General features: G+C 36.3%; 53 protein-coding genes and 3 pseudogenes (2 of these 56 running past the window's edge). 16 read left to right on the top strand and 40 right to left on the bottom strand.

The annotated features are described in order from the left end of the window. From addA to MHH42_RS05575, 5 genes are all read right to left on the bottom strand, one after another. Positions 1–3,142 carry the 5' portion of a helicase-exonuclease AddAB subunit AddA gene (addA, locus tag MHH42_RS05595; RefSeq protein ID WP_097895930.1) on the bottom strand. 584 nt of this gene lie to the left of the window's left edge, so only the first 3,142 of its 3,726 coding nucleotides appear in the window; its start codon is at positions 3,140–3,142; its stop codon lies beyond the left edge, outside the window. Beyond that, positions 3,139–6,654 carry a helicase-exonuclease AddAB subunit AddB gene (addB, locus tag MHH42_RS05590; RefSeq protein ID WP_097895927.1) on the bottom strand — a complete coding sequence of 1,172 codons (3,516 nt, stop codon included), beginning with the start codon at positions 6,652–6,654 and terminating at the stop codon, positions 3,139–3,141. Before addB ends, addA begins: the two co-directional genes overlap by 4 nt. A gap of 116 nt (positions 6,655–6,770) precedes the next feature. After that, positions 6,771–7,334 carry a signal peptidase I gene (gene lepB, locus MHH42_RS05585; RefSeq protein WP_000751914.1) on the bottom strand — a complete coding sequence of 188 codons (564 nt, stop codon included), beginning with the start codon at positions 7,332–7,334 and terminating at the stop codon, positions 6,771–6,773. Positions 7,335–7,516: 182 nt separating this feature from the next. Continuing rightward, positions 7,517–8,110 carry a TVP38/TMEM64 family protein gene (locus MHH42_RS05580; RefSeq protein ID WP_000347508.1) on the bottom strand — a complete coding sequence of 198 codons (594 nt, stop codon included), beginning with the start codon at positions 8,108–8,110 and terminating at the stop codon, positions 7,517–7,519. Positions 8,111–8,618: 508 nt separating this feature from the next. Then, complete coding sequence (locus tag MHH42_RS05575) at positions 8,619–9,200, bottom strand: competence protein ComK (RefSeq protein WP_000444438.1); 582 nt, start codon at positions 9,198–9,200, stop codon at positions 8,619–8,621. A 290-nt stretch (positions 9,201–9,490) separates the two neighbouring features. On the opposite strand from MHH42_RS05575, the gene MHH42_RS05570 reads away from it, so the two are divergent. Beyond that, the gene (locus MHH42_RS05570; protein WP_340892986.1) at positions 9,491–9,676 is read left to right on the top strand and encodes a hypothetical protein; all 186 of its coding nucleotides are present in this window, start codon (positions 9,491–9,493) and stop codon (positions 9,674–9,676) included. Between the two features lie 137 nt (positions 9,677–9,813). Here the strand turns inward: MHH42_RS05570 and cspA are convergent, their stop codons facing one another. Continuing rightward, positions 9,814–10,017, bottom strand: a complete 204-nt coding sequence (gene cspA, locus MHH42_RS05565; protein ID WP_000301522.1) for an RNA chaperone/antiterminator CspA — start codon at positions 10,015–10,017, stop codon at positions 9,814–9,816. A 373-nt stretch (positions 10,018–10,390) separates the two neighbouring features. Between cspA and MHH42_RS05560 the strand changes: the two genes are divergently transcribed. Then, entirely contained in the window at positions 10,391–11,182 is a 792-nt protein-coding gene (locus MHH42_RS05560) for a phosphotransferase (RefSeq protein WP_097838073.1), read from the top strand. A 378-nt stretch (positions 11,183–11,560) separates the two neighbouring features. After that, the gene (locus tag MHH42_RS05555; protein WP_000721808.1) at positions 11,561–11,890 is read left to right on the top strand and encodes a hypothetical protein; all 330 of its coding nucleotides are present in this window, start codon (positions 11,561–11,563) and stop codon (positions 11,888–11,890) included. A 37-nt stretch (positions 11,891–11,927) separates the two neighbouring features. Here MHH42_RS05555 and aceA read toward each other — a convergent pair whose 3' ends face one another. The 10 genes and pseudogenes from aceA to MHH42_RS05510 all read right to left on the bottom strand — a co-directional run bounded on the left by aceA (position 11,928) and on the right by MHH42_RS05510 (position 21,335). After that, the gene (aceA, locus tag MHH42_RS05550) at positions 11,928–13,205 is read right to left on the bottom strand and encodes an isocitrate lyase (RefSeq protein ID WP_070172850.1); all 1,278 of its coding nucleotides are present in this window, start codon (positions 13,203–13,205) and stop codon (positions 11,928–11,930) included. A 21-nt stretch (positions 13,206–13,226) separates the two neighbouring features. After that, a complete protein-coding gene (gene aceB, locus MHH42_RS05545) occupies positions 13,227–14,816 on the bottom strand; it encodes a malate synthase A (RefSeq protein WP_000107648.1) in 1,590 nt (529 codons plus the stop codon). Positions 14,817–15,042: 226 nt separating this feature from the next. Next, positions 15,043–15,951: a DMT family transporter gene (locus MHH42_RS05540; RefSeq protein ID WP_000282400.1), complete on the bottom strand. Its 909-nt coding sequence runs from the start codon at positions 15,949–15,951 to the stop codon at positions 15,043–15,045. Between the two features lie 221 nt (positions 15,952–16,172). Continuing rightward, positions 16,173–16,964 carry a methyl-accepting chemotaxis protein gene (locus MHH42_RS32385; RefSeq protein ID WP_404841128.1) on the bottom strand — a complete coding sequence of 264 codons (792 nt, stop codon included), beginning with the start codon at positions 16,962–16,964 and terminating at the stop codon, positions 16,173–16,175. A 156-nt stretch (positions 16,965–17,120) separates the two neighbouring features. Next, positions 17,121–17,900: pseudogene (locus MHH42_RS32380) on the bottom strand (MCP four helix bundle domain-containing protein); the annotation flags it as partial. Between the two features lie 135 nt (positions 17,901–18,035). Next, positions 18,036–19,304, bottom strand: a complete 1,269-nt coding sequence (locus tag MHH42_RS05530; RefSeq protein WP_340892980.1) for a M48 family metallopeptidase — start codon at positions 19,302–19,304, stop codon at positions 18,036–18,038. A gap of 287 nt (positions 19,305–19,591) precedes the next feature. Beyond that, on the bottom strand, positions 19,592–19,780 hold the full coding sequence (locus MHH42_RS05525) for a hypothetical protein (RefSeq protein ID WP_000949414.1): 189 nt from the start codon (positions 19,778–19,780) through the stop codon (positions 19,592–19,594). Positions 19,781–19,795: 15 nt separating this feature from the next. After that, a complete protein-coding gene (locus tag MHH42_RS05520) occupies positions 19,796–20,095 on the bottom strand; it encodes a hypothetical protein (RefSeq protein ID WP_002105543.1) in 300 nt (99 codons plus the stop codon). Positions 20,096–20,126: 31 nt separating this feature from the next. Continuing rightward, positions 20,127–20,425 (bottom strand): annotated as a pseudogene (locus tag MHH42_RS05515) (malate synthase). Between the two features lie 61 nt (positions 20,426–20,486). Then, the gene (locus tag MHH42_RS05510) at positions 20,487–21,335 is read right to left on the bottom strand and encodes a CPBP family intramembrane glutamic endopeptidase (protein ID WP_001067942.1); all 849 of its coding nucleotides are present in this window, start codon (positions 21,333–21,335) and stop codon (positions 20,487–20,489) included. Positions 21,336–21,475: 140 nt separating this feature from the next. On the opposite strand from MHH42_RS05510, the gene MHH42_RS05505 reads away from it, so the two are divergent. Together MHH42_RS05505 and MHH42_RS05500 are read left to right on the top strand one after the other, a co-directional pair. Next, a complete protein-coding gene (locus MHH42_RS05505) occupies positions 21,476–22,180 on the top strand; it encodes a response regulator transcription factor (RefSeq protein WP_000283866.1) in 705 nt (234 codons plus the stop codon). 9 nt (positions 22,181–22,189) lie between these two features. Next, the gene (locus MHH42_RS05500; RefSeq protein WP_016107991.1) at positions 22,190–23,932 is read left to right on the top strand and encodes an ATP-binding response regulator; all 1,743 of its coding nucleotides are present in this window, start codon (positions 22,190–22,192) and stop codon (positions 23,930–23,932) included. A 347-nt stretch (positions 23,933–24,279) separates the two neighbouring features. Here the strand turns inward: MHH42_RS05500 and MHH42_RS05495 are convergent, their stop codons facing one another. Next, positions 24,280–25,182 (bottom strand): AraC family transcriptional regulator, encoded by a 903-nt coding sequence (locus MHH42_RS05495; protein ID WP_070172848.1) that lies wholly within the window; start codon positions 25,180–25,182, stop codon positions 24,280–24,282. Between the two features lie 136 nt (positions 25,183–25,318). Between MHH42_RS05495 and MHH42_RS05490 the strand changes: the two genes are divergently transcribed. Both MHH42_RS05490 and MHH42_RS05485 read left to right on the top strand, forming a co-directional pair. Then, entirely contained in the window at positions 25,319–25,804 is a 486-nt protein-coding gene (locus MHH42_RS05490) for an RNA polymerase sigma factor (protein WP_016107989.1), read from the top strand. Positions 25,805–25,809: 5 nt separating this feature from the next. Further along, a complete protein-coding gene (locus tag MHH42_RS05485; RefSeq protein ID WP_340892975.1) occupies positions 25,810–26,934 on the top strand; it encodes an anti-sigma factor in 1,125 nt (374 codons plus the stop codon). A gap of 41 nt (positions 26,935–26,975) precedes the next feature. On the opposite strand, the gene MHH42_RS05480 is transcribed toward MHH42_RS05485, so the two are convergent. Further along, positions 26,976–27,953 carry an HD domain-containing protein gene (locus MHH42_RS05480; RefSeq protein ID WP_016090917.1) on the bottom strand — a complete coding sequence of 326 codons (978 nt, stop codon included), beginning with the start codon at positions 27,951–27,953 and terminating at the stop codon, positions 26,976–26,978. A 260-nt stretch (positions 27,954–28,213) separates the two neighbouring features. Between MHH42_RS05480 and MHH42_RS05475 the strand changes: the two genes are divergently transcribed. After that, the gene (locus MHH42_RS05475) at positions 28,214–29,104 is read left to right on the top strand and encodes a CPBP family intramembrane glutamic endopeptidase (RefSeq protein ID WP_097980341.1); all 891 of its coding nucleotides are present in this window, start codon (positions 28,214–28,216) and stop codon (positions 29,102–29,104) included. A gap of 72 nt (positions 29,105–29,176) precedes the next feature. Here the strand turns inward: MHH42_RS05475 and MHH42_RS05470 are convergent, their stop codons facing one another. Beyond that, positions 29,177–30,283 (bottom strand): metallophosphoesterase, encoded by a 1,107-nt coding sequence (locus tag MHH42_RS05470; protein ID WP_097883147.1) that lies wholly within the window; start codon positions 30,281–30,283, stop codon positions 29,177–29,179. Between the two features lie 34 nt (positions 30,284–30,317). Between MHH42_RS05470 and MHH42_RS05465 the strand changes: the two genes are divergently transcribed. Together MHH42_RS05465 and MHH42_RS05460 are read left to right on the top strand one after the other, a co-directional pair. Then, positions 30,318–30,500 (top strand): hypothetical protein, encoded by a 183-nt coding sequence (locus MHH42_RS05465; RefSeq protein ID WP_002042824.1) that lies wholly within the window; start codon positions 30,318–30,320, stop codon positions 30,498–30,500. Between the two features lie 280 nt (positions 30,501–30,780). Further along, positions 30,781–31,146: a hypothetical protein gene (locus tag MHH42_RS05460; protein ID WP_016107987.1), complete on the top strand. Its 366-nt coding sequence runs from the start codon at positions 30,781–30,783 to the stop codon at positions 31,144–31,146. Positions 31,147–31,374: 228 nt separating this feature from the next. Here MHH42_RS05460 and MHH42_RS05455 read toward each other — a convergent pair whose 3' ends face one another. The 5 genes from MHH42_RS05455 to MHH42_RS05435 form a co-directional block, all read right to left on the bottom strand. Continuing rightward, a complete protein-coding gene (locus MHH42_RS05455) occupies positions 31,375–31,626 on the bottom strand; it encodes a hypothetical protein (protein WP_000435466.1) in 252 nt (83 codons plus the stop codon). A gap of 111 nt (positions 31,627–31,737) precedes the next feature. After that, entirely contained in the window at positions 31,738–33,270 is a 1,533-nt protein-coding gene (locus MHH42_RS05450) for a fatty acid--CoA ligase family protein (RefSeq protein ID WP_001055206.1), read from the bottom strand. A 164-nt stretch (positions 33,271–33,434) separates the two neighbouring features. After that, positions 33,435–33,860: a hypothetical protein gene (locus MHH42_RS05445; RefSeq protein ID WP_000822232.1), complete on the bottom strand. Its 426-nt coding sequence runs from the start codon at positions 33,858–33,860 to the stop codon at positions 33,435–33,437. Positions 33,861–34,036: 176 nt separating this feature from the next. After that, positions 34,037–35,026 carry a lipoate--protein ligase gene (locus MHH42_RS05440; RefSeq protein WP_000897263.1) on the bottom strand — a complete coding sequence of 330 codons (990 nt, stop codon included), beginning with the start codon at positions 35,024–35,026 and terminating at the stop codon, positions 34,037–34,039. 9 nt (positions 35,027–35,035) lie between these two features. Next, positions 35,036–35,770 carry an MBL fold metallo-hydrolase gene (locus MHH42_RS05435; RefSeq protein WP_000784683.1) on the bottom strand — a complete coding sequence of 245 codons (735 nt, stop codon included), beginning with the start codon at positions 35,768–35,770 and terminating at the stop codon, positions 35,036–35,038. A 202-nt stretch (positions 35,771–35,972) separates the two neighbouring features. On the opposite strand from MHH42_RS05435, the gene yhfH reads away from it, so the two are divergent. Further along, positions 35,973–36,101, top strand: a complete 129-nt coding sequence (gene yhfH, locus MHH42_RS05430; RefSeq protein WP_000567010.1) for a protein YhfH — start codon at positions 35,973–35,975, stop codon at positions 36,099–36,101. Between the two features lie 40 nt (positions 36,102–36,141). Here yhfH and MHH42_RS05425 read toward each other — a convergent pair whose 3' ends face one another. Beyond that, entirely contained in the window at positions 36,142–37,155 is a 1,014-nt protein-coding gene (locus MHH42_RS05425; RefSeq protein WP_000103728.1) for a LacI family DNA-binding transcriptional regulator, read from the bottom strand. A 196-nt stretch (positions 37,156–37,351) separates the two neighbouring features. Here MHH42_RS05425 and MHH42_RS05420 point away from each other — a divergent pair, with 196 nt between their 5' ends. After that, positions 37,352–38,293: a helix-turn-helix transcriptional regulator gene (locus MHH42_RS05420; RefSeq protein ID WP_098162293.1), complete on the top strand. Its 942-nt coding sequence runs from the start codon at positions 37,352–37,354 to the stop codon at positions 38,291–38,293. Between the two features lie 92 nt (positions 38,294–38,385). Then, on the top strand, positions 38,386–38,886 hold the full coding sequence (locus MHH42_RS05415; protein WP_000787585.1) for a DinB family protein: 501 nt from the start codon (positions 38,386–38,388) through the stop codon (positions 38,884–38,886). 19 nt (positions 38,887–38,905) lie between these two features. Here MHH42_RS05415 and MHH42_RS05410 read toward each other — a convergent pair. The 5 genes and pseudogenes from MHH42_RS05410 to MHH42_RS05390 all read right to left on the bottom strand — a co-directional run. Further along, positions 38,906–38,992 (bottom strand): annotated as a pseudogene (locus tag MHH42_RS05410) (YIP1 family protein); the annotation flags it as partial. Positions 38,993–39,100: 108 nt separating this feature from the next. Beyond that, complete coding sequence (locus MHH42_RS05405; RefSeq protein ID WP_097837746.1) at positions 39,101–40,276, bottom strand: glucan-binding protein; 1,176 nt, start codon at positions 40,274–40,276, stop codon at positions 39,101–39,103. Positions 40,277–40,672: 396 nt separating this feature from the next. Further along, on the bottom strand, positions 40,673–40,762 hold the full coding sequence (locus tag MHH42_RS05400; protein WP_000505668.1) for a YjcZ family sporulation protein: 90 nt from the start codon (positions 40,760–40,762) through the stop codon (positions 40,673–40,675). A gap of 51 nt (positions 40,763–40,813) precedes the next feature. Next, complete coding sequence (locus MHH42_RS05395) at positions 40,814–41,116, bottom strand: DUF2087 domain-containing protein (protein ID WP_000140282.1); 303 nt, start codon at positions 41,114–41,116, stop codon at positions 40,814–40,816. A gap of 36 nt (positions 41,117–41,152) precedes the next feature. Further along, the gene (locus tag MHH42_RS05390) at positions 41,153–41,368 is read right to left on the bottom strand and encodes a hypothetical protein (RefSeq protein WP_000977616.1); all 216 of its coding nucleotides are present in this window, start codon (positions 41,366–41,368) and stop codon (positions 41,153–41,155) included. Positions 41,369–41,642: 274 nt separating this feature from the next. Here MHH42_RS05390 and MHH42_RS05385 point away from each other — a divergent pair, with 274 nt between their 5' ends. Beyond that, on the top strand, positions 41,643–41,789 hold the full coding sequence (locus MHH42_RS05385) for a hypothetical protein (RefSeq protein WP_000264964.1): 147 nt from the start codon (positions 41,643–41,645) through the stop codon (positions 41,787–41,789). A 152-nt stretch (positions 41,790–41,941) separates the two neighbouring features. Here MHH42_RS05385 and MHH42_RS05380 read toward each other — a convergent pair whose 3' ends face one another. Both MHH42_RS05380 and MHH42_RS05375 read right to left on the bottom strand, forming a co-directional pair. Then, the gene (locus MHH42_RS05380; RefSeq protein ID WP_340892967.1) at positions 41,942–44,677 is read right to left on the bottom strand and encodes a YhgE/Pip domain-containing protein; all 2,736 of its coding nucleotides are present in this window, start codon (positions 44,675–44,677) and stop codon (positions 41,942–41,944) included. A 215-nt stretch (positions 44,678–44,892) separates the two neighbouring features. After that, positions 44,893–45,465, bottom strand: a complete 573-nt coding sequence (locus MHH42_RS05375; protein ID WP_000963370.1) for a TetR/AcrR family transcriptional regulator — start codon at positions 45,463–45,465, stop codon at positions 44,893–44,895. A gap of 326 nt (positions 45,466–45,791) precedes the next feature. Between MHH42_RS05375 and MHH42_RS05370 the strand changes: the two genes are divergently transcribed. After that, entirely contained in the window at positions 45,792–46,637 is an 846-nt protein-coding gene (locus tag MHH42_RS05370; protein ID WP_000984181.1) for a hypothetical protein, read from the top strand. A 47-nt stretch (positions 46,638–46,684) separates the two neighbouring features. Here the strand turns inward: MHH42_RS05370 and MHH42_RS05365 are convergent, their stop codons facing one another. The 7 genes from MHH42_RS05365 to MHH42_RS05335 all read right to left on the bottom strand — a co-directional run bounded on the left by MHH42_RS05365 (position 46,685) and on the right by MHH42_RS05335 (position 56,126). Beyond that, complete coding sequence (locus tag MHH42_RS05365; protein ID WP_001198065.1) at positions 46,685–46,984, bottom strand: hypothetical protein; 300 nt, start codon at positions 46,982–46,984, stop codon at positions 46,685–46,687. 368 nt (positions 46,985–47,352) lie between these two features. Further along, a complete protein-coding gene (locus MHH42_RS05360; RefSeq protein ID WP_000226526.1) occupies positions 47,353–47,655 on the bottom strand; it encodes a hypothetical protein in 303 nt (100 codons plus the stop codon). Positions 47,656–47,797: 142 nt separating this feature from the next. After that, positions 47,798–50,164: a DUF6359 domain-containing protein gene (locus tag MHH42_RS05355; protein WP_097895905.1), complete on the bottom strand. Its 2,367-nt coding sequence runs from the start codon at positions 50,162–50,164 to the stop codon at positions 47,798–47,800. A gap of 211 nt (positions 50,165–50,375) precedes the next feature. Further along, positions 50,376–51,803 (bottom strand): protoporphyrinogen oxidase, encoded by a 1,428-nt coding sequence (gene hemY / locus MHH42_RS05350; protein WP_070172838.1) that lies wholly within the window; start codon positions 51,801–51,803, stop codon positions 50,376–50,378. A 19-nt stretch (positions 51,804–51,822) separates the two neighbouring features. Then, complete coding sequence (gene hemH, locus MHH42_RS05345; RefSeq protein WP_070172837.1) at positions 51,823–52,758, bottom strand: ferrochelatase; 936 nt, start codon at positions 52,756–52,758, stop codon at positions 51,823–51,825. Positions 52,759–52,772: 14 nt separating this feature from the next. Next, positions 52,773–53,819, bottom strand: a complete 1,047-nt coding sequence (gene hemE, locus MHH42_RS05340; protein WP_070172836.1) for a uroporphyrinogen decarboxylase — start codon at positions 53,817–53,819, stop codon at positions 52,773–52,775. Between the two features lie 189 nt (positions 53,820–54,008). Next, the gene (locus tag MHH42_RS05335) at positions 54,009–56,126 is read right to left on the bottom strand and encodes a transglycosylase domain-containing protein (RefSeq protein ID WP_340892966.1); all 2,118 of its coding nucleotides are present in this window, start codon (positions 56,124–56,126) and stop codon (positions 54,009–54,011) included. 127 nt (positions 56,127–56,253) lie between these two features. On the opposite strand from MHH42_RS05335, the gene hmoB reads away from it, so the two are divergent. Further along, positions 56,254–56,757: a heme-degrading monooxygenase HmoB gene (hmoB, locus tag MHH42_RS05330; protein ID WP_000644089.1), complete on the top strand. Its 504-nt coding sequence runs from the start codon at positions 56,254–56,256 to the stop codon at positions 56,755–56,757. Between the two features lie 129 nt (positions 56,758–56,886). Here the strand turns inward: hmoB and MHH42_RS05325 are convergent, their stop codons facing one another. Next, a protein-coding gene (locus tag MHH42_RS05325; protein ID WP_070189561.1) for a PH domain-containing protein crosses the window boundary here: on the bottom strand, positions 56,887–57,671 show its 3' portion. The gene runs 631 nt beyond the window's last position; only the last 785 of its 1,416 coding nucleotides appear in the window; its start codon lies off the right edge, out of view; the stop codon is at positions 56,887–56,889.

The raw sequence follows: 57,671 nt of genomic DNA, 5'->3' as shown, positions 1-57,671 counted from the left end.
GTGCACGTAGTTTTTTAATAAAGGCGTTATCGCTGCCTTCTTCAGACTGATAATTTCTCTTTATTTCTGTAACGGATTGCTTCGCACGATGAGAGGTTGCTTCCTCATACCCGTACTTCCACATTAACCTATCGTACACTTCTTCTTTTCGTTCACTTTGTAATGGCACAGCCTTTTTCTCACGAAGTGCTTCTAACAACTCTTGTTTCTCTTCTTGAACTGGCTCTGGTGCAAGTAGCGTGTTACCGTCCACAACTTCTACTTTCCAGCTAGTGTCATACCCGTAAATTTCATCTGGAATACTTCCTTGTCCTAATTCAAGAAGTATTTCACTATCACGATGTCTATATAATGAAGGTGCAATCCAGTCTAAATAGCAAGACGCTCCAGCACGTATGTGATCTGGTAATAACCATTCACTATGTTCCCTCGCATCGAGCCATTTTTCCATTTCCTTATTTGCATCCTTAACTGTTCCGATTAAAATTAACTTCTCTTTTGCACGCGTTAAAGCTACGTATAATACGCGCATTTCTTCCGCAATTAATTCCATTTTCATTTTACGTTTAATTGCAAGTTGCGATAATGTCGTATATTTAATTCGTTTACGCGGATCAATGAACTGTGAACCGAAACCGAAGTCTTTATGCAGTAAGAAACGTTTCATTAAATCTTGTGTATTAAAACGACGACCGAGTCCAGCTACAAATACGACCGGGAACTCAAGTCCCTTACTTTTATGAATCGTCATAATGCGAACAACATCTTCTTGTTCACCAAGAGCTCTCGCCGTCCCCATATCGTCACCGCGTTCTAAAATACGTTCAATAAAACGTAAGAAGCGGAATAATCCTCTAAATGATGTTGCTTCATATTGCCTTGCGCGGTCATATAATACACGCAAGTTTGCCTGCCTTTGCTTTCCAGCTGGTAAACCGCCGACAAAGTCATAATACCCTGTCTCACCGTACACTTTCCAAATTAAATCAGAAAGTGATTGTTGGCGCGCGAATTCACGCCATCCTTGTAGTAAGTTATAAAACCATTCTAGTTTTTCATGAAGTTCTTGTTCTTCTTCAAGCGGTGCACCTTTTAAGAATGAGCTCATTACTTCATAAAATGACCCTTTCTTTCCGTGAGCACGAAGCGTCGCAAGTTCTTCATCATTTAATCCAACGATCGGTGAACGAAGTACTGCTGCAAGTGGAATATCTTGCATCGGATTATCAATAACGCGGAATACGTTCATCATAATATTTACTTCTGTCGCTTCAAAGTAACCAGTCGCAAGGTCTGCATATACTGGAATTCCTTGTAGTTTTAACTCTTCCATAATTTGCGGTGCCCACGGCATAGAGCGAAGTAAAATAACGAAATCACGATATTGCACTGGTCGCATACTATCCGTTTTTCGGTCATACACTTCATAACCTGAATCGACCATCGCTTTAATGCGCTGCGCCATAAGACGAGCTTCCAGTTGCGCCTTTTCGACTTCCGTACCTTCTTCACCCTCTAGTACTTCTTCTTCCGTTTGCTGAATGCATAATAATTCAGCCGCTACATCTTCACCTATTGGATAGCTAGCACCTAGCTTTAATTCAGCGTCAGCATCGTAATCGATTTCCCCAACTTCTTCGCCCATAATTTGTTTGAAAATAAAGTTCGTACCTGCTAGTACTTCATGACGACTACGGAAGTTTTTCGCTAAATCAATCTTCATTCCGCCGCCCGATCCTTCTTGCGTGAAGCGTTTATACTTTCCTAAGAATAAGCCTGGTTCTGCTAGTCGGAAACGGTAGATTGACTGTTTTACGTCACCAACCATGAACAAGTTCCCTTCACTCTCAGAATCTTTCGTTACGAATTTAATAATGGATTCCTGTACGAAGTTCGTATCTTGATATTCATCGACTAGTACTTCTGCAAATTTATTACGATATTGAAGCGCTACTGCTGATGGCTTCACTTCATCATTTTCACTTTGTTCACTTAAAATTTGCAAACAGAAATGCTCTAAATCTGTGAAATCAACCATTCCTTTATCTCGCTTCATCGCTTGGAAACGCTCTGTAAAGACTTTTACGAGCTTCACGAGTTTTTCTAATACAGGATGCATATCTTGAAAATCTCGTAAGAAACTTTCAGGTTTGCGGCTAAATAACTCTTCTTGTAATTTCTTCACTTCATCTTTCGCTTTATTACGAAGAGAGTCTACTTGTTTTACAACATCCTCGTTGTAATCACTTTTCTTAATACGCTTTAACGTTTGCCACGATACGTTTTGCATCGCTTCATACACGCTTGTCCACGATTCACGAGCTGCTGATGATAACATTCCAAGTAAAGCTGCATCCGCTTGCAGGGTTTCAACGCGAGGCGCCGGGCCGTCAGGAAGCATTGCGAGTTCGGTTGCTTTACGAATATGTTGTTCCGCTGTTTCAAGCTGGAATCTCACATCTTCTAATAGGTAAGAAGCATACACTAAATCTTCAATTGTCTTTCCTTCCACGTCGTATGCTTCTACTAATTTATCGAGCCATTTTTCCGGATTTGGATGCGCTCTTGATTCTGTATGAAGCGCTAAAATCATTCTTTGTAAGTCATCATCACTACGGTCACTCGTATAGCGATCAACTAATTCAAAGAAAATACTATTATCTTCGATTCCATACTCTTCTTCTAATATGTCATCTAGCACTTCTTCTTTTAACAACTCATTTTCTGTTTGATTTGCAATACGAAAACGAGGATCAACATCCAGCATGTAGTAATACCCTCTAATTACTTGTAAACAAAATGAATGGATCGTTGAAATAGATGCTTTATTTAATAGGCTCAGCTGTTTTCTTACATGTTGAGATCCTGGCTCATCAATTAGTACTTTTTCTAACGCTTCTCCAATTCGATTTTTCATCTCTTGCGCCGCTGCATTCGTAAATGTTACAACGAGCAGGCGATCGACATCGACTGGATTTTCCTCATTAATAATCTTTTTAATCATACGTTCAACTAATACTGCTGTTTTTCCCGATCCAGCTGCTGCTGCGACTAAAATGTCACGTCCATTCGCTACAACGGCTTTCCACTGGTCATCTGTCCATTGACTACCTTCTGGTTTTTTAGGCCAATTCTCTATCATTCTCCGTCAACCTCCTCTCTAATTTTCTCCATCGCTTCACTATCTTTCATATCTTTTAACGTACGGAATTGATTATCTTCAAGTGATTCATCAAACTGACAGACAGATTTGAAGTTACAGAACGTACATGCCGCTTTATTCCCCTTTTTGTAAGGAGCAATATCAATAACACCTTCTGTAATGTCTTTTCCGATATTTTCAAACGTATGGTGTACATATTTTTGCAGTACGTTAAACTCTTGCTCACTTGCAATGCTAGAACGCGCACTAAAACTACCGTCTTTTTTCAGACCAGCAGAAATAATATCTGAACTTCCTGTTGAAAGTTTGTTATCCATTAAACGAACAACGTCAGCATCTCCTAGTACGAGGCCTTTCATTTTAAATTTCTTTAAAATTTCTTTTTCAATTTCAGCTTCAGATGCGTCACCTTTCATTTCAACAATCGGATTATGAATATGAAAGTACAGTACACCAGCAGGTGATGCTGCGTGGCCTTTTTTCATCCACGTTTGTGCATTTGTAGTAACGACATCTAAATACGTTAACATTTGAAGTGCCAATCCGTAATACACTTCCGTTAAGTCTAACGCTTTTGAACTTGATTTATAATCAATAATACGAAGGAATGTTCCGTTTTCATCTTCAGCCTTATCCACACGGTCAATACGGCCGATAACTTCCATCTTCACACCATTTGGTAATGAGAATTCCATCGGCGGAAGCGATCCCGTACCGCCCATACCGAATGGCACCTCTAAATCAACTGGTACGAAACCGCTCGACTTCGCGTGTTCACGAAGAATGATTGACGTACGGAAAATGATTTGTTGTAGTTTTTGTTTTAAATAGAAATGACGATTTGAGCTTAATAAAATTTGTCTTTGTAATAACGGTGCGATTTCTTCTATTACTAAAACAGAAAGATGCTCACACTCTTTTATTGATAAATCCGCCCAAGTGCGGTTTTCGCGTAATAGCCTGTCTGCAATTCTCTTCAGTGCTGCATGGAATAGTTCACCGATATCTGGTGCATCTAGTTTAAAAACATCACGCTCTCTTAACGATAAACCGTGCTGCGCGAAATGAGCGTACGCACAACGGTTGAAGAGTTCCATACGAGAAACGCTTCCTTTTATTTTATCTCCGTATAAATCTCTACTTACTACCGTACTTAGTTTCTGCGCACGATTTCGATAGAATAAACTCGATAACACGCGACTACTTTTTTGTTTCCATTCATCCGAAGTGACGTAGAAGTTATAGACGTCCCACCAAAAATCTAGATTCCCTTCAAATCCGTATCGCTTCCACGTTTGTAGTTGCTGCATGACATAAGATAACGTCACTTCTGGCGTTGCTACGTATGAAATTTGTTCCGAACGCGATAAGTCGTTTACGTCATTCGTAATAAACGAGTCTTTCACATTAGGGAACATTCTTTTTATTTTCTTAATAAAGCTAGATGCAAGTAATGTCTTTCCTTCTTCATCTGCAAGTGGGCATGAAATATATAATTTCTCAGACGCTCTCGTTACCATCTGATACATAACGAACTGCTCTTCTAATAAAGTTTGTCTCGTCGTTGGCGCGAGTTCAATTCCTGCCGCACCAAGAACTTCTCTTTCCTCATCAGAAAGCATCCCTTCATCCATCGGTGCTGCTGGAATAACTCCTTCATTTACGCCGATAATAAACGTTGCTTTCACATCTGATAACCTGGAGTGATCAATATTGGCAACTAATACTTGATCTAATGATGGCGGAATGTTAGCGAATTGAAGTGCCTCAAGTCCTGTCGACATAACGTCCGTGAACATTGATAGTGACATCTTCTCCTCACCAAGCATTTCTACAAACGTATCAAGAAGGCTCATTACTTCTTCCCATACTTGTTCATGGTCTGTTGCAAATAAGAAATCTCCGCTCTCTTCTGCACGTATACGTAATTCTTCTAACTTCTTTGGAACGTCAAGTTCTTCTAAAAATAAGTAAACCGCTTCGCACATTTGCATCACTGTTCCCGCACGCTTTAACCTTTTTTGCATGCGAATAACTGGCGTTCTTACAACATCACGCAGCCTGTTTATTTTCTCTTCCATTTCACGTTCAATATCTGTTATCATTCCGTTTGTATCGTCAAGTGAACGGTAACGGCGATACATCCACGGATCCTCAGAAGTCCATCTCTTCCCTTGTACACCGTACGCTAAACAGTAGTTTTCGAACTCATCCATCTCTTCACGCATCATTTCTTTCCTTACGTCTAATGGATATAAAAGCTCTGTTTTCACGCAGCGAAACACCGCGTCATAACGCCAATTTCCGCTAATAATTTCTAAGGCAGAACGAATACACTCTACTAATGGATGATGTGACATCGGGCGTTTTTCATCGATGAAGTGTGGAATATTATAATCTGTAAATAACGTTCGCATCACATCGTAATAACTTTCCCCGTTACGAAGAAGTACTGCAATATCTCGATAACGATACGTTTCATCCGCGACAAGTCTACGAATTTCACGAGCAACCCCTTCTACTTCAGCTCGTAAATTCGCCGCTGTACTAATTGTTACACTTGCTTCATCATAATACTTTTCATTCGGACGCGCTTCATAATGCGTTTCTAAATGAGCTAATGCCGGAGAATGAAAACGCGGTTGTTCCATAAGTGGAATTGTTTTTTCAATTTCTATTTTCTCTTCACGCGCTACTTGTTTTATTTTTTCATATGTTAACGTCGTTTCATAAAATAAATCCAGTTCATTCACTGGCTGCGCTAATGTTTTTTCATCTATCGTTAACGTAATTGTGACTCTCGCTCCACAAATCATGAGCTGTCTTACAATTTCAAGTTCTTGCGGAGAAAATGAATGAAACCCATCTATATAAATTTCAGCACCATTTACATACTCAGACTGCGGAAGCTTTTCCACTAGCAATTGTAAATAGTCTTCTGAATCTAAATATTTCCCGATTAAAGCACGTTCAAAATCATCATATAATAGCTGTAAATCATATACTTTATTCGCTAATAACTTTTGCTCAGCACTGCTACTATGCGCATCTAATTGTTGCCACATTTCATATACGTTAGATGGCGTCACATTGTAACGTTTAAACTCCGCAATCATACTGCCAAGATGCTCAAAGAAACCGTTTTGCTCCGCTGCTTTTTGGAACACCGATAATCCATCTTTACGAGATTCTACAATTTTACGAAGTAACATATGCACACCCGCTTCATCAATATGAAGACGACTCGCTCCGCCAACTTCTTGCAACACCTTCCAAGCTAATCGTGAAAAACTAAAAACTTGTGCCCGAATAGAACCTCTTACATCCTCACTTTCAATTAACGCCTGCTGCGTCTGGAATGTCATCTGTTCTGGCACAAGATATAATATTGTTTTGCCTCTCGGGCGCTGTTTTAACTCTTCTTGCACTTCTCGTAAACAAAGTGTACTCTTTCCACTTCCCGCTCTACCAATCACCAATCGAAGTGACATGTAACCCCACCTTTCACTTACACAACGAACGTTAGTTTGCTACTATAATTGTATTATAGTACACGAAAAAAGACAAACGGAGTTGTTTGTCTTTTCTATACTTCTACTTCATTATATCAACCTTTTGAAAAATTCGTTTGCACCTCTTGAATTGGCCAATATCTTAAATCGACTTTACCGACAACTGTATCAGCCTTCACAAAGCCAAAGTGTCTACTATCCCAGCTCCCAAGGCGGTTATCGCCTATTACAAAAATATGACCAGCTGGCACCACCTTTTCTTTCGTTAACTCTTCTAATGTAAAATCACCTGTTAGTTGCCTTCCATTTATCTCTTTCTTGTACTTCTCTAAATAAGGCTCATCAATAAATTGACCGTTTATATACAACTTATCATGCTTATATTCAATATGGTCTCCAGGTAAACCGATAATTCGCTTTACATAGTCTTCTTTTTTATTCGCATGAAAAACGACGACATCGAACCTGTTCAAGTCCCCCACTTGATAACTCACCTTATTTACAACGAGCATATTGCCATCCTGCAATGTCGGCATCATTGACTTCCCCTCTACAACGTACGTTGAAAAGAAAAACGTTCGAAAAAATACAGCTAATAGTACACCAATTAAAATTGTTCGTATCCACTCTAGGCCTTCTTTTTTCAAAGTTTTCTTCATCCGCTTCTCCCCTTACCCTTTAATAATGAAGCTTGCATTTATAAAGTGAAACTTAATCGGTGGGGGTTTTGTTCATCCCGCACCGATCGGGCAGTTTGATCCCCACCTAACTTCTCTGCTTCAGCCGAATTTTTTGGAGGGAGTTTCACTGCCCTCAAATAGTGGGACAAAGAAGACTATTCTTAATGTAGTTCTAACTTTACTTCAATTCTTTTACCGACATACCATAAAATAAAAATAACAATCGCTACAATAACTGATTTCACCGGCTTATGAATAAACGACATTAAATCATGACCGATGTACGTTAAAATAAAAATCATCACAAGCTTCCCGAATGCGAGCGCAAGTCCGAACTGTTTTACGCTAATGCGAGATAAACCAGCTACAACGTTTATAAGCGCAGACGGTGTAAACGGAAAACAAAATATAACAAACACTGGCGCGAATCCTTTCCTTTCAATCCACCCCATTGCCTTGCGCACTTTCTCATGCTTATTTACAAAAGAAAAGAAACGGCTTCGTCCAAAATGGCGGATAATGAAAAAAACAAGCATAGCACCGATTACTGATCCAAGCCATGAATAAAGGAAACCCAGCCAAAATCCAAATGCAACAGCATTCGCTAGTACAAACACAATAAGTGGTAATGCTGGAATAAGCGCCTCTATCATCGGCAAACCGATGCCAAGAAGCGGTCCGAACGCCTTATAACTTTCAACAATATGATCCATATTTTCTGGTGAAAAATACTCTTTGATTGACTGAAAATCCATTCTACACTTTACCCCTTTACTCTAATTACTACCTCTACTGTATCATTGCTTTTCTGAAAGAGGAAATGGTAGATACGACATATGGAGATGTAATTATTAAGTTTCCATGTCCTTCATTAGAATTCCTTCATTATTTAGCTATGATAATCTTTCAATATTCGACAGGATATGAAGATAATTTAGACACTATACACAAATTGTAACTTAACGGTTACGTTTGATGAAAAAGCAGAAACTACAGAAAGGAATAATTCGTCTTTTTCAAAAAAATACCCTTACTGCACGTAAGGGTATTTCTACCTATATAGAAAGAAGTATCATGTATGCCACAAATATAAAATGATATATATTCACACTACATTAAATATATATAAGGAAATTACCATTATATTGTTCCATTAAAGAACAATATATTTGTACATCTCACTCGGTTTATTTATGAATCTTACAGCGTAAACTGTATATATAATGAAATAAAAAAAGGATGAGTCTCCTCATCCTTTTCCTCTCACACATCTTCTTCCCTAACAAAATACACTTTCTCATAAGCTGGTCTTAATGTTGATTCATCTCTTTTATCAATTTCTTTAAAACAAGGATTTCCTTGTTTCTTCTTTCGATCTTCATATTCTGTACGCAGTTTCGCTGTACGATTTTGTTGATTTTCAAAACTACTTTTTGATATTTCTAATTTCACAGCAAGGCCATTTATAAATCGAATCATAAGATTTCCATCTTTTAATTCTCGATTACTTTCGATATAAAAATGCGACAGCCACGCGCACTCTTTTCTAGAATAAGAATAAGTAGGGAAAAAATAAAGTTGATCTGTCGGACTGATTGCAATCGGTGCTTTATGTGTAATGTGCGTTAACTCTTTCGTTCCTTCTTTTCTGCCCAAAAAACTAGATCCATGCTTACGACAACTTCTCTCTATAATATCTAGAGGCTTTTGAAATACGAAAAAAGAATCTTCCATTTCAACAACTCGCGTAACAATTTTCTTTTCACTTAGAATAACAGGAAGTAAGGCCATTGTATTTTTAGTTACAACATAATTTTCGACATAGCGTTCTACTTTGCTTTCCATATCCTATTATCTCCTTTTTTCATTTTCTATTTATATTAGCAGCTGCATATATAATTTTAGCACCTATGAAAAGGAAATAGGTAACAGGTTCCGCTTTTTTACAATTTTTTATCATTTATCAAACATTTGTCAAACAATAAAATCACGATATATAAATTAAATAGTTTTATAACCATAAAAACAGCATTTATACTACCTATAAATATTTATTATCCCTTCCTCTTTTTACATCATTACAACAATTAACTTTGCTATAATTAAAATATAAATCCAATATATGGAGGGCCCTTATGGAAGAAAAAGAGCTCCAACCATCGATTCAAATGAAAAATAGTAGCGTCATTATCGTGAAAAACTCAGCTAGTATTATATTCGGTTTATTTTTCATTCTGCTATTCTTCGCTAAACCATTTCGTAAATCGAAATGTCCTGAATGTAAAAAACGCGAGAAGAAAAAAGCAGGAAAAGAAGAGTAAAAGGCCTTCCTTTTTGGAAAGCCTTTTACTCTTCTTCATTACCTCTATAAACGTCGAGTACAACTTCATTTACATATATCTCAACAACAAAAAAAGGATGGCATGAGCCATCCTTTTTTCCATCATCAACTATAAAATTATAGTTTGATTACGTTTTTAGCTTGAGGTCCACGGTTGCCTTCTTCGATTTCGAAGCTAACTTTTTGACCTTCTTCTAAAGATTTGAAACCTTCAGTTTCGATTGCAGAGAAATGTACGAATACATCGTTTTCGCCTGGAACTTCGATGAAACCGAAGCCTTTTTCGTTGTTAAACCATTTTACTTGTCCTGTTACTGCCATGATTATTTCCTCCTAAGAAAATACAAATTATTTTAGTCTTCCTGTATAAAAAAAGAATCCACACATTATCAAACACGAAACATAAACTAGTTCTCACATACTTTTTCTCGTTCGTTTTCGGCACTTGATAATATATGGATTGCTTAATTTAACTATTCAACTGACATCATCATAGCATACTTAAAATAAAATGTACAATCTTTTTTGAAAATAACTGACAAATCAAGTTGAGTATACGCTCACAAATATATTATATTAACATGTGCAAATTTCAATATTAAATAAACAAACACAACATTTGAATACGATTACATTTCTTTTTCCGAACTGTTAAAATATAATCATATAGTGTTTACTGGAGGGGATTTATTAGATGTCAAACTACACTAACGAAGAAAAGTTAACAGGGGGAAACGTCTCAAACGTATATCGTTCTGAAAATACTGTTCGGCGGGAATTAAAGCCAGACAGTACAAATATTCATAAGCTATTACGTCATCTAGAAAACAAAGGGTTTCATTATGCCCCAAAGTTTTTGGGCATAGATGAAAAAGATAGAGAGATTTTATCATTTATAGAAGGCGACGCAGGCAATTATCCTTTAAAAGAATTCATGTGGTCTAATGATGTGCTGAAAGAAATCGCAAAGATGCTCCGTCTGTACCATGATGCTGTAAGTGACTTTCCGTTATTAGCGGATTGGAAACCGATGGATCATACCCCACATAACATTGAGGTTTTATGCCACAATGATTTTGCTATATATAACATTATTTTCAATAATGAAAAGCCAGTCGGTATTATTGATTTTGACGTCGCTGCTCCTGGTCCAAGAATGTGGGATATCGCTTATACGCTTTATACTTGTGTACCTTTAAGTCGAGTGCATTATACGGAATCAGGTGAGGCAATTCATTACCACTCATCGCAACATGCAGGTCGTATTAAAGAAAGAGTAAAGTTGTTTGCTCAGTCCTACGATAAAGATATGGACGAAAATTACTTCGAAATGGTGTTACTACGTTTAGAAGGGTTATGTACATATGTGAAAAGAAAAGCACAAGAAGGAGACGGAAATTTCCAAAGAATGATTGATGAAGGACATCTAGATCATTATGAAAAAGATATGACGTTTATTCGTAAGCATGGGAAAGAATGGATCTAATATTATTTCTATTTTTGTTAGTAAATATATTTTAAGTTATGTTACATATATCCGAATAATCGTTCATATCGTTTCTTTTCCTACCGGAACTATCAAGCTAAAATCTCGAGATACCCCCTAACGAAATTTTAGCTTTCTATAGTTATGTAAGAGAATTCAGCCCATTTTTTCGTTTCACAAAAATTTTATAATAATTAAAATCACATTATAAAAATATTATATTATAATACAACTAGTTAAAGGGAAACTTTAATCAGTGGGGTTTTGTGCATCTCCCACGTAACTTCTTTGCTCCAGCCAACTTTTGAGGCGGGAGTCTTACTGCCGCAAATAGCGGGATAAAATTACAAGGCCGTTTGCCATGGGGGATTTACATACATGAAAAAGATTTTATTTTTGTTATTGGCTACTATTATTACGTTAACATACCTTCTAGTTTTTAATAAGACTATTGATTCTGAAATTAAAGGATTCCCTATACCTTATGAAGCTAAATTAATTCATACTACTGAGGAGATAGGTGAGTATGTATATAAAGGCGATTGTTTTGAATCAGGTTTATCTATATGGTATCAAATACATATAAAATTAAAGGGATGGGATAAGACTTTTGCAGAGGGTGGAATGAAAGTTTATGAGAAGGATAATAAAAAAGTAACCGTAATATATTTAACGGGAGAAGATGTTATCAGTTTATATAAAGAGTAATAAAAAAGGTGATCACTTAATTGTGATCACCTTCCTTTTATTTCGTAAACTGAGCTTCTTCTGTAGAACCTTTTAACGCTGTCGTTGATGAAGTACCGCCTGTAATGACTTGTGCTACTTCATCAAAATAACCTGTTCCTACTTCGCGTTGATGACGAGTTGCAGAGTAACCGTGTTTCTCTGCTGCGAATTCCGCTTGTTGTAATTCAGAATATGCTGCCATGCCACGCTCTTTATAGCCACGCGCTAATTCAAACATGCCGTAGTTTAATGAGTGGAATCCAGCAAGTGTTACGAACTGGAACTTGTAACCGTAAGATGCGATTTCTTTTTGGAAGCTCGCAATCGTTTTTTCATCTAATTTTTGTTTCCAGTTAAATGACGGTGAACAGTTATAAGCGAGTAATTTCCCTGGATATTTTTTATGGATTGCGTCTGCAAATCGTTTTGCATCTTCTAAATTTGGTTCAGACGTTTCACACCAAACGAGGTCTGCATACGGTGCATACGCTAAACCACGTGCAATTGCTTGATCCAGTCCTGCTTTCGTACGATAAAATCCTTCTGGTGTTCTTTCTCCTGTAATAAACGCTTTATCAACCGGATCGATATCACTCGTAATTAAATCGGCTGCATCTGCATCTGTTCTTGCAACGATAATTGTCGGTACTCCCATTACGTCCGCAGCAAGGCGTGCGGAAATTAAATTACGTACCGCTGTTTGTGTCGGCAGTAATACTTTTCCACCTAAATGTCCGCATTTTTTCTCTGAAGATAATTGATCTTCAAAGTGTACACCTGATGCACCCGCTTCAATCATACCTTTCATAAGCTCGAATACGTTTAATTGTCCGCCAAATCCAGCCTCTGCATCTGCTACAATCGGTACGAAATAATCTGTATCATCGCTTCCTTCCATATGCTGAATTTGATCCGCACGTTGAAGTGTTTGATTAATTCGTTTTACTACAGCTGGTACGCTGTTCGCTGGATATAAGCTTTGGTCTGGATACATATGTCCAGAAAGGTTTGCATCAGCCGCTACTTGCCAACCACTTAAGTAAATTGCTTTTAATCCCGCTTTCACTTGTTGCATCGCTTGGTTTCCTGTTAATGCACCAAGTGCGTTAATATAATCTTCCGTATGAAGCGATGTCCAAAGCTTCTCAGCCCCGCGGCGTGCTAGTGTATGTTCAATATCAATCGAACCGCGCAAACGAATTACATCTTCAGCTGAATACGGACGTGTTATTCCTTTCCATCTCGTATCTAATTCCCAGTTCTCTTGTAATTTATCGATTCTTTCGTTTTTCATTTATTCCATCCCCTTTTCACTTTATAAAATTTCATAACCCGGTAATGTTAAAAATGGTACGAACTCATCATTCCGAACGAGGTTTGTAAACAATGTTGTCGCCTCTTGGAATCTCCCTTTCTTAAAGGCTTCTTTACCAATCTCTCTTTCTATCTTTACTAATTCTTCTTCTTTCCATTCTTCCATTAATTCGAGCGTAATATTGCGGCCATCATTTAGCTTTCCGCCTTCATGACGAATCCATTGCCATATTTGTGCTCTGGAGATTTCCGCAGTTGCTGCATCTTCCATTAAGTTATAAATTGGCGCTGCTCCCCGTCCACTTAACCAAGATGCAATATATTGAATACCTACACTAATATTCGTGCGAAGACCTTCTTCTGTAATCGTTCCCACTGGTACTTCTAATAAATCTTTTTCTGTAACACGTATTTCTTCACGTTTCCTAAAAATTTGATTCGGCGTTTTCATAATGTGATTAAATACTTCCATTGCAACCGGTACAAGTCCCGGATGGGCAACCCAAGTCCCATCATGACCGTCTAAAGCTTCACGCTCCTTATCAGCACGCACCTTTTCGAAAGCCGCTTCATTCGCTTCTGGATTATTTTTAATCGGAATTTGTGCTGCCATTCCTCCGATTGCTGGTGCATTACGGCGATGACATGTTTGAATTACTTTTAAAGAATACGCGCGCATAAACGGCGCCGTCATCGTGACTTGCGCTCTATCTGGCAGTAAAAATTCATTATGATTACGGAAACCCTTTAAGAAGCTGAAAATGTAATCCCATCTTCCGCAGTTTAAGCCAGCAGAATGATCTTTTAGCTCATACAAAATTTCATCCATTTCAAACGAAGCGTGAATCGTCTCCAATAGCACAGTCGCTTTAATTGTTCCGTTTGGAATACCGATGTATTTTTGAGCAAATACGAATACATCGTTCCATAATCTCGCTTCTAAATAACTTTCCATTTTCGGTAAGTAAAAGTACGGGCCACTTCCTTTTTCTAAAAGCGCCTTCGCATTATGGAAAAAATACAGACCAAAATCCACTAAGCTGCCGGACATATTTTTCCCATCAACTTGCATATGCTTTTCCTCTAAATGCCATCCTCTTGGACGCACAATGAGTACAGCTGTTTTATCATTTAATCTATATTCTTTTCCTTTATCATTTTTGTGTGAGATCGTTCCCTTTACTGCATCTCGTAAGTTAATTTGGCCTTCAATCGCATTTTCCCAAGTTGGTGAATTCGAATCTTCAAAATCCGCCATAAAAAGATGAGCTCCTGAATTTAAAGCATTAATGACCATCTTTCTATCTACCGGTCCAGTAATCTCTACGCGGCGATCCTCTAAATCTTTCGGAAGATTGGCGATTGTCCAATCCGCTTCACGTATGTGCTTTGTTTCTTCTAAAAACTTCGGAAACTCCCCTGCATCAATTCTTTTTTGTTTCTCTACACGTTTTTGTAATAGTTCTGTGCGGCGCTCATTGAAATTTTCATGTAGTTCCTTTAAAAAACTAAGCACCTCAGGTGTCAATATTTCGTTGTACGCTGGTAACATTTCTCCGGGCAATGTAACCCGTGAAGTTCGCGTCGACATATTAGCATCCCCTTCTTAAACTGTTTTATAACAGATTTGATTTTATGTTTTATATTATATAACAAATCTTCAGAAAAGGAAGTTTTTTTTGAAAATTCATTTCATTTTTTTTTGAAAACGCCGTTCTTTCGTGCTCTATTCCATACAAAAAAGGCCACTGTTATACAACAACGGCCTTTTCGTAACATCTTCCAAAATTAAAAATGAAATTATATCAAATACAACTTTACATTTCAGAGGTAGCACTTCCCTTCACCGATAGCTCCTTTTCTCTTCCTTTACGAAAAGTGAGTGCCATTCCTACAAAAATAAGGACAATCCCTACAACTTGCATACTAGTCGGTCTAAATCCGGTAAAGACCGTATCTAACAAAATTGCTACAGCAGGATCTAAAAACACTAATACAGAAATAAGTCTCGTCGATAAATCTCTTAAACTGTCAAAAAACAAGTAATATACAAACCCAGTATGTATAAGTCCTGTTGCCGTTATCATCATCCAGTTCGTCTCTGTTAAACCTTGAAACTGTCCGAAATCCACAAATGGTAACAATAAAAATATACCTAAAAACGTTTGTACAAATGTCATCGCATATGCACTCGTATGCTTGATTCCTTTTCCTAATAAAGTCGTAAAAGCATAAAATAACGCTGCAAGAAGTGCCCATACCATTCCAGATGACATGAGTTTCTCGGGCGACACACTTCCATCTACTCCAGCTACTAAAACTGTGCCGAGGAAACAAATGACAATGGACATAACGGCAAACACTGTTAGCCTCTCTTTAAATACGATACTCCCAATCATTAATACGATAATTGGAGCGAGATGATAGACAGAAATTGCAATTGTAATTGACATAACTTCAAACGCTTTAAATAGAAATACCCAGTTAAAAACGAGAAATACGCCGCACGCTAATATTTGCACAATCTCTTTTTTATTCCACTTTTCATTTTTATATTGTCCTGTCACTAACCAACATAACGCTAAAAATATAGTTGCACAAATACAACGAACAAATACTAATTCAAAAGACGGTAAACCTGTTTGGACAGAAAAAAATCCAATTGATCCGAAAATAGACATCGAAAGGATCATTTTTATAGCCGGCATTGATTTTTTATTGTACACCCTTTCTCTCCTCCTACAATCACTCTCTTATAAAACTAAAAATTCTAAAAACATTACTTATTATTATATATTACAATCAAAAAATTGTAAAAAACTAGAATATAACGATTGACATCCACACAAAATTTTCATAATAAAAAATCATCCTTTTGTATTCCACAGGATGATTTTTTATATGTATTGAGAGGTCTATATATTTATGAAGACTTACATATACTCTACTATTTTTGAAGAGTAAATTGGGAAACTATCTGTTTTAGTCCTCCTGCTACGTTGTGCAGATGTTCAATTGAAGTCGAAATCTCTTGAACAGATTTTTCTTGCTGTTGAATAGACTCTTTTACCCTATCAGTTCGATCAGATGATCTTTGAGAAATTTGCGCCATATCTTCTGTAGAAGCAGAAATCTCCTCACTACTCGCTGCAATTTCATCTGTAGACATAGATACCGTTTGAATTTGCTCAGATACTTGCTGCACTTTTTCTGTAATAGTTCCAAATACTTTTTCTGTATGCATTACTACTTGTGTACCTGCCTGTACCTCATTATCTACTTTCCCCATCATATGTACCGTATGATTCGTTGTTCCCATAACTTGAGTAATAAGCTTCTCAATTTGTTTAGCAGAGTCACTAGATTGTTCTGCTAATTTTCGTACTTCATCTGCCACAATTGCAAATCCTCTACCACTTTCTCCAGCACGTGCAGCCTCAATTGCGGCGTTTAATGCTAATAAGTTAATCTGAGAGGTAATACCTTGCATAACATCAATGATTTTAACAATTTCTTCTGATTGTTCTTTCATAGTCTCTACTTGTTTCACACCGCTATGTACTGAATTTTGGATTGTATCCATCTGTTGAATCATTTGTTTCATTAATTTGTTACCACTCTCTGCATCTAGTGCTGATTGAGCAGACAATTCATTTACAGAGGATGATGTATTCACTATACTCTGCATTCCTTGTGTCAACTCTTCCATCGCACCCGCAGTTTGTTCCATTGCCTGCATTTGGCTCTCTGCGCCATTGGCAACTTCTTCAATATCCATAGTAATTTTCTTTGCTGCACCGCTAGATACTTCTGATGCAGATACTACTCCGTCTGCATATTGGAATAAAAGCTGAATATTATTCTCTACTTCTTGCATATTTGTTCTTAGCCCTGCAATCATCTCGTTAAAATCACTTACTAATATACCTAATTCATCTTTAGCATTATAATCACCATGTACAGTTAAATCTCCCTCTTTTGCTCTTTCCATCATACGACTAACCGTTTGTAAAGGTGCCACTATAAGCTTGCTAATAATATAACTTACTATACATATAATGATTGTAGTAACTACTGCAAGAATGATAAAGGTAATAACAGAGCGATCTATCATTTTTTGAGAATCTTTAAATACTTGGTCAGCTAAGTTTGAAACATAAGTTTCTAAATCTACAGCATAACCAGCTAACTCTACTCCCTTCGGTTTTAAGTCCTTTTGAAATTCGTTTACCATTTGAGATTCATTTGTTCCCTTCGCTTTGTCAAACAACTTCTTATATGTCTCCATATAACTTGGCAAAGATTTCTTCATCTTCTGAAACAGCTCATCCTCTTGCTTACTTAAATTAACGCCATCATCATATTCTTTTAATAAAGAATCATATTTTTTAAGATCCTTTTCAACACTACTAATAATCCCCTCTTTATTTGTCCCCTCATTTTGTGACGTTGTAATTAATTCTAGTAAGTTATATTCTAGTGAATTTTGTGTACGAAGCATTCCTTCTAATAAAACTGCAGAATTTTGATAATCATCTACTACAATTTCTGTATCGTGCTTAATCTTGTTAATAGAATTAATTGCTACACAGCTCATAATTGCCATGCCCAAAACTGCTAATGAGATAAGTAAGAATAATTTATGTTTCACTTTTAAATTTTGTAAAAAATACATATTTCCACCTTTATTCCTTTATATATAGATTTTTAGAATTTTATAGCTTATTATTTACAAAATCACAATAAAAAGCAATGATAAATATTCCCAATACCAAACTTATATTTCTATAAAAAAGAAGTAGCATAATCGCTACTTCTTTTTTTTTTGTTTCTCATATTGCTCAAACGTATGAATTCTTTCGAAAATTGGTGGATGTGTGTATAAGAAAAATTTTACTAACGCTGGTGGATTCACTTGACTTAAACTTGTTTTTGATAAATATTGAAAAGTTTTCACACCTGATTTCCCATCTTTCGTCATATTTAAAGCGTATTGATCCGCCGCGCGTTCTTCTATTCGTGAAACGTAGTTTGTTGCTGGTTGTGATGCAAAGGATAGTACAGAAGAAATTAAGAAAAATAAAGGTAAAATCGAGAAACATGCCATTTTTGAAATTTGCAGCGTATCTCCCCATTTTCGAATACACATATTTAAAATACGACTAATTAAATACATACCTATAAACGATATGAAAATATAACTCGCAACGCCCCAATATATATGTTTCATTACGTAATGTCCCATTTCATGGGCCATAATAAATAAAATCTCTTTATCTTTTAATTGCTTAAGCGTTGTATCCCACATTACAATACGCGAGTTAAGGCCAATTCCTGTTACATATGCATTTAACGAATTCGTTTTTTCCGACATATTTACTTCATATACGTGTTTAGCAGGAATGTCAGCTTTGTCTGCCATCGCTAAAATTTTCGTTTCTAACTCTTTATTTTTCAACGTCGTGAAGTCATTGTAAAGTGGATCAATAATAACAGGCTGTACGAACGTTAAAAAGATTGTAAATGGTACAGAGAGTGCCCATCCTGCTAGCCACCATCTCTTCGGGAATTTACGGATAAGCCATAAAAGAACTGTAACAATGAGTAACATCGTCGCATAATTAACCCAAAAATCGATAACGTGATCTTTTATCCAGCTTTGTGTACTTTGCGTGGAAATACCGTAATCAACCGACACTTTACGCCCAATCCATTGCATCGGTAATGCCAGTACCGTTGTGAGTAATGATAAATAAAAGAAATAAATCGCAACTTGTAAGACACTTATTTTAGTCGTTTCCGTTGACCATTTCTCAAACTTTTTTGAAATACCGAGCACGAGTACAAATAATAAAATAATCCATTCAAGAGGCGTCGCTAAAAAGAACAGTAAATTTTTCACGCGCGAATAATCTTGGCTTAGCGTAAGCTCTTTCGCATTCATAAAGGTTTCTGGATCTGCACTCGTTCCTTTATACATGTCCGGAATGAGTTCATGATTCCATCCAAATAAATACCAATATATAAATAACGCAAATCCAACGTACAAAAAAAGCGACCACCCAATAACTTTCCTCACGTTATTCCCTCCTCTATGCTGCCTGTCTATTATTATTGTAAGTTCGTACATGCTAAATTAGAACAAGCTAATTACGAGAATTGCTCGAGAGCCTTCTATTTACATAAAGTGAAACTTTAATCAGTGGGGGTTTTCTTCATCCCCCACTGATTATTAGCCTTCACCAATCGGGCTTTTACGGGCAGTTGATCCCTCGCCTAACTTCTTTGCTGTCACTGAATTTTGAGGTGGGAGTCTTACTGCCCGTTAATGCGGGATAAAAAAAACTCTTCTACATAAGAAGAGTTTTACCTATTTTTAGACACTTTCCTCGGTTCATAATTCGGAATAAGAAAAGCACTTACAAACCAGCACATTAAACCAGCGCCTTTTACATATTTTACATATTCATAGTCTTGAAAAAATAGCGTCGTTATAATAATCGTAAAAAAACCTACTAAAACAAATATATACCCTATTTGTTTCTTCGATAACATAAATACTTATCCCCCTTAAGGCAGTACATCTATTAACAAACTGAAATCTTGTACAGAAAAAGAACTATATTTCATAATACCTTGTACAGCTAAAAGTAAAACAAGACCGATCACACACATATAGTTAACACTTTCGTCACCCTTTTTTTCAGTAACCATGCCACCACTTATACATAAGACCCCTAATAAATGGAGCGCTAAATACATGAAAAAGTAGGCTTCCTCCCAGCGGAGAATAACATTTACTGTCGTTATTAGCACTATGCTAAGTAAAATCAAATAAAAAAACTTATTTGATGATATTGTTTCATTCATATAATTTTATACATTCCTTTCAAATTTAGAATTAATGATGTCTCAAAGCTATAAAGTAAATGATTGTTTTCATACCATAAAACAAAAGGAAAGCTCCCATTACTTTCGCGAATACTTTATGAACCCGCACATACTTCTCTTCATTTTTTCTGAAGATACGCTTCATCATTACTTCTAACATTAGACCGAATATTATTAAAATCCCTAATACAATAAGAAGAGAAATAATATTTTCTTTTAAATGAGTACTAGAAAATAAGTAATACTCCGGAAACACAATTGTATCTACTACAAGTTAAAAAGCCAATGACAAAAGCCTTTATCACACATATCTGTAATAGACGTAGCATCTATAATGTCTTTCAATATTTTTTCAATCGTTTTCTTCGTCTCATTTATCTCCCACTACATCTGCAAAACTCTCTACCTGCTCTGCGTATATAACTGGCACTTCTTTACTCCAGTATTTGCGGTTAACAAATAAAAAGATGAGTACTAAATTTAATCCTGTTATAAAAATAATCAGTCCTGGAAAGAACGTCGTATAGTTTGAGAAATCTGCAAAACTCATGATCTTTTCTCTACTTACTAGGAACGATGCACAAAGTACAAATGTATTATTTAACATATGTATCGCAATTGGCATGAGTAAGCTTTTCGTACGAATATATACGATTGATAATACGATACTAAATACGGCGGCACCGAGAAAATCGACATGTAATATCGCAAATAAAAGTGCCACTGCAATCATCGCTATACTCGTTCCCCATTTCGCAGCAAAGCGCTGAAGTAAAAATCCACGAAAAACAAATTCTCCAATAATAGGTGCGATAAATACAACCATAATAAATTGATATATATATCCCCCGGCACTATCTACAATCGGTTTGTGTAAAGCATTCATAATAAAATCTGGTGTAATCCATGCAAAGCTGTACATGTATAAAATCAGATACCCGTAACTGAACATGCACAACATAATCGTAATGTATATAACTTGCACCAAGTTAAATGTTTCATTTTTATTAAGAAATAATGAAAATGAAACACGGTGCTTTCTATACTCATAAAAAATCCATGCAATCGGAAGGATATAAAATATAAGTATATTTATAAAAGATGAATTTTGTATATGAAATGTACTTTCTAGCAATTTTTCACTACTTCTCGCTACTAAAATTAATAGTGCAAATACAATTAAAAAATATCTAGCTCGCATCATTTGAAACGGATTCACACTCATCTCCTCCCCTATGTTACTTTTATCATATCATTTGATTCTTAATTTTTTATAAAAGAAAACCTTAAATTTTCCTTAAAAATTCCATATGTTACAAAAAGATGATATGATATTCGAGGAAATTAAGGGGGATTCTTATGTATCAAGCAAATATATTACTCGTCGATGATGAAACAGCAATTTTACAACTACTAACTACCATTCTTGAAAAAGAAGGTTTTTCTCATATTACAACTGCAACATCAGCTGAATTAGCTTTATCTCTCATCGAACAAAACAATTACGATTTAATTATTTTAGATGTCATGCTTCCTGGACAATCTGGTTTTGATATTTGTCCAATTATTCGCCAACAAACAGATTGTCCGATTTTCTTCCTATCAGCGAAGGCATCTGATCTAGATAAAATATCTGGATTTTCATACGGTGCAGATGATTATATTACGAAGCCATTTAATCCATTAGAAGTCGTAGCTCGTATGAAAGCACAACTTCGAAGACATATGAAACAAACCGTACCACACGAACAAAAAGCACACTCCATTTCATTTGGGAGATTTGAAATTGATCAACATTCCGCAGAACTTACAGTAAATGGACACGTTGTCGAATGTTCCGCTCAACTGTTTCAACTACTACTCTTCTTTTGTGAGAATCCGAACTACGTATTTTCGAAAGAAGAAATATACGAAAAAGTTTGGGGAGCACCCGCCTATAATGGCGATGACAATACTGTTATGGTCCACATTCGAAAGCTACGCGAAAAAATTGAACAAGACCCAAGTAAACCAGAATACATAAAAACTGTTCGCGGACTTGGCTATAAGTTCGTTACAAAGTAGGGTGACGATATGAATCTTAATAAACGGCTTATCATCCAATTTATACTGCAACACGTTTTTGTTTTAGTTACATTACTTATTGCTGTAGTCGCTGCTTTCACTTATTTAATTTTTCTTGTTACTAGTATTTCATACGAACCTAACATTCCGGATTCTGATAGTTTTACAATTTCAAGATATATCTCTTCAGAAGATGGCGATATTACGTTAAAAACGGAAGTAAAAGATTTAATTAAAGAGAAAAATGATTGGATTCAGATTGTAGAGGAAAACGGGAAAGTCCTCTATCAATTTAATACACCAAGTGATGTCCCAACTTCTTATACGAAAACATCTTTACTCGCACATATACAGAATCATATAGAAAGCCCTTATACATTTACATATTGGGAAATTGAAGTAGAAGAAAAAAACGTACTTGTTATTTACGGCGGTATGTTAAAAAGTAATGCATTACTAAAAACAATTCAGAAAGAACACTCTTCTGTACCTACAGATTCGTTCACATTAACAGAACAAGAAAAACAGTTACTCTCTAAAGAAAAAGCAACGCTGCAAATATTTAATCATAGTGGCGAAGAGGTTTTTTCCTATCCAACTGGAAAGAAAAAAACACTTTCTACAATACAGACTGCTCTTAACGAAAAAGAACCGTGGAATCATAAAGAAAACACGTCTAGCTTTTACGATGCAAATAGTGGTCAGCTTCTCGTCGTTACAGCAAAAAATGAACGATACTACCCAGATGACGAAATTGAGGATGTATTTACTAAGAAGTTTCTAATCGGATGCGGATTAATCCTTCTTATCGTCTTTGTTTATTTAGTCATTCTATCTATTTGGTACGGAAATAAGTTTGGGAAACCGTTACTACACGCAATGCGTTGGCTTAAAAATATCGCTGGTGGAAAATATGAAGAGCCTGTTAGTAAAAAAGGAAAACCAGTTCGATTCAGGCGATCTGGTAAAGAAAAATGGTCATTTCGCTTATTTAGAGATGTTACTAGCTCACTAGAGCACCTTTCAATTACACTCAAAAAAAATGATGCGATGAGGCAAGTACTGCAGCAAACACGTGAAGAATGGATTACCGGTCTAACGCACGATTTAAAAACACCACTTAGCTCTATATATGGCTACGCATTATTACTAGAATCAAAGCAGTATAACTGGACTGATCATGACATTCAGCAATTCGGCAGCGTTATGAAAGAGAAATCTCAATATATGACTACACTAATTGACGATTTAAGCTTAACGTATCAATTAAAAAATAACAGCCTTCCTGCCCAGCACGTAAACATTGAAATGAATCAATTCGTCCAAAAAGTATTATTACAATTTATTAATAATCCGACACTGCAAAATCAAAATATTGAATTCGTACCGAGCTCAAATAAAATTCAATATTTCATTGAAGAAAAATGGTTCCAGCGTATTATCGAAAACTTACTAGCAAACGCTGTGAAACATAATAATGAAACGACAAATGTAATCGTAAAGCTTTCGCAGGATGTAAATTCATTTACACTATCTATTTCAGATAACGGAAAAGGAATGGACGATAAAACGAAAGAACTTTTATTCGAGCGATATTACAGAGGGACTAATACAGAAGAAAGCAACATCGGAACTGGACTTGGTCTCGCCATTACGAAACAGCTCGTTCATGCCCATAACGGGACAATTTCTATTGATAGTGAACTCGGGAAAGGAACGACGATTGTTCTTGTATTTCCGTTTCGTTCGTAGGAAAGGCGCTATGTGGCGTCTTTTCTCTTTTGGAGTGATTTTTTGGTAAATGAAATTATGTCGCGTGTCTTTTATCAGTGGTTCGTCGGTAAAAGAAATTATATCGGCGATTTTCTAAATATATCGGCGCAACTCGAAATATATCAGCGATTTTTCAAATATATCGACCGCAACTCGAAATATATCAGCGATTTTCCAGATATATCGATTTGTCGACAAAAATCATCAAATATAGCAATCTATATGATAAGAGGATCTGTATTTCATACTTCTTACAAAAAACAATTCAATATTCTCCCCGTATTACGGATAAAAAAGCGAACCTCTCTGGTTCGCTTTTCCCCCTATTATTTCTTCTTCACTGGTAGCCAAAGTTCAATTTGAGCAAACTCACTTTTATCTGCATGGGAACGCTCATCATATAGTTCAAACTCTGTAACGCCGCAATGTTCATAGCCTGAATGCGGGAACCATTCTGAGAATACAGCATTCCACGTTTGGTGAATAGACGATACCATTTCTTCATGAGGAACTTTCGGCGTTGTAAATACGGCATATGTCGCTGCTGGGAATGTACGCTTTGCAATTTCATTTGGTACATTTTCAAAGCCTGTAACTTCCATTCCGATAATATAAGTGAAGTCCCCTGTTTCTAAATTAAAATCTGTACATAATCCAAGTTCTACCCATTGGCTCGTATCTTTACGATTCGGAATCGTTGTTCCAAGATCTTTTTGTAAATATTCTTGCCAAAATGCTGGAATGTCTTGATGGTTTTTCCCTTCTTTACTTGTCGTCTTCAGTTCATAACCTGCCATTAAAAATTCTGGTTTATTTACAATACGATATTCCATTTGTATGCCCCCTAAATACGGATTTAATTTTCTTTGTTTTACATTCACACTGTAATACATCGGTGTTTCAATTTCTTGTTTTCGATATTCACTCGGTGTCATTTGAAATAATTTTTTAAAGGCTCTCGTGAACGTTTCATGAGATTGAAAGCCATGCTCAAACGCGATATCAATAACTTTTTCATCCGTATGAGAAAGTTGATAAGCTGCCCGGGCTAACCTCCTCTTTCGAACATACTCCATTACTGTATCACCTACTAACGCCTGAAATACACGATGAAAATGCGACTCAGAAAAACCTGCAATGCGAGCTAAATTACGCAGCGTCTGTTTTTCCATTACATCTTCCTCAATATAATCAATGGACCTTTGAATTTGTGTTTCATAGCTTTCCATCTCTGTTCACCCGCCTTATATGTATTATGATAAAAGAGCATCCTATCCAATTCTTGACGTTTTTTACTATAATTTTAAAAACAAATGTAACTTTTTTATATGTATTTCGTTGTTATGTATGAAGGGAGGGAAATTAGTGAAAAGCAAACAATCATTAGAAGACATTTATTCAGATCATATGCATGATTTATTTCGCTATCTTCTCTCCCTAACCGGAGATTCCCACTACGCGGAAGATCTTATGCAAGAAACATTTTACCGAATGCTCGTCCATATTGACTATTATAAAGGAGAAGAAATTAGACCTTGGTTATTTACAATTGCCTACAACGCCTTTATCGATTGGTACCGAAAAGAGAAAAAATATAAAACAACTGAAGTTGCAGAATTCCATTTACCAAACGTGCTAAGTACAGAACATGCATATTTCGTAAAACATGAGATTACTAGTTGGTTAGACCGTTTATCCTCACTTCCGCTCGAAAGACGAAACGTGCTACTACTACGAGATTACTACGGATTCTCCTATAAGGAAATAGCAGAAATGACTGGTCTCTCATTAGCGAAAGTAAAAATTGAATTACACCGCGGACGAAAAGAAGCAAAAAGCATAAAGGAGTGATACAGATGGGTTGTGCAGAGTTTAAAAAACTTTGGGAGAAATATGAAAAAGGAACGCTCACACGTGATGAGCAAGAACAGTTAGAAAGTCATATAGAAACTTGTGCAGAATGTGAAGCTCATTTAGATGAATTGCTTACGAAGAGTGAACCCGTAAAGAAAAAATTACCGCCAAAAGATCTTAAAGTTCCTTTTTGGAGAATTAAGTGGAAACATCGGTTACAAACGTTTGGTTTTATATTATCCATTTGCATCGTTATATATATAATTGGTGGAGTATTATCAGCCTTTTATTTTCAAGCTAATAATGATAAAAGGCTAGAAGAAATTAGAGAGGTTCCTTCACTTGCACTTGAAGCAACGATCCCAAATAGCCGCGTTATGGGGGGCGGAACAAGTGTAGAAGCTTTTTTCCGTACGAACAGCAGCTTTGATTTAGTAAGAACCGTCGGTAAAAAAGAAATGCCACTCGGTACAGTAGAAACAAAAAGCTTCTTATCATCTGTAGATGTCACGAAACAAACTTGGATGAATCCGTTCTATCAACCAAAACTCTTCTTTGTTCATCCTAAAACAAAGCAGGGTGATTATTTAAAGGATTCCTCAAAAAAAGTATGGGATACACTTGCAAAAGTACATGATGGAACCGTTGCAGAAGTAGCAATTTCTTTTGATAAATCTTACACTTTAAAAGAATTAGAACCGCTTTTATATAGCATATTTGAAGCACAAGAACTCCCTCCAACTCCTGTATGGTACGCTTTAGATACAGGACAAGACAGAAAAAATGTAGATGACTATATCCTACATGGCGGAGAAGCTATAGGATTTTCAGAATATGTAAGATTCCTCGATAATGATACTGACAAGCAGAAAACGCAAGAAGATCAAGTAATCGAAATGATGCGCGTCCTTTCTATCCATAAAAAAACAGTAAGCAAAATAGCTGCGCTTTCTGAGAAAGAACTAAACTTAGATAAACGTTATCAATATGTAAAAGATAACGGTGTAAAAGTATACGGAATTGTTATTACTGGCCCATCGAAAGAGTTATTAAAATTACAAAACTCCCCGCACGTACGTTATGCGACTCTTGGAGATATTGAGGTTTGGAATTGGTTTGATCATTAAAAAAAGAAGTAGCGCTCTAGAAACGATGCGCTACTTCTTTTTTAATTCGAAATCACTTTCACATACATCCCTCTCACCGATTTTTCATAAGCGATATCGCTCATCTCTCTTATTTTTTCTGATACGACAGATGACTGAATGATTTTCCCTTCACGAAGTAATGGCGGGTCAATAAGACGGACTTTATTTTTCTGATGTAAATCATACTCACTTCTATCTTCTCTTACTTTTACATTTGGATGGACTTTTCTTAATAAAGCATGTACTTCTGAATCGTTACATAGCTGCAATTTTACTTGAAGCTCATGATCTTCAAGAAGAAAATCATCTGCATGAATAACTTGTTTATGAAGAGCTAACTTTAACGTCTTAGCTAACATATCATTTCCGTAAATATTAGTTGGTTGCATAAAGAAATCGATTACTTCTTTGTAATACGTTTCTGTAAACCATTCTGCCATTTTGATATTTTGAAGAACCATTTTCCCATCTACTTCGATGACATCCGATAAAAAATTGTGAACTTCTTCTAAAGAAACATATCCGTATGTATACATATCTCGTAATGTGTAATCCACCCGGTCTGCACATAATTCCGGCGCGGATCTTTCCAGTAACGTCCACTTCGAATCATCTAACAAAATATCTTCATAGTTATAACCATACTTTGAAAGAATTGCTGGAATTTCTGAGTTTTTCACAACAGAACTAAATATCTCTTCATGATAACTTTCATTCATATTATCAAAAACGTAATCCATTACATGAGAAAAAGTAGTATGTGATACGTCATGCAGTAAACCAGCAATCTGCTCTTCTACCGAACCACCTAGTTTTTTTATTAACAACATAACACCAACTGAATGATTAAATCGCGTTACATTCCATTTCTCATTCATTAAGTAACTTGCTCCGGCTTGATGAATCCCCTTCAACCTTTGCACTGGTTTACTTAAAATTAATTCTTCTAACACTTGATCTACTTCAAATTCTCCGTATAGTACATCTGATATGATCACTTACAGTCCCCCTTTTCAAGCAGAGTCTTTTTATAGTATCTCTTTTTTAAAGAAGAGTAAATATGCTATTCTGTCATTCCAATATGAACGTTCTGTTTTCAAAAAAGCGGTCCTCTATTCTCATCAAGTTAAATCATAAAAATTAAAATATTTCCACAGTTCTTCTTTTTTGTTTTAATAGATTTATAAATGCATATTCATTTAAAAACAGAAATAATTGAAAATCGATTCACCATTATAGTATGAAAGGTCGGATAACTATGGGTAGTTATTTTCCAAAAGCGGGGAAGCTCATTGGTGGAATCATTATACTTCTTATTTTGCTTTCATCTCTTTGGCTTATATGGATCGGAGAAACAAACATTCGTTACAGTGGGGATCATACGGGCACACTGCCTTTTTGGAACAAGTGGATCCCTGTTATTGTCGGTATACTCCTTGTTCGTTTCTTACCATCTCATCATAAAAACTATAATCCCCTTCAACAATTTGAACTAAGGCGCATCATAATTCAAACTGTTATTTTATTCTCGAGTGGTTCCCTCTTCACGATTTGTCTCCTCACCACGAACTTTGAAGGAATGACATTACAATTGTGGTTTATGATATTTAAAATTATTTTATTATTATTCACTCCATTCATGCTTCTTTTGTTTTATAAAAGTAACCCCGAAAAAGAACGACAAAAGCCTGTAAAATCAACGGGAGGTAATAGATGGTATCGGTTTACACCACTTATTGTCATTATAGTCTGGGGTTACTTCAACTTCTTTTCTACATTCTCTACACCATTTGTTTCAGCGAGAATGGAACCCGCGATTTTAATCTTAATTTTACTTGTAGGATTTCTTATAAATAGTGTACTGGAAGAGCTTTTTTATAGAGTTTGGTTGCAAACACGTTTGGAACTATTACTAGGCACTTGGCCGGCTATACTTCTTACATCATTATTATGGGCAAGCTGGCATATTGCATTACACGGCTCTGGTCATTGGGATATTGATACAGCTACGGTTATTGTGAACCATGGTATCGTAGGTCTATTCCTTGGATATTTGTGGGCGCGTTATCGCAAGGTATGGGTAATTATTATTGTTCATGGATTAATTAATGCACATCCACAACAACTAATTGAGATTATATTCAAGTAAAGGTCGCGATTACGAAATAAAAAATAAAAGGGATTACACATATTAATCATGTATAATCCCTTTTATTTAACCTTATTCAAACGTAACTTCTACCTGCACAATCTCCGACCTACTACCAAGTCTAAGCGGCGGTCCCCAAAATCCGAATCCAGAAGAAACAATTGCGTGGAATGCGCCTTTTTGTGCGTATCCCCAGTCTAGCTCGTACATTCTTCTCGTTACAATATGATTTGGCGCCATTTGTCCGCGGTGCGTATGACCGGATAATAATAAGTCTACACCTGCCGCCGCTGCTTGTTTTAACTCGAATGGCTGGTGATCCATTGCGATAACAGGCATCGATTTATCTACCGTACTCATTACTTGTTCAAAGCTTTGGCGATCTCGCTCTGTTTTATCTCTTCTTCCAACGAGATAAAAGTCATCTTCAATTGTGATCACTTCATCTAAAAGAATACGAATATCAATCTTATCCATCTCTTGTAAAAACTCTGGAACCGCTCTGCCGTAGTATTCATGGTTTCCTAAAACACCATATACGCCTAATGGAGCTTTCATTTGTTTCATAATATGACCCATGTTTTTTTGAATGAATACTCCTGGATGATCATCGATAATATCACCTGGCAGTAAAATAATATCAGGTTCCATTTCATTTACATGACGAACAAGTCTTTTCAAATGCGAAACGCCAGACAGTTTACCGAAATGCATATCAGAAGCCATCGCAATACGTAAACTTTTACGCCCCTCTACCTTTTTCGGTATGTGCACTTCGTATTTTCTTACTACTGGACTATACGCATTAAATACTCCATATGCAAAGATAAAGATAAACGCAGCTAACACAGCCGCCCCTGTCCAAATAATTGCTGTTTCTTTCTCAACCGAAAACTGTAAAAGAAAGACTGTTATATCAGCTAACGGCAATAACATAAGGGCGTATTGTATGACTGCAAACCAAATTGAGCCAATCGTCCGAAGGAATGGGAGAAACTTAAACACTTGCACGAGAATATACGCATAAGAAATAAATCCGACTACGAAAGCATAATACCCCCAGGACTCCCAGCCAAATACTGCATGAAGCCAAACCCATCCGTTCCAGCCGATGTAAAACATAAGTAGCGTGTATATAATTAACATAGTAAATATATTGAAATAACGAAGATTCTTCACAGCTAGCCTCCTTATTGATTTCTTCTATTATAACTTGTTATGCACGTTTAACGTAAATATTAAGCACAGCAATCTTCACAATAAAAACATTGATAAGCACATCGTTTTAAAATTTTTAGGAACTGCTGTAATGGGCATTTTAGAATCTTACGTGTTAGGCGAAATTGATAATGATATTGAATATGTTGCGATGCAGGTTGGGTTGGAAACAACGTAAAAGATGTTGATCAAAAAACATTTAATAAATCATTTACACTAGATTGGAAGAATAAAAAATTAGTAGAGAAAAAATAAAGAAAACCGAACCGCCACTTAGATGACGGTTCGGTTTTTAAAGTTCGTTACCTTACTTTCAACAATTGAGCTAGCTCTTTAAGACTCCCTCTCAAAGAAAGTTCGTTATTTATGTTAAAATATTGCGAGTAAGTTTCTGTCCTTAACGATTTTATCACGTATTAAACAAAATCATTTAAAAACGAAGAAAGGATGGTACTAACATGGAAAACGTATCAGATGTACATAAAGAGGAATCAATAAAATCCTTACAGTCAACAATCCGTAAACTCGAAAGTGCCTTGTCACAAATGACTCAGAAAGGCTCAAATACTACGTTAGTAAAGAAACGCCTCCAGGCAGCTTGTATCGGCTTAGCAATGCTAGATAGTGTTTGGAATCAAAAACCTCATCATTACAACCAGGAAGATTTAGCAGAAGCTCGCAATGTTCTTATCGGTTTGCTTCCATCAATTGAAAAGATTTACGTTAAGTCAAAGGTTGGTAGTTCTCAAAGAACTCTTTTAGAAAGAAGGATTAAATCTTTGGAACTTGCTATTCAAGCGATTAATAACACTTCTAATGAGTAACTTTTCCAACTAAAAAGTGGCAGGTGCTTTCATTCATTAAGAACAAAACAACTGTAAAGAGCCTTACTACAAACGTGTAGCAAGGCTTTTATTTCGAGCTTTATTATTTATAAGTACAATTATAAGCAGATTAATTTATCGTCTTAAACCCATTGTACTCATCCTTTTATTAATAATAATTATCAATAAATATCAAAAATAATAAACACCCCATCAAATGATGAATGTTTATTTATTACACAAATATGCTTTACGATCATTTTTAAATAATAAATAGTGCGCTGTATGAACTTTCCTCTCCAAATAATCAATTGAATACGTACCAGATGGATCTACTAAATCACCAATTGCTCCTGAAAGCTGGTCAATTACTTTCTGCAGTGTTTCTAAGTTTTTCTTCTCATTTTCAGCGTTCATTTCATCCATAATGTCACAAATAAGATATTGCACTCGCCGCAAACGTAATTCCTTCTGCTCCATGTATATCTCCTCCCTACTAGTCATATTACGGTTTAAATATATGGCGTCATAGCTTAACCAATGCAAAAAAATAGAGGCAACCAACTTCATAAAGCTGGTTGCCCCCCATTCTTACACTTGCATCGCTTTTTCTCTCAAAGCTCTTCTTAACAACTTACCCGTCGTATTCTTCGGCAATTCTGTTAAAAACTCTATGCTCATTGGCACTTTATATTTTGCTAAATGTAACGTGCAATAATGCATCAGCTCTTCTTCTGTTACGTTCGTTTGTTTCAGAACGACGAAAGCACGCACTGCTTCTCCTAAGTTTTCGTCTGGTACACCAATTACGACAACTTCAGCTACTGATTCGTGCGTATATAGTACCTCCTCTACTTCACGAGGGTAGACGTTATAACCACCAACTAGGACGATATCTTTTTTACGATCAACGATATAGAAGTAACCTTCTTCATCCATTTTCGCTAAGTCTCCTGTATATAGCCAGCCATCTTTTAATGTCGCAGCTGTATCTTCTGGTGCATTATAGTAACCCTTCATAACATTAGGTCCACGAACAATTAATTCACCGACTGCGCCGACTGGTACGTCTTCCCCAAGTTCATTCACAATTTTATTTTCTACATGCCAAATATTTGTGCCGATTGACCCTGGTTTACGCGGGCGATCTAACGGATTGAAACAAGTAACTGGTGATGCTTCTGATAAACCGTATCCTTCTGAAACAATTACGTCAAAACGTTTTTCAAAGTTTTGCAGAAGAGCAACAGGCATTGACGCACCACCTGAAATACAAAGGCGAAGCGTCTTCACATCTTCTGCGCTTGCTTCTTCAAATAAATATAAATAATTGTACATCGTCGGTACGCCAGCAAAGATCGTTGGTTCGTACGTACGACAAATACGGAATACTTCTTTCGGACTAAATTTCGGTAACATTAAAATCGTTGCCCCGTTCACAATCGGTGCATTTACCGCAACTGTTAAACAGAATACATGGAACATAGGCAGTGCCGCAACGACGCGATCATCGGCCGTATATTGTAAATACGACGCCACATCGCTTGCGTTACTATATAAATTTTTATTTGTTAACATAGCACCTTTTGGTTTTCCAGTTGTGCCTGAAGTGTAGAGGATAACCGCTACATCTTCTTCATCTAGTTCCGGACCTTCGTAAGTCGCATCTCCAGTTCCTATAAAACTAGTAAACGTTTTCATTTTTTCGGTTTCTATATGATTAAAATCTGATGAGGTTTCGCATATGATGATGTTCTCTAGTGAAGGAAGTCTTGTTGTAAGAGATTGTATAACAGGTAGAAGGACGTCGAGTACGATGATTGTTTTTACATCTCCATTTTGTAAAATATAATGCATTTCGTCTGCTGTATAAATTGGATTAACTGGTATAACAGTTGCCCCGGCTTTCATTGTTCCGTATAAACCGACTAAAAAATGTGGTGAATTCCCAACAACTAATGCGACATTGTCCCCTTTTCCAATGCCCATTTCTGCTAAATTGCTAGAAAACCTTGTGACCATTTTGTTTAATTGGTCATATGAGACCGACTGATCCATAAAAACATAAGCCGGTTTATCCCCCTTCTGTTTTGCCGTTTCAGCCAAAGATTGAACGAGATTCACACAAACCCCACCTTTATAAAATTTAGAATATTTAAAAATTCTAAATTAATTATATTAAAAGAAAATTAAAGTGGCAAGTAATATCCTATTAACTGCATATACACGGCGTACTTCCTATTGAATAACTTTGGAAAAATATAGTGATTTCACTTACCAGCAAATTATTAAACGAGGACAGAAATCATTTTAGGATAATATGCACCTATCTTTTCTCTAAGCTTTTCAAGTTCTTCTTTATTTAAACTTGTATGCTCTCCATACAAGTTTATCGCGTCCGCTCCATTTTCATGAAAGTACACTGTAACATATACTGTCGGTAACCCTGTATCGTTTTCATCTATAGACAAGACAACATCTGGTATTTTACCAACAGTACTAAACATTTCATTTCTTTTCCATTTCTTACTTTGAAACATAGTTTGTATATCATCTATCTTTCGTTTGTTATCCGTATGCGTATAATATATAACATTATCCTTCGCTGGTTTTCCAATAGATAAAGTTGTACGACTTGAGGAGGTTTCATCGTTACACGCTGTCATCCCGATGAGGAAGCTGAGCAATAATACAACGCACATTATTCTTTTCATTTTGATCCACCTCCTTTTATTATGTATATTCCTTTATAAGGGGCAGATGACTCGTGAGTGGTGTTTTGAGGAAGATATTTGTGATAAGTGAAATTATATTAGCCGCAACTCAAAACCAAAAGTGACAATCCACACAAAAAGAAAGAGGCTGCCCTTTATGACAGCCTCCCCCATTTTTAGAAGAATAAATGTAAGAAATCTTCTGTTGTAATATTACCGAAGTAGCGTGCGATATCTACGCCTTCTAAAGCTGCAGTGAATGCATCTTTATCGAACTGTACGCCTGTTAAGCGTTCTTCAATGTCATGAACATCTAGTGATCCGAAGAAGTCACCGTAAATTTTACATTCTGTTACTGTTCCTTTTTTCACTTCAAGACGAACGTCAACTTGTCCAACTGGGAAGCGGTGTGAATGTTGTAAGTTGAACTTCGGAGATTTTCCGTAGTTCCAATCCCAATTTTGGTAGCGCTCTTCAGAAAGTTTATGTATTTCTTTCCAATCCGCTTCTGTTAATTCGTACGTTGGAATTTCTGTTTCACCTTCGAAAATGGTTTCTAGAAGAAGTTGTCTAAACTCTTCTGTCGTCATTTTTTCGTTTAAGAACTCTGTAATATTCGCAACGCGGCTACGGATTGATTTAATTCCTTTTGATTGAATCTTATCCATTTTTACTTTTAATGCCGATACGACGTGATCGATTTCAGAGTCAAATAGTAACGTACCGTGACTGAACATACGACCTTTCGTTGAGAACTGCGCGTTACCTGAAATTTTTCTACCTTCAGCTAAAATGTCGTTACGACCACTTAGTTCTGCATTTACGCCTAATTTACCAAGCGCTTTCGTTACAGGCTCTGTGAATTTTTTGAAGTTGCTGAAACTGTCTCCATCATCTTTCGTAATAAAGCTGAAGTTTAAGTTTCCTAAATCATGATATACCGCGCCCCCGCCTGATAGACGACGAACGACATGAATACCTTTTTCTTTTACGTAATCTGCATTAATTTCTTCTACTGTGTTTTGGTTTTTACCAATGATAATGGAAGGTTCGTTAATGTAGAACAGTAAATATGTTTCGTTAATATCTAAATTCTTCACACAATATTCTTCAATCGCTAAGTTTATTCTAGGATCTGTAATCCCTTTATTATCAATAAATAACATCGTATCACCTCATGAATTCCATACGTAGCCACTATGAGCTAACGTAATATGGCCACTGAAAATTTGTTTTGCTTCTGTTACTAAATCAGATGGGTTTCCTATATGCGGTAAGTGCGTTAATAAAAGTTCTTTTACATTCGCATCTTTCGCAATACTTGCCACTTCTGTACTATTCATATGCCCTGCTTTTGCAGCCTCTTGGTGTGCATACATATTACACTCACAAATGAAAAGATCAGCATCTTTTGTGAATGGAATGAATTCAGAAATATAACTGGAATCAGCGCTATATACTACAGCGTTACTACCAGCTTTAATACGCATCGCAAAGCATGTAACAGGATGAACAGTTTTTAAGAATGAAATAGAAAACGGTCCAACTTGAAGTGTTTCTTCTGGGTTGTACGCGATTCCTTTCGTATGCGGTGCATGCGTTAAAGAATGGAATCCATTCTCGTCAAACGTATGACCGTATATTGGCAATTCCGGTAGTTGTCCCTTTGTCGCACTTGTAATTAATCTCGCATATTGCAATACCCCAATGTCTGCAACATGATCGTGGTGGTAATGCGAAAGTACAACTGCATCTATATGAGATGGTGTTATATATTTTTGAAGCTGTGCTAGTACACCACTACCACAGTCTACAAGTAAACGAAAACCATCGTGTTCAAACAAATACCCCGACGTTGCTTCTCCCGCTTCTGGAAAGCCGCCCCAAAAGCCGACAACAGTCATTTTCATATGTATCCATCCTTTCTAAAACCGAGTAGGAATGCAGTTTTTCTCCGTACTTGAGAAAGTTTTTTACTTACATCCTACATTGTTAACTATAATCCATTTCCTAAACTTTTTCATTAATTTTCAATTTGTTATAAAACAGTTGTTGACTTTTATTTTTTGTACTAATACAATGATAGTAAGAAATGGAAATGGAGGAATTGACATGATCGATCAACCAATGGAGTTTTTCAGAAATTTACCGACGAAAACTTGTGCGCACTGCGGGAAAGAAATTGATGAGCAGCACGAAGCATACCATAACAAATGTGATGACTGCGTTCACGAAGAGTAGTAGTTTGTGAACAGAAAAAAAACCTAGCAGACATAGTCTACTAGGCTAATAACATCGTATCCTTCATCGTTGAACCTTTCACCAAGAGCTCCAGTTCAAACTCATACAATTCTTTTTTACGATAATTTTTCGTATGGATTTTATCCATCATCAGGTCGACAACTTTTCGAGCCATTTCATCAATTGGCTGTTCAATTGTCGTAATACCTGGCTCAGTAATCTGCGATAAAATTTGATTATCAAAACCGATAACAGCGAGATCCTCTGGAATACTCCAGTTATGGCGCTTCGCCTCTGAGATAATTCCAGCTGCAACCTCGTCGCCTCCTGCCAAAATCGCGGTAGGATTTTTTTTGTCCTTTAATACTTCATGGAATATTCGCTTCCCATCATCCCAAGAGAAAGCGTTTTCAAGAAAATCAATCGCTTCTACTTGGCGGCTCTTCTCAGTTATTGCACGTAAAAAGCCCATTTTCCGCTGTTGGCTAACAACTTTGGTTTCGTTACCACGGCAAAAAATAAGATTACGATATCCTTGTTCTAATACATGATTGGCAGCTATGTATGCTCCTTGTGCATGATCAAATTTCACTGTTGGAACATTTGCTTCCTCAATATATTCATTACATAACACGATTGGACCGTGCTGTAAGTACGGCTCTACATCTTCCCATGGATTTTCTAGTGAACATAGAATAATCCCATCTACTTGTTTCGTAGATAATAATTGTAAATACTCCATCTCTTTTTCTGGTAAATATCTTGTTTGACAAATAATCAGTTTATATTTATGCTCAGAAGCAGCAATCTCGATTGCTTCAATAAATCTACTAAAAAAAGGATTTGTAATCCTTGGAACAAGCACCGCAATTGTTTCTGTTTTTTGTTTACGAAGCCTTCTCGCCGCAGAATTAGGAACGAAGCCTAAATGCTTCATTGCTAATTGAACCCTTTTTTTCTTCTCATCTGAAACATATGGATGATTATTGATCACCCTAGAAACCGTTGTCCTTGATAACCCCGCTAATTTCGCCACGTCCTCGATAGTCGACACGAAATTCTCCCCCTTTGCATGAAAACGTTTTCTTATCCTGATTATATAGTATATTATTGGAAACTGCAATATAGGTTGTTATGATTTTACTATATTAATATTATACATAGGGAAAAGTCTGTTAATAGTAGGGGAAAATGTATTACTTTTAGAAATTTACAGTGATCATATATATATAAATAAAGGATGATATTTCATGAATCGAACGGATCGTTTATTAGCGATATTAATTGAATTACAAAGAAAACAAACTGTTACAGCACAAAGTTTAGCTGGAAAATTTGAGACAAGTATAAGAACTATTTATCGAGATATGGATGCACTTAGTGAATCTGGTGTCCCAATTTTTGCAATGCCCGGCCACGGCTACTCATTAATGGATGGATATTTCTTACCACCCATTCAGCTTACCCCTGAAGAGGCTGTTACCCTTTTATTAGGCGGTGATTATATCGAGAAAACTTTCACTTCTTCTTTTTCTGCACATGCACAATCGGCAAAAGAGAAACTTGAGGTTATCCTCCCTACTGATCAAAAAAAGAAAGTTGAGGGGTTACGAGGTACTTTCCGTTTCCTTTCTCCTATATTTTCAAACCAGCAAGCCGAGCAAGAAAAACTAGAGAACCAACTTTTCTTGCTACAAGAAGCAATTCAAAACGAGCAAGCTATCTCTTTTTCTTATCGTAAGCCAAGAGAAACCACAAAAATAGAGCGGACTGTTCATCCTTACGGTTTAGTCAATATTTCAGGAATTTGGTACATCGTTGCTCATTGCTTACTTCGGAAACAAATACGTAATTTTCGTTTAGACCGTATGGATACATTACAGCAAAAACAAGAATTTTTTACAAAACCGAAAGACTTTTCTTTACAAGACTATCAACCTGAAAACAATCGTATTGTTACGATTCATTTATTGTTTCCATCTCATATTGCACATAAAATTATTGAATCCCGATACTTTTTTATAGATTCATACGAGCATAAAGATAATGGTTTCCATGTCTTTTTGAAATCAAGAAACATAGACGAAGTATTTCAGTGGGTATTAAGCTTTGGGAGCCAAGTGCAAGTACTTGAGCCAAAAATTCTTTCTGAGAAAATCCGTGATGAAGCAAAAAAAATGTTAAAACTTTAATTTTTATATTTCACTACTGACATAATGTTGTCAGCATTACTTCTTTATAGTAGGTAGTAACAAATACATTTTCATAAAAAGGAGTTAGTGATATGAAGAATTTTGAAGAGTTAGCAACGTACTACATAGAGGAATTAGAAAAATACTCTATAGAGCAATTTAGGATGAAGCCTTCTAGTGAGGAATGGTCTCTCGGTCAAATGTATAATCATCTAATTGCTTCCACATACATGCAATTAGATGCAATCACAAAATGTAAAGGCGAAACACCATCAGTAACTAACAAAAAAACGGATATGGGTGAAAAAGTATATAAACTTGGTGCTTTCCCAGACATACAAATTAAAGTACCAAATCATCCTGGATATACGCCAGAAAATCCAATTAACAAAGAAGAAGTACAAGAGCGTTTTCTGAAATTAATTACAGTTGTTAAAGACATTGAACCAACAATTACTTCTATTCGAAGTGCTTGTAAAGTCGAACACCCTGGGCTTGGTTACTTAAATGCGGCAGAATGGTTTCAGCTCATTTCTATGCATTTTGCACATCATCTTCGTCAGAAAGAAAGATTGGAAACAAAAGTTTTATAATTCTACTTCCCACATATCCTTACAGTTTAGATATTTCCTGCATAAATCCAGCCATGCTCGCTAATAAACTAGTGAAAACGAAAAGTGCAAGAATAAGAGGAATAAGTAATAACTAACTGTAAAGATGAAAAAAACACCTTCACAGGTGTTTTTTTCATCATAGAAATATCTTAAAATAGATATCTACTGTCATTTATTCAATTAAAAATCTTTGTTACATCATAACGCCATCATTTTTGAATGAATACCATTTTCCATTAATGAAATGTTTGCCCACTGCCATTGCACCATTGGATTGTAAATAGTACCATTTTCCATCTTTTTGTAACCAATTTGTTTTCATCGTTCCATCTTCATTCAAGTAGTACCATGTGCCATTCACTTGTACCCAACCAGTTGTCATTGGGCCATCATAAAAGTAATACCACTTGCCATTGTAGTTTAACCAACCTTCATGATTCGCTCCACTTTTCTCATCAAAGTAATACCAGTCACCATCCACTATTTTCCATCCAGTCACCATAGATCCATCTGGATTAAAATACCATGAAGTGCCCCCTTCAGCTAGTTTCCCTGTACGCATAGCACCACTGTCATCAAAAAAGTAGCGCTTTCCTCCTTCATCTAACCAACAGTCATTCCCACCATTTAATGAACTTTTCATCGTGCCATTTGAGTTCAGATAGTACCATTTCCCATTATTTTTTACCCAGCCTGTTTGCATTGTGCCGTTTGTATTCATGAAGTACCATTTTCCATTATCTTGTACCCAACCTGTTTGCATCTTACCACCTACAAAATAATACCAGCTTCCGTTATAGCTTAGCCAGTCATTATAACTAAGCCCCTTATCGTTAAAATAGTACCACTTATTATCAATTGAAGTCCAACCTATTGCCATTGATCCATCTTCGAGAAAATAATTGCCTGTATGATATTCCCCAATCCAAGCTTTCGTAAACATCTGCCCATTATCTGGATTTAAAAAATAAGTTTTCCCATTATATTCAAGCAATCCGTAATGTAGCTTTCCACCTTGATGTACATAATACCACTTTCCACCATACTGAATCCAACCTTCATTGGCATACATTGTACCGTCTGCTCCCAGTAAGTAACCCTCATATTGATATACAATATGACCTGTTTGCATTTTTCCATTACCATCAAAATAGTACCATTTTCCACCATCTTGTAACCAGCCTGTTTTCTTCATACCTTTTTGGTCATAGAAATACCATGTATCCCCTTCTTTTACCCAACCACTTTGCTGAATTGTCTGCTCTGTTTTTATAATAGTCTGTTTCACATTATCTTGTTTTTCAGCATGTGATACCGCCGGAACTATAACCATAGCAGACATTAAAACTGGTAAAATAACTTTCTTCATTTTCCATATCCCCCAAATAATGAATAATTTTTGTTTTTATTACCACAAACAGTATTATATTATGCTATTTAGATATAATCAATAGTTTCTGTAATATAATCGTAATATTTTTAAATAAAACGACACAAAAGTATAGTTAACGTCATTAAATTCACTTGTACGTTACAATATAGGTAATATTACACATCTATCAACTTAAAATATTACTTTTTCTAAAACGAAAAGGATGAGCCGAATTTTCAGTACTAACTGTAAAAACGTGAATTTTTCATTATGGGGTGATCTATTTTCTTAGGTTGATGAGTATTTGGCAAGCCCCCATAAATAAATGTTTTTGTGGGATTACATCTTCATAAAGAAAAGACACTCTTATAAGAGTGTCTTTTCCATAGTTTTTTAGCAAAAGCAAGCAGCTCCAACGATGATTAATAAAATAAACAATATAACTAATAAAGCAAATTCACCGCAACTACCACCAAAGCCCATAATAGTTCCTTCTTTAGATAAGAGAGGCAAACTAGGAATTACTCATTACATTTATAACTCCTCCCACTTCGTCCAAACTTCTCTCCCATTTATATGGTACATATTATCCTCTCGATCCATAAACCCATGCACGATAAATTCTCTTCTAATCGTACAAAAATCATCATGATATTGTTTTATGAACACATTTATTTCTTTCTCTGTATATTGATTTTCAACGTTTAACTTGCTAATCAAATGTTCTAATAACACTAACTTTTTCTTTTTTTGACCTGGAATCGATTTTAAACGATTCTCTTTATCGAAAAAGTTACGAATGTTCGTATCCCTAAATTTCATTTCGCTTTCGGTCATTTTGTTATCCTCCATCAGCTTTTAAATAGTGAAACTTTACTGTTTTTCTTTACCGTTTTTCTTTATTCTTTCACTTAAAAAATCAATAAAGTAATATCCACTAATTAAAATGTAATACGTTACAATCATTCCCAGTATATCCTTCATGCTCGTATGTTCTTTTTTGTGAAATAAAATCGGATATAGTGTATAAACCAAGAAGGTGATTAGTGGATATATTATAAAATAGAAGCGAGATTTTTGTTTCATCATATCAACTCCCCTATTCTAGTTTTCTCTGTAAATTGCTGTAAGTCCTTTTCTTTCGTTTAGACTGCAATTAGAAGTTAAAGATTATCCTTGTTCCAAAGAAAATACGGATGAACTGCAACTACAGCAAGATGTACAAGCCATTTAAGAATTGAAAAATCTTCTTAAAAAACCTGAATTAACGGAAGAAAAAAGAGCTCAATATTAATTTTCAATTATCGCTTTAACTCCTTATACACAATTGCATGAAACACTTCCCCTCTTGGACGAATCGGATATGTGGATACAAGAGAGAGCGGCTGAAATTCTAGGTTTCCATAGATACGTGCCAGCTAGCGAAAAACTAAATTGGGTTAAAGAGCACGGACAACATAACGGGAAAATGGCAGCTGAATTAGCATTAAAAAGAATAAAAATGGAATGAAAGAACGAAAAGAAAAATGCTCTAATAACAACAATCTTTATGAACAGATCCAATAAAAAGAGCCTGTATCGATAATCACTGAGTAATTATTGATACAGGCTTTTCATTCCAATGTTTCGTTATTATAAATATTTACCTACAAGGTGCTTTTTTTAAACTTCAATCGATTGATTTTCAACAACATTTTTAAATTGTCGTTTGTGCATCCAAGTTAAGGAAGCGATTGTTCCAAGTGATAATACGACGATAAAGATCATGAGTATTCCTATGTTTTGCCACATGAAGTTAAAGTCTCCGCTTGATACGACTGCTTTCAATCCTGATACAGAGTACGTCATCGGTAACCACGTATTAAATGGTTGTAAAAACTTCGGAATCAATTCTAGTGGGAATGTTCCAGCACTTGTTGTAAGCTGAATAATTAATGTGATGATGGCGATAAAACGCCCTGCATCACCGAATGCTGTTACTAAACATTGAATTAATGCGATAAATGCTAAACTTGTAACGATGCTAAATAATATAAAGTATGGAATACTTTGCACTTCTACACCTAATCCGAACAGTAATATGACATCTGCTACTATCGCTTGAATAATACCGACTGATAGTAAAACGCCGAACTTACTAATAAACCAGCTAAATCCTGATTTTGGAACGCCGACTGTATCGCGTAATGGGTATACGATAGATAATAGTAATGCCCCAACAAATAAACCGAGTGATAAGAAATACGGTGTAAATCCAGTTCCGTAGTTTGGAACTTCCGCTAGTTTCTCTGTCTTCACTTTTACAGGGTTTGCAAACATATCATACGTTTTATTCGTCCCTTTCACTTCACCAGTTTTCTCTGCCCCTTCGCCAAGTTTCTCAGCAAGTTCACCTGAACCATCGTTTACTTTGACGAGGCCATCTGTTACTTTTCCTGAGCCATCTGCTAGTTTATTTACGCCGTCGATTAGTTGGGTTGAGCCGGTTGACAATGTACTTAATCCTGTTGTCACTTGGTCAGAGCCATTTGCTAATTGATTTACTCCACCTGCCATTTGGTTTGCTCCTGCAGATAATGTATCTAAACCGCCTGTTACTTGGCTTGAGCCGTCTGCTAATTTCGTTACGCCTACAGATAATGTACCTAAACCGCCTGTTACTTGGCTTGAGCCATCTGCTAATTGATTTACTCCACCTGCCATTTGATTTGCTCCTGCAGATAATTGACCTAATCCAGCTGTCACTTTTCCTGATCCGCTTTGTAATTGCGTTACTCCATCAATTAATTGAACCGATCCATCTTTTAATTTATCAGCACCTATTTTTGCTTTATCTAATCCCTCACCAAATCCATGAAACTTACTAACAAATTCATTTTGTGCGTTCGTTAGTTTCTCAACACCACCTGCCAGAGTTTTCACCCCTGCTGGATTTGGTAATTTGTTTTGCAATCCATTTGTTTTTTGATGTATTTCGCCTGTTAATTGTTTTACTTCTTCATTTAATTTATTTGTTCCACCTGCTACTCCGGCAGCTTTTTGCTGAACTGTCACTGTACTTTTTACAGCAGTTGTTATGAATGGTTGTAACTGCTCTTGATACTCTTTCGGTAAACTTTCAATTTGCTTTTGTAAATTCGCTACCTCTTGCGCTGCATTTTTGGCATCTCCTGCTGTCGATTGTGTAAGTTCATTTAACTGATTTACATTCGCCCCAGCTCCATCTATTTTCTCATTTACTGTATTCAATATAGAAGGAACTTTCGACTGCATTTCCTCTAAGCCTGCAGCAGACTTTTGTACGTTACTATTTAAATCTTGCAATCCCTTTTGAATTTCTTGAGACCCTTTTTCTAATTGACTTTGCCCTTCAGCAAGTTTTCCCATACCATTTGATAGATCTGTTGTTCCTGTTTTTAATTCACCGGATTTACTTACTAATTTGTTCAAGCCACCGGTCACTTTCTCAGATCCATCATGCAATTCATCAATTCCTTTTTGCATTTCACCTGTTTTGCTATTTAACGTAATTAAACCGTCTGTTACTTTTCCAGATCCATCTACTAATTTTCCGATACCTGCATTGCTATTTAATACATGTAAACCATCTGTTACTTTTCCGGATCCATCTACTAATTTCCCGATACCTATTTGCATCTCACCTGTTTTGCCATTTAACGTATTTAAACCTACTGTTACTTTCCCAGATCCATCAAATAGTTTCCCTACTCCATCCTTCATCTCCCCAGACTTCCCTTGAAGCGTATGAAGGCCATCCGTCACTTTACTTGAACCATCATGCAGCTCATTTGATCCGTCATGTAGTTTATTTGCCCCTTCCGCCCCATCTGCTAATCCTTTTGAGACGTCTTGAATGGAATCAAACATTTTCTCTGCATATGTTTTCGTTAACGTACTTGCTACTTCACCTTTAATTTTTTCAATGGCTGTTCCACCAATTTGTGAAGATAAGAAGTTTAAGCTTTCGTTTGGAATGTATTCTAAGTTTAATGGTTTCGGATCATCTTTTAATAACGTTGTAGCGTTACTTGAGAAGTCATCAGGAATGCGTACTAACATGTAATATTTTCTGCCTTCCATTCCTTTTTTCGCTTCTTTTTCACTTACAAATTCCCATTTAAAACTTGTGTTATCTTTTAAATTATCAACGAGCCCTTTTCCGACCTCAATTGGTTTCCCATCAAATACTGCACCTTTATCTAAATTGACTACCGCAACTGGTAAATCATCTAACTGTTCATACGGATCCCAAAAGGCCCATAAAAACATACCTGCATATAAAATTGGTACGAATAATACCGCGATAATTGGAATTAATATTTTTTTACTTTTTATAATTTCAGTAAACTCTTTACGAAATAACTGATTCCATTTCATCATTTCTCCCCCTTTATCAAAATGACTAAAATGTTCATTTAGTCATATTCACCCAAACAAAAAGGCTATACTTATTCATACATATGCCTTATCCCCGAATTTATACTATGCAACTGTTCCTTACTATGAAGTGAATATTTATATTATCCCTCCTAAAATAAATATATGACTATTTTGTTCAATTGGTCATTTTTTATAATAATAAAAGGATTATCTTAGTTTGACAATCCTTTTAACAAATAAAGTTCAAATAATTCTGCAATTTTTTCTTTTTCTAGCGGTTCATGATTTTTTTCCCAATCAAAAATGAGCGATACGTATAGGCGAAGCATAATAAATGCTGTAATTTCTGGATCACATTTGCTAATTTCACCTTTTTCAATCGCAATCTTTAAATACGATTGAATGACAGAAACGATTTCCACATCTACTTGTTGCATCACTTCTTGTACTTCTTTCGTTCCCATATCGCGCTCTTCTTGAATTAACTTAATCATGAGCTGATGTTCTTTTCTAAATTCCAAGATGCTATATAATGCTTTATGTACATTTTCAAAAAATGAAACATCTGAACGAATTGCGTTTTCTGCAACTTGCTTCATTTCTGTAATTAAATTAGAAATAATTTCGCCAAATAGCTCTTCTTTATTTTTGAAAAAAGTATAAATCGTTCCTTTTCCTACATTCGCTAACTTCGCTACTTGATCCATCGTTGTTGCTTTATAACCGAACGCTGAAAAAGACTTTGTTGCAGCTTCAATAATAGAACGTTTTCGATCTATCGCCACATCGTCACCTCCAAAAATGACCAATTGGATAATATAGTCAATCAGTACATCTTTGATATTACCACACGCTTACATTCTATACAAGTTCTCTTTTTTATTATTTCCAGTATAAAAAAATTCCAGTCCATTCATATAATACTGTCATAGTGTATCAGATGGAAAGAGAAAAAGAAAAGGTGTTCTTAAGATGTATAGATAAACCTTACTTAACAACAACAAAATTCCTCTTTTTCAAATAATCAAATAAAAAAACAAGAAAATCTTTACAATTAATAGTAATATAGAAAATAGACAAGTTTATCAAAATAGTGGAGGCTTTTTCAGTCATGATGCGTGCGCTTCGTTTAAGTATAAAGCAAGCTTTTTGTAATCGTGTTTCTTTAATTATTATGTTTAGTGGATTAGCTCTTATCTCTATCTATCATTATTATTATGTAATTCGTTATATTGGAGACGGAACGGATGCGTTTGTAACAACGGCTTTTAAATGGATTGGATTTCGCGACAATGAAATGGATGTTTATTTATTATTAATGCCAGTTATTGCAAGTCTTCCCTTTAGTACAAGTTACAACTCAGATAAATCAGATGGTTTTAAGACATTTATAAGTAAAGAAATTTCGTTACTTCCTTATTCAGTAACGAAATATATCGTTACATTTTTTTGCGGAGGACTTCTTTATACGTTTCCATTTATCTTATCATTATTATTTTGCAAATTAACCATTCCAAACGGAGCACCCGCAGCGGGTTCAGGTATTATAAATGACAACGGGATGTTCGCAAACTTATATTACGGCTCCCCCATCACTTATATTATTGTATATATCGGAATTAATTTTTTATTTGCAGGGTTAATGGCTCTTTTAGGACTTGCTGCATCTGCATGGTCACAAAAGGACTATATGGCGATTCTGTTTCCATTTGCAGTTACCTCCATTCCTTACGTCCTGCTCAATACGATATTCCCTACAATAGGGGGAGCACCTATTCATTTATATGATCCAAAGCAACCGTTACAGGGCATGTCATCGTATATATTAACGATACAATGTGCCTTCTTCTTCTTCTTCAGCCTATGCATGTATATAAAAGGCGTACAGCGTGATAGAAAAAGGTACAAAAGAAGATTGCAAAGAAGGGATCGGTGTAGAAAAGCGTTTCAAGCATAAAAACCTAATTTCCTCATGTCTTCTTGGAAATTAGGTTTTTTATTCATTTACGGCGTACCAGCCAATCCCCATAAAATAACAACAGCTACAAAATAAATCGCTTTAATAGCTACTACTAAACATAATAAAATAATTGCATATTTACTCAATTCTCTTCTTGCACCTATTAAAGTAAAAATCACTGCCAAGCTAAATGTTATATATGACGTTGTTGTATTTATTAAGTTATACGTAATATCTAAATTTTGCGTAAATCCTGTTACCTCAGCTATAAACTGAAGCATGGCGATACTACTAAAAAAGATTGCGATTTGATTCATTAATTTTCCATTTAGTTGTACCTGCATCGTTGCCCCCCTTTTATAAACCTGAATATTCAATTAATTTTACCATGAATTTTACAAAAAAGAGTTTCTATATATAATCTTTTGCAATTAGTTACACTCTATTTTCCAAATAAAATGACCACCACCGCTACGGTTTGCTTAAGAAACCCTAAAATTCCCCACAGAAATCAAGCTCTAAATAGCTAGATGACCACCTCAAAATTCAGTGAATACAAGGAAGTCAGGTGGGAAATCAACTGCTCGTAAAAGCCCGATTGGTGAAGACTAATAATCGGAATAAAAATGCACCTCCAATTGTTAGACCGTGTCTAACAATTGGAGGTGCACTTCATAATAATAGGTTTTTCTATAAAAAAACGAACAATACTTTACGGTGTCCCTGCCAACATCCATAAAACTACAATAACAACTATATAAATTATTTGTATTCCTATCGCCGAACATAAAGAAATAATTGCATATTTACTTAATTCCTTTTTCATACCCAATATAGTAAAAATCACAGCTAAACCAAATGCTGTATAAGTGATGCTCTGCCTTATTGTACCTAAATAATGAATACCTAGTGATTGCGTAAGACCTGTTACATCAGCTACAAACTGAATCAATATAAAAACACTCAAAAAAATCGCTAGTTGATTCATTAATTTCCCATTTAGTTGGGCTACCATATATCTACACCTCCCTTTCCGCAAAACAGAATATTCTATTAATTATATCGTCAGATTACAAAAAAAGGAATCTCCTCTTTGTAATTAAATGACGATGCAAAAACAAAAAAAGAACGCTTAGTTACCTAAGCGTTCTCTCACTTTAAGAAGCTTTCTTCAAATCAATTTGAGCAAGTACTGGGTCGTGGTCGCTTACACGTCCATGCTCTTTCATAATGTTTGAGTTTAAGTGTACTGGGTCTACAATTGTGTGCGGTGCGATGTTGTTCGTTACTAAAATATGATCTAACACTTGTGCATTCCCTTCATGAATGTACGTGTAACGATTCTCTTTCGGCACAGTGTTTAGCATATCTTTTAAGATTGTTCCCTCTAATGCTTTTAGTGGTTTCGAGAACTCAAAATCGTTCATATCACCTAATACAACAACAGGTGCATTTGCATTCTTTTTCTGAATACCTTGTACGAAATGATTTACTTCTTGCGCTAATTGAATTCGTTTTTCTTCACTCTTTAATACGAGCGGCTGCACTTTTCCAAATGGCGTTGCATCTCCTAGTTTTGAGTTTAAGTGATTTGCAACGACAACAACGTTTTGTCCTTGGAATGTAAATTCTGCTGCTAACGGTTTTCGTGTACTATCAAATAATGCATTTTCGTCTCCAATACGAACTACATTTTTATCAAGTAACTTCGGTACTGTTGCTAATTTCACACGTGATGGGTTATAGAAGAAACCGACGCGAATGTTAGCTCCAGGCGCTCCCCCGTCTTGATTGTTGCTTGGCGCAATTTCTACATACTCATACTTCGGTCCGCGAATTTCTAGAACTGCATCAATGATACGTTTTGCGCTTAATGAAGCATCTGTTGTCCCATCATTAATTGATCCATTATTATCTTGCATTTCCTCTACACCGATAATATCTGGCATTTTTAAATTGTATTTAATAGAATACGCTAACTCTTTTACTTTTTCGTCCGTCGTTTCTTTTTTATTTGCTGAGAAGTTTTCAATGTTATATGTAGCAACTGTTAATTTATCAAGACGTGGCTGAATATTTGCCCCTACTCGCTTAAACCCACCGTCCACTACAGATGGTAATTCCATCACTGGCGAAATACGGAACGAACCGTAATCATATCCTACTACCCCTGTTATATCTCCTGTGAAAGTATCTCCTACTTTTGCTACATAATCACGAGGTACTTTTACAGAAAGACGCTCTGGGTTTAATTGATTTTCATCTAAAAGAGGTGTACCATATTTCGTTACTACTTTATCCCCGCTATTTTTTACTGTTACATATAAATTTCCGTTTTTCTGAGGTGCAATAATTTTTGGTGTTGGCATCGTAACGCGCATACCTTCTATACTTTCATAAAAGTCGATTGCATCTTCATTTGGATCAAATAAACCGAATGCATCATTATCGATAATTTGATCAGGAATTTTCACACCGTTTTCTCCGAGTACAATGGGTGCTGGTAAAGGTTGATCTTTTGCGATTACAGCAACGCGACTCGCCTTAATTTCCGTCGTTGTTAAGTCTGTTTCAAACCTTTCTGCATATCCAGGCCCAACATATTCTTCTACTTCTCCATCAACTTGAATAAGGTCTCCAACTGCTACATTTGCCTCTTTTTTGTATACGTACATACCTTCTGAAGTAGCTGGATCATTATCCGGTTTATTATCTTCTATATAAAAACCATTTTTATCAAGCGCTGTTACAACGCCTTCCACATTGTTTACTTTCTTCCCTTTGTAAGAAGAAATATGTGATTTCCCTTGAATATCATGAATACGAACTGGTTCATTGTTTACGATAATAAATGAAAATGTCGAAATCGCTGAAGAAGTAAGACCTTCTTTTTCTGCGATTGCTTTCACTACACTATTTTCATTCACTACAATTTGTCCGTTATAGCGAACGCTTTTATTTGTAGGATTAGAACCATCTAACGTATAGTAAATTGTTGCTCCTTCTGTATTCGTTGTTAATGTTACCGCTGTTCCTTTCGCAACTTCCCCGCCCCCAGGCGAAGCCACTACATCGCTAACACGGTTTTGTTCTTCCCCTTGAAACTTATGCGCTGTTACTGATTTTAAACCCGGACTACTAAAATATAATTCAAGCGTCCCTGTTAAGCTAACTTTCTTCCCAATATTTTCAGGATGATCTTTCACATTCACTGCCGATCTCACATCGCCTTTTGGCAACTGAACAGGCATGATTTTATCTGGATTTGTTTCGTTTGGTGAATCGGCAATTGCCACATTTGTGTCGTCAAACTTAGCCGGATCCTTCGTGTACTTAGAAGGACTTTGCGTATATCCGACAATATATCCTTCCACTATCCCCTTCGTTTTCCCTTGCTGCTTGAATACTTGAATTGCTTTTTCTACCGACATAGAAGTAGTTTCTTCTGCTTGTGCTAAAGTTCCAGTAAATGATAGTAATAGTAATAATGATAAAAAGACACTTAACAATTTCTTCACAGCTATTTTCCTCTCCCTATTTCATATTTTCTCAGCATATCTATCATAACAAATGATTCGTTATATAGAACTATATTTCGACAAGTTTTACAAAAAATTAATCTCAGCTATACGTTTAAAACAAAAATTACTTATGCTAAAAACAGATGGAATATGTAAGGTACAAACTTCTATTTTCCAATAAAAAACTACCACTTCATTAGGAAGTGGTAGTTTTTTATTCATTCAAAGCATCTCGTTCACATTCTACTATTTTTTCAATATGTGATAACACACGTTGCGCTACCAACTCACCTTGCCCAATACAATCTGGCAGACCAGAACCAGCGTAAGAACTTCCAGCTAAGTACACACCTGGCAATTCTTTCTCCATAAATGTTGTAAGCTTTTTCATTCGCTCGTTATGACCTACTGTATATTGAGGCATCGCTTCTTTCCAGCGGCTTACGATTGCAAACTCCGGGTCCTCTATAATATCCATCGTCTTTCGTAAGTCTTCTAGTACGAGCTGAACGAGTTCCTCTTCGGTTTGTTCTACAATCGCTTCATCACCAGGGCGTCCAACGTAACAGCGAAGAAGTACCTTACCTTCTGGCGTTGTATGCGGCCATTTTTTATGTGTCCACGTACATGCTGTAATGGAGAAGTCACTATTTCGTGATACGACAAATCCCGTTCCATCAATATCGCGCTGAATGGCTGATTTCGGAAAAGCAAGTGCTACATTCGCAACTGATGTGGACGGAATGTTGCGGAAGAAACGAAATTGTTTATACTGCGCAAACATAGAAGGCAATACTTTATGTGAGCTTGCCACTACGATGGCGTCCGCTTCTATTTCTTTTCCGTTACTAAGAGTAATCGTGTAACCATCCCCCAGCTTTGCAACTTTTTCAATGCGAGTTCCCTTTATTATCGTACCTTCATGCATCTTCACTTCGAGAGATTCTACTATAGATTCTAAACCTGTTTTCACCGTTTGGAAGATTCCCTTTTTCGGTTCAGCTTTCTCTTCTTTCGGAGCGAGCGTACGCATACCGAGTGAAATACTACGATGTTTCTGCTCAATTTGATACATTTGCGGGAAGGTCGACATTAAGCTCATTTCATCAATATCCCCTGCATAAATACCCGATAGTAATGGTTCTATTAAGTTTTCAACCACTTCGTTTCCGAGGCGATGTCTGAAAAACTGCCCGAGTGATTGGTCAGATACTGGTTTTGATCTAGGCATTAACAGATCAAAACCAGCTCTTAATTTACCAATTGGGGAGAACAACCCGGAAAATAGAAACGGCGTAATTTGCGTTGGAATTCCCATCATTGATCCACTCGGCATTTTATGTAACCGATTGTTTACGAGAATAAATGATTGACCGGCCTTATTATTTACAAGTTCATCGCCAAGACCTAATTCTCTCACCAATCTAGACGCACTTTCTTTTCGTGCTAAAAAAGAATCCGGTCCGCGTTCAATTGTAAATCCATCTTTTCGAACGGTTTGAATTTTCCCGCCAAGTTTACCCGACGCTTCTACAAGTAATGTATCTATCGGCAAGTCCTTCTCACGAATGTCTTTTTGTAAGTGATACATAGCTGTTAATCCTGTGATACCACCGCCGATGATCACAACTTTTTTCCTCAAGAAGGCTCCCCCTTTCTTCTTACAATACAGATTCTTTTTTCTTTAATACAACATCCGTTAAGCAATCAATGAATGCATCCGATGCGTTTGGCATTTCTGGACGATAATATTTCGCGCCAATTTCATCAGTCACCACTTTACACTCAAAGTCATTATCATATAAAACTTCTAAATGTTCCGCAACAAATCCAACTGGTGCATAAACAAATGAAGTATAACCGTACTTTTCATTTAATTCTCTCGTTAAATCTTGTACATCCGGACCGATCCAAGGATCTGGCGTGTTTCCTGCACTTTGCCATCCTACTGCATAGTTTCCTACTTCAGCGCCCCTTGCAATATAATCAGCTGTTTCATTTAATTGATCTGGATATGGATCGCCGAGTGCGATAATTTTCTCTGGTAAGCTGTGAGCAGATACGATTAATACTGCTTTTTCACGTTCTGCTTCTGACATACCGTTATATATACCTTTCACTGCATCGACCCAATACTGGATAAACTTCGGTTCTTTATACCAGCTATCAATGCCATGAATTGTTAAGTTTCCAAGTTTCTCAGCTTCTTCTTGCGCTCGTCCAACATATGATTTCACGCTAAATGTAGAATAGTGAGGCGCAAGAACAAGTGCGATTGCATCCTCTATTCCATCGTTATGCATAGCTTGTACCGCATCTTCAATAAACGGTTCAATATGTTTTAAACCAAGATACATGTGGTACTCTACTTCATCTTGTATTTCATTTAAACGCATTTCTAACTTTTTAGCTTGCTCTAATGTAATAGTAGCTAAAGGAGAAATACCACCAATTGCACGGTAACGCTCTGTTAAATCTTCTAGCATTTCAGGACTTGGCTTTCTTCCTCTGCGAATATGTGTATAGTAACGTTCAATATCTTCTTCTTTATATGGCGTTCCGTATGCCATTACAAGCAAACCAATTTTCTTTTTCATACAGCCAATCTCCTTTACTTCGCTAACTGTTCTTTAGAGTACTCATGAATAAATGTAGTTAAACGTTTTAATGTATCTGGATTTACTTCTGGGAATACACCGTGACCTAAGTTAAAGATATAACCCGGCTGCTTCATCCCTTGATCTAAAATACCTTTTACATGTTCTTCAATAACAGACCATGGTGCAAGTAGGAACGAAGGATCCATATTACCTTGTACCGCCTTATGAACGCCGCGTGCACGCGCTTCTTCAATCGGTAAACGCCAGTCTAAACCGACTACATCAAGAGGCAGATCATGCCATTCGTTCACTAAATGTGCAGCTCCTACGCCGTGCATAATCATCGGTACACCCATCGTACGAACTTCTGCAAAAATACGTTCCATTGCTGGTTTAATAAATACGCGATAATCTACTACATTTACTGTTCCAACCCATGAATCGAAAATTTGAACTGCTTTTGCTCCTGCGTTAATTTGCGCTTTTAAATATGTAATAACCATATCAGCAAGTTTATCCATTAAAGCGAACCAAGCTTTTGGCTCTGCATACATGAACGCTTTCGTATTATGGTAGTTACGAGATGGACCGCCTTCAATCATATAGCTCGCTAATGTAAATGGAGCTCCTGAAAAACCGATTAACGGTACATCTAACATTTCTGTCGTTAATAAACGAATTGTATCTAGTATGTACGGTACGTCATCTTCTGGATTGATTTCCCCTAGTTTTTCTACGTCTTGTAAAGAACGGATTGGATTATCAATTACTGGTCCAATACCAGATTTAATTTCTACATCCACACCAATTGCAGGTAGTGGTGACATAATATCTTTATAAAGAATTGCTGCGTCTACGTTATATTGATCAACTGGTAACTTTGTAACGTAAGCACATAACTCTGGATTGTGTGTAATTTCAAATAAAGAATATTTTTCTTTTATCTTTCTATATTCCGGCTGCGAACGACCTGCTTGACGCATATACCATGCTGGTACATACTCTGTACGTTCCCCCCTACATGCTTTTAAAAATGTCTCATTTATAGTTCTTACCAAGACCCTTGCTCCCTTCCCTACCAATGCTTTTGCTTTAAATACGTTCTATTCCGATATTTATCTTTTTTTACTATACAGCTTGTAAAAACAAAATGCATAACATTATGTACGTTGTTCATGAAATTGACACAAACATTCGTAAAACCGCTTACTATTTTCACAACATTCTTATTATAACACAGAGAAAAACTATGGTTTAGCTACTTTTGACTTTTCTCCCTCGCGATTCGTTTGTTTGTTATATGGTACAACGTAAAAGCTCGGTTTTGAAAAGATGTTAACGAACTTTTCTTCATATTCTCCGGTACCATTTACAGTGGCTACATGCGTATGGACTCCATTTTCAACTCTATAAATACGATACATAATCCTATCATCAGGAAGTGGTGTCCAGCTTAATTTCGCTTTAAATAAACCAAAAGGGCTAAACGCTAATTTCATTTTCACATCTTCAATTTTGCGCAGACGAATCGGAGCACCGATTGTTTCCACACCTTCTGGTTTCATAAACTGCTCTTTCGGTTCTACATTTGCCTTCGTTAAAATTTTCTTAAATAATTTCGTTGCTGATGCACTTTCTCCTTGCAGCTGATGCTCTTGATCCGTACGGTCATAACCAATCCAAACAGCGCCTACTAAATTTGGTGTATAGCCAACGAACCACATATCTCTCGCTCCATTATCGTCATTTGGTAGTGAAGTTGTACCTGTTTTCCCAGCTAACGCCCCATTATATACACCGGCTTTCGCCGTCCCTTCTTTCACAACTCCTTCTAACATTTTCGTCATATACCAAGCCGTTTGTTTCGAGAAAATTTTCGTTTCTACTTTTGGCGATTCTCCAATGACTGCTCCGTGTCTATTTAACACTTTGTCAATAACGTGCGGCTCAATAATATTGCCGTTTGCTAAAAATGCACGATACATTTTTACAAGATCAAATGGTGAAACACCGTTTTTCAGCCCACCAAGCGCTGTACTTAACCCAGCATCTGCAATATGAACATTTCCTTTCTCTAAAAATTGCTTTCCTTCTTCGATCCCTAACTCATTTAATAAAGAAACTGCCGGTACATTTGCTGAATCTAAAATCGCGTCATACATCGTCATTTCTTTCGTATATCGACGATTGTAATTTCGAGGTTCATAACCTTCAAAAGAAGCTTTTTCATTTGTTAATAACGAATACGGATTATACTTTTTCGTTTCTAATGCTGGTGCATAGACGATAAGTGGTTTTAAAACAGAGCCCGGTTGCCTTTTTGCAAAAATACGATTAAATCCTCTCGGGACATACTTTCTTCCGCTAATCGCAGCTTTAATCCCGCCCGTACGATTATCCATTAATAAAAATGCACCTTGCGCCCCCTCTTCTTTACCAGGGAAATTCCTTGCATCTTGGAACTGGTTATACGCTACCTTTTGAACCTTTTCGTCCATCGGTACGACAAACGTATATCCTCCGCGAAGTACTTCTTGATGAGACAATCCGTATAAACGAGCCGCTTCATCTATGACCATATCAATATACGGCATATATGCGAGTTCATTCTCATCTAAGTTTTTATATAGAGCAATTGTCTTTCCTTGATAGCGAACGCTTTCTTCGGCAGTCAAATAACCTTGTCTATGCATAAGTGACAATACGAGATCACGGCGCTCCTTACTCTTCTCTGGAGAGAAATACGGTGAATATCCGTTTGGTGATTTCGGAAGACCTGCAAGCATTGCCCCTTCTTCTACTGTTAAATCCTCGACATTTTTATTAAAATACAACTTTGCTGCCGCTTGAATACCGTAAGCCCCGTGGCCAAAATAAATATGATTCATATACATTTCAAGAATTTGCTGTTTCGTATATTTTTGCTCTAATTGAAGAGAAATTGCGACTTCTTTCAATTTGCGTGTAAATGTTTTTTCACGAGTTAAAAAGACATTTTTAGCGAGTTGCTGCGTAATCGTACTACCGCCCTCTACCTTTTCTCCAGCTAACGTATCTTTATAGAGAGCCCGAAATATAGATGGATAATCAATTCCTTGATGCTCATAAAAGCGAGAATCTTCCACCGCAACAAACGCCTGCTGCACATACTTTGGGATCTGCTCAATCGGTACAAGCTCTCTATTTTCTACGTATAATTTCGTAATTTCTTTCCCTTTCTGGTCAACGATACGTGATGAAGAGTGGAAAACGAGCTGCTTTTCATCCATCATATAGCTACCAGCTAACACAATAAGTTTATAAAGTACAATTGCTACTAAAAACGTTGCAACGCCGCCTAATAAAGTCCACTTTACTTTCTTCATACATCGGCCTTCTTTCCAAATGATGGTACATTTATTATTTGAAAAAGAAGTATCTTTATGTATATAATCTTCGAAGTTTTTTACGAGAGTTGATATAATAGAAACAAACTATTAAGGGGGCATTAAAATGAAGGCTATTATTTCATACGAAACACCTCTAGAACAAGCAAATTTCACTGCAAAAAATAATGAAAAAGATATGTTTTATAAAGAAAATACAGAAGAATCTGTAGAATCCGCACTTCAGTATGACGTGTTAGACGCTGTTGGCGAATTTAAAGGACAACCTGGCTATATTGTTTGTAACAACATTTCTGTAACAGACGAAGGTCGACCAGTATTTGAAAATCGTTTTAAAAACCGCGCTGGCCTAATCGAAAATGAGCCTGGCTTCCAAGCAATCCGTGTTCTTCGCCCATTAAGTAACGATACATATGTCATCTTAACAATGTGGGAAACAGAGCAAAACTTTAAAGATTGGACAGAATCACGTTCATTCGAAAACGCTCATAAAAAACGTCCTGCACAAGCAGAGGGACAAGCCCAGGCTCAGGCGCATCCACATGCAGAACAGCAAAAGAGTATTTTCTCTCGTCCTTCTTTTGTGACTACTTTTGATGTGTTAGTTTAATTAAAAAGTAATACAACACTAGTAGTGCGTGAAATTATATTAACGATTTTTCGAATATATCTATCACATCTTGAAATATATCAACGATTCGACTAAAGATATCCATTTAATGACAAAAAGGAAACACCACTACACACCGGTGTTTCCTTTTTCTTTGTACCAATTATATATACGAAGTGTGTCCTCTTTTCGCATGTGCTTCACTTTATAACGATGCCCTGCTACCGATACGGCAGCTGTACATAACTCGTCTTTCTTTTGAAAATATGATTCATTGTACCCCACCGCTTGAATATGCCTTCTACGCATGATTCCTGTATATTTCGCAAGACCTCTGTACACCATCGTTAATTGATTTTCTCTCATCATATAACCGCCGTTAGTATAACGAGCGTATGCGAGTATTGTAAATCCGATACATAGCGGGATAAGAGTGAATAACGCGATATATTGTTTGAAATATATACTCGCACTAACGATCGGCACAGCGAGCACAGCAGTTGTAATCCAGCCCATGATGATGTAACGGCGCAATGCCGCTTTCGGTAAATGAACGATTTCCTCTTCCATTTCATACGGCAACTGTAAATATGCGAGTAACTGCTGCACATCTTTTTTCTTCATAAAAGGATGTAGCATCACTTCATTCCCAGCGGATTCTATACTTTGAATGACTTCTACTTCCACAGAACAATAACCGAAAGGCTGACGGAGAATGCCTTCTTTCACAGTAATTGCTTGAATACGGTGCAATTTTAACACAAACTCTTTCTTATCAAATAACCCTTGTACGATGCGAATTTCATTTCCGTTTCGCTCAATTTTAAAGTTTGCATATTTTAACGCATAGCCTGCTGTTGAAATAACCCAAGAAATTGCCATTAAAATTGCCGCCATAACGATTAATTCATATA

Origin of the sequence: Bacillus sp. FSL L8-0099 (assembly GCF_038006385.1) — a bacterium.
In the GTDB taxonomy this organism is placed as follows: Bacteria; Bacillota; Bacilli; order Bacillales; family Bacillaceae_G; genus Bacillus_A; species Bacillus_A toyonensis.
Note: the sequence above shows the minus strand (reverse complement) of the source record. Positions and strands in the feature narration are given on the sequence as shown.

Bases quoted from the DNA above. Each gene is read 5' to 3' on its own strand.
- MHH42_RS05505 (WP_000283866.1), top strand. From the start codon at position 21,476: ATGTATCAAGCAAATATATTACTCGTCGATGATGAAACAGCAATTTTA.
- addB (WP_097895927.1), bottom strand. From the start codon at position 6,654: ATGTCACTTCGATTGGTGATTGGTAGAGCGGGAAGTGGAAAGAGTACA.
- hemH (WP_070172837.1), bottom strand. From the start codon at position 52,758: ATGAAAAAGAAAATTGGTTTGCTTGTAATGGCATACGGAACGCCATAT.
- MHH42_RS05445 (WP_000822232.1), bottom strand. From the start codon at position 33,860: ATGAAAAGAATAATGTGCGTTGTATTATTGCTCAGCTTCCTCATCGGG.
- MHH42_RS05580 (WP_000347508.1), bottom strand. From the start codon at position 8,110: ATGGATTTTCAGTCAATCAAAGAGTATTTTTCACCAGAAAATATGGAT.
- MHH42_RS05400 (WP_000505668.1), bottom strand. From the start codon at position 40,762: ATGGGCTTTGGTGGTAGTTGCGGTGAATTTGCTTTATTAGTTATATTG.
- MHH42_RS05415 (WP_000787585.1), top strand. From the start codon at position 38,386: ATGAAGAATTTTGAAGAGTTAGCAACGTACTACATAGAGGAATTAGAA.
- MHH42_RS32385 (WP_404841128.1), bottom strand. From the start codon at position 16,964: ATGCAGGCAATGGAACAAACTGCGGGTGCGATGGAAGAGTTGACACAA.
- MHH42_RS05575 (WP_000444438.1), bottom strand. From the start codon at position 9,200: ATGGAAAGCAAAGTAGAACGCTATGTCGAAAATTATGTTGTAACTAAA.
- MHH42_RS05405 (WP_097837746.1), bottom strand. From the start codon at position 40,276: ATGAAGAAAGTTATTTTACCAGTTTTAATGTCTGCTATGGTTATAGTT.
- MHH42_RS05370 (WP_000984181.1), top strand. From the start codon at position 45,792: ATGATGCGTGCGCTTCGTTTAAGTATAAAGCAAGCTTTTTGTAATCGT.
- MHH42_RS05475 (WP_097980341.1), top strand. From the start codon at position 28,214: ATGGGTAGTTATTTTCCAAAAGCGGGGAAGCTCATTGGTGGAATCATT.
- MHH42_RS05455 (WP_000435466.1), bottom strand. From the start codon at position 31,626: ATGGAGCAGAAGGAATTACGTTTGCGGCGAGTGCAATATCTTATTTGT.
- MHH42_RS05485 (WP_340892975.1), top strand. From the start codon at position 25,810: ATGGGTTGTGCAGAGTTTAAAAAACTTTGGGAGAAATATGAAAAAGGA.
- MHH42_RS05360 (WP_000226526.1), bottom strand. From the start codon at position 47,655: ATGGTAGCCCAACTAAATGGGAAATTAATGAATCAACTAGCGATTTTT.
- MHH42_RS05390 (WP_000977616.1), bottom strand. From the start codon at position 41,368: ATGATGAAACAAAAATCTCGCTTCTATTTTATAATATATCCACTAATC.
- yhfH (WP_000567010.1), top strand. From the start codon at position 35,973: ATGATCGATCAACCAATGGAGTTTTTCAGAAATTTACCGACGAAAACT.
- MHH42_RS05460 (WP_016107987.1), top strand. From the start codon at position 30,781: ATGGAAAACGTATCAGATGTACATAAAGAGGAATCAATAAAATCCTTA.
- MHH42_RS05440 (WP_000897263.1), bottom strand. From the start codon at position 35,026: ATGTTATTTATTGATAATAAAGGGATTACAGATCCTAGAATAAACTTA.
- hmoB (WP_000644089.1), top strand. From the start codon at position 56,254: ATGAAGGCTATTATTTCATACGAAACACCTCTAGAACAAGCAAATTTC.
- MHH42_RS05435 (WP_000784683.1), bottom strand. From the start codon at position 35,770: ATGAAAATGACTGTTGTCGGCTTTTGGGGCGGCTTTCCAGAAGCGGGA.
- MHH42_RS05420 (WP_098162293.1), top strand. From the start codon at position 37,352: ATGAATCGAACGGATCGTTTATTAGCGATATTAATTGAATTACAAAGA.
- MHH42_RS05520 (WP_002105543.1), bottom strand. From the start codon at position 20,095: ATGAATGAAACAATATCATCAAATAAGTTTTTTTATTTGATTTTACTT.
- MHH42_RS05500 (WP_016107991.1), top strand. From the start codon at position 22,190: ATGAATCTTAATAAACGGCTTATCATCCAATTTATACTGCAACACGTT.
- MHH42_RS05495 (WP_070172848.1), bottom strand. From the start codon at position 25,182: ATGGAAAGCTATGAAACACAAATTCAAAGGTCCATTGATTATATTGAG.
- MHH42_RS05380 (WP_340892967.1), bottom strand. From the start codon at position 44,677: ATGAAATGGAATCAGTTATTTCGTAAAGAGTTTACTGAAATTATAAAA.
- aceB (WP_000107648.1), bottom strand. From the start codon at position 14,816: ATGTCGACGCGAACTTCACGGGTTACATTGCCCGGAGAAATGTTACCA.
- lepB (WP_000751914.1), bottom strand. From the start codon at position 7,334: ATGAAGAAAACTTTGAAAAAAGAAGGCCTAGAGTGGATACGAACAATT.
- cspA (WP_000301522.1), bottom strand. From the start codon at position 10,017: ATGGCAGTAACAGGACAAGTAAAATGGTTTAACAACGAAAAAGGCTTC.
- MHH42_RS05555 (WP_000721808.1), top strand. From the start codon at position 11,561: ATGAAAAAGATTTTATTTTTGTTATTGGCTACTATTATTACGTTAACA.
- aceA (WP_070172850.1), bottom strand. From the start codon at position 13,205: ATGAAAAACGAAAGAATCGATAAATTACAAGAGAACTGGGAATTAGAT.
- MHH42_RS05385 (WP_000264964.1), top strand. From the start codon at position 41,643: ATGTGGATACAAGAGAGAGCGGCTGAAATTCTAGGTTTCCATAGATAC.
- MHH42_RS05395 (WP_000140282.1), bottom strand. From the start codon at position 41,116: ATGACCGAAAGCGAAATGAAATTTAGGGATACGAACATTCGTAACTTT.
- MHH42_RS05560 (WP_097838073.1), top strand. From the start codon at position 10,391: ATGTCAAACTACACTAACGAAGAAAAGTTAACAGGGGGAAACGTCTCA.
- MHH42_RS05365 (WP_001198065.1), bottom strand. From the start codon at position 46,984: ATGCAGGTACAACTAAATGGAAAATTAATGAATCAAATCGCAATCTTT.
- MHH42_RS05570 (WP_340892986.1), top strand. From the start codon at position 9,491: ATGGAAGAAAAAGAGCTCCAACCATCGATTCAAATGAAAAATAGTAGC.
- MHH42_RS05525 (WP_000949414.1), bottom strand. From the start codon at position 19,780: ATGTTATCGAAGAAACAAATAGGGTATATATTTGTTTTAGTAGGTTTT.
- MHH42_RS05335 (WP_340892966.1), bottom strand. From the start codon at position 56,126: ATGAAGAAAGTAAAGTGGACTTTATTAGGCGGCGTTGCAACGTTTTTA.